This window comes from Pseudomonas sp. RA_35y_Pfl2_P32 (assembly GCF_963970735.1).
In the GTDB taxonomy this organism is placed as follows: domain Bacteria; phylum Pseudomonadota; class Gammaproteobacteria; order Pseudomonadales; family Pseudomonadaceae; genus Aquipseudomonas.
This window is the reverse complement of record NZ_CAXAQF010000006.1, coordinates 115343-171816: the sequence shown is the minus strand read 5'-3', so window position 1 is coordinate 171816 and position 56474 is coordinate 115343. Positions and strand designations below refer to the sequence as shown.

The following is a 56474-nucleotide window of genomic DNA, read 5'->3' as shown; positions in this document are numbered from 1 at the left end:
CGGCCGTGGACTTCCTCGCCCAGGGCGGGCGCATGGGCATCGGCTCCGACAGCCACGTGTCGCTGAGTGTGGTCGAGGAATTACGCTGGCTGGAATACGGCCAGCGCCTGCGCGATCAACGCCGCAACCGCCTGTATGGCGCTGAGCAACCGATGGTTGGACGTACCCTGTACGACGCCGCGCTCGATGGCGGCGCACAGGCGCTGGGCCAACCGATTGGCGCCCTGGAGGTGGGTAAACGCGCCGACTGGCTGGTGCTCGACGGCAATGATCCGTACCTGGCGACTGCCAGTGGCGACGCCATCCTCAACCGCTGGCTGTTTGCCGGCGGCGACCGTCAGGTCCGCGATGTGCTGGTCAACGGCAAGTGGGTGGTGCGTGACGGCCATCATCCTGGCGAGGAAGAGAGCAGCCGGGCGTTCACCCAGGTGTTGCGCGACCTGCTGGGCTGATGCCTGCTCTTCTCTTGTCGGAGCAAGGCTTGCCCGCGCTGGCGTCTATAAGATCGTCATCGCCGGCAAGCCTGGCTTCTACGGTTACTTCGAGGTCTTGGCCATCTGCGTATCCGACACACGCCAGATCAGGCGAGTGGTGTCGTAGCCCTGCTGACGCGCCCGGCTCAGCAGTTCTTCGCGGGTCTCGTCATTGACTTGCGGCTTGCGCGACAGCAGCCAGAGGTAGCGGCGGTTGGGGTTACCGACAATCGCGCTCTGGTAGTCGTCGCTGACGTACAGCACCCAGTAATCGCCCTTGACCACCCCCGGCAACAGGCGGGTAAACCAGTTATCGAAATTCACCCACAGCTTGTCGGTCCTGCCCGGCACTTGCGGCGTGGCCGTGCCCCGGGCTTCTTCCCAGGTCCATTCAGGCGTCAGGCAGCGGTTGAGCACGTCCATGTCGCCATCGGGCCTGAGGGCATAGTGGGCTTCGGACTGGGCGCAGTTGCGCTGGAAGTACATCGGCATGCGCGCCAACTCGTACCATTTGCCCTGGTAACGCTTGAGGTTGACGTTATTGGCCGTTTTCGGTGCCAGCGAATCATCGCCAGAGGTGGCACAGCCGGCCAAGATCAGACCGGCTAAAAGAACTAATACAAACCGCATCATTATTTTTCTCCCGTGGGCGCTTGGCCCCGGTTTACTTCAGGCCTTGCCCGGAAAACATCAACACTTTGTCACCGGCAAATTGCACGCTGATAAAGCTGTTCTTGTCGCCCCAGGTGCAGCTGGACATCCCCAAGGCGCCGGAACAATCGGCAGGCTTGCCCAGCAAGGTTTCGACCTCGGCCTTGGGCATGCCCGCCGAGAGTTTCGAGTAGTTTTCCTGGTTGACCTTGCTGCAAGCGGCCAACAGCACGCAAAACGACAGCAAGGCGATAGATCGCAGCGACATGGTGAAACTCCTGGGAAGAGACGCTGGCATGGCTGCCAACCAGAAGCTTAGAAGAGAAAACCCCCATCTGGTTCCCAGCATGGCCGGGTATTTCTTGAACGGTCAGATCGGCAATCAACGCTTGAATCGGACACCTTTTTGCGCGCACGACATTTCGTCGCTTTTCGCCAAACCCGGCTCATCTTTGCCGCCGTCCTGTCGACATCGGGTAGATTCTGGAGGTGATCACCAGCCTCTCCCAGCAAACCAACCTGCTGGCGCTCAATGCCGCCATTGAGGCGGCGCGGGCCGGTGAAGCCGGACGGGGTTTTGCCGTGGTCGCCGACGAAGTGCGCAACCTGGCCCACCGCACCCAGGATTCGGCGCAGCAAGCGCAAAAGATGATCGAAGCGCTACAGGTGGGCGCCCGCGAAGCGGTGAGCATCATGACCGACAGCCAGCGCCAGAGCGAAAGCAGCGTCGGCATCGCCAACCAGGCCGGCGAACGGCTGGGCAGCGTGACTCAGCGCATCGGCGAAATCGACGGCATGAACCAGTCGGTGGCGACCGCAACCGAAGAGCAGACAGCGGTGGTCGAGTCGATCAACGTCGACATTACCGAGATCAACACCTTGAACCAGGAAGGGGTGAAAAACCTGCAATCGACCCTGCGCGCCTGCGCCGACCTGGAACAGCAGGCGGCGCGGTTGCAGCAGTTGGTGGGGAGTTTCCGGATCTAAGGCGCTCTCACCGACCTCATCGCGGGCTTGCCCGCGATGGCGGCATTAGCAACAACAAAGAGCTAGAAGCGCGACCCCGGCTGACGCAGAAACGCGACTTCCTCTGGCGTACTCTCACGCCCCAGGATCGCATTGCGATGGGGAAAGCGGCCAAACCGCGCGATGATCTGTTGATGCCGCTCGGCGTAATCGAGGTTGTCGGCAAACACCCCACGCTGTGCCTGCGGCTGCTCGTCCAGCAAGTGGGCAAAACGCGAAATCGCCTCGTTCTGCACCGCCAGGTGCTCGCAGTGCTCAAACACCAGGTAGATGAAGACACGCTGGATCGGCCGCAACTGCCGATCGAAATCCGCGGCAACGCCTTGCGCCACAAGCTGCTGGGCACGCCGGTCACCGGAAAATGCAGTGGGGGTATCGCGATAGATCATGCGCGGCAGTTGATCGAGCAACAACACCAGGGCCAGCCAACCTTCGGGACGTTGCGCCCACTCGGTCAATCCGCCGGCCAGTGCCTGGTCCACCAGGAGCGCAAAACGCTCACGCGCTTCACGGTCCTGGCTGTCACGCTTGCCGAACCACAGACCGCCCTGCTGCGCCGCCACTTCGTTGGGGTCATCGGCTGTACCGAACCACCATTGGAGCAACGGCTGCCAGGGCGCGGTCATGGTTTATTCCTTGTGGTAAGCCGTGGCGCGCTCGACTTCTTCTTTCGAGCCCAGGAACACCGCTACGCGCTGGTGCAGGCCTTCTGGCTGGATGTCGAGGATGCGCTGGTGACCGTCGGTGGACGCACCGCCCGCCTGTTCCACCAGGAACGACATCGGGTTGGCTTCGTACATCAGACGCAGCTTGCCCGGCTTGGACGGCTCGCGGCTGTCGCGCGGGTACATGAACAGACCGCCACGGGTCAGGATGCGGTGTACGTCCGCGACCATCGCGGCCACCCAACGCATGTTGTAGTTCTTTTTCAGCGGGCCTTCTTCACCCGCCAGCAACTCTTGCACGTAACGTTGCACCGGCGCTTCCCAGTGACGCTGGTTGGACATGTTGATGGCGAATTCCTGGGTGGACGCAGGAATGGTGATGTCTTCGTGGGTCAGGACGAAGCTGCCCATTTCGCGGTCCAGGGTGAAGCCCTTGACGCCGTCGCCCAGGGTCAGAACCAGCATGGTCTGAGGACCATAGATGGCATAACCGGCAGCGACCTGCTGGGTGCCTGGCTGCAGGAAGGCTTTTTCGTTCAGCGGTTCGTTCTGGGTCAGGTACTCGTTCGGGCAACGCAGTACCGAGAAGATCGTGCCGACCGGGGCGTTGATATCGATGTTCGACGAACCGTCCAGTGGGTCGAATACCAGCAGGTAGGCGCCTTTCGGGTATTTACCCGGGATCTGGTAGGCATTGTCCATTTCTTCGGACGCCATGCCGGCCAGGTGACCGCCCCACTCGTTGGCTTCGAGCAGGATTTCGTTGGAGATCACGTCGAGCTTCTTCTGCACTTCGCCTTGCACGTTTTCAGTGCCCATGCTGCCCAGAACACCGCCCAGGGCGCCTTTGGAGACGGCGTGGCTGATTTCCTTGCACGCTCGCGCCACTACTTCGATCAGGAAACGCAGATCGGCAGGAGTGTTGTTGCTACGGGTCTGCTCGATCAAATAGCGACTCAGGGTAACGCGGGACATGTAAGGCTCCGGAGAAGTGGGGGCTAAAAACCCGCGCAGTTTAACGCGAGTCGTTACGCAATTGCTCTTATCAGACGAGATTCGCCTGACAGAGTTCATGCGCCGGGTTGAGCGTAGTCGCAAAACCGCACAGTCGGATCAGGGTTTGACCGCCGGTTTGCGCAACAAACTGAAGGCCATGGCCGCCAGGAACAGCACGCTGAGCACCAGTACAGCCCACAGGCCAAGCTTCTTCCAGTCGGCGCCCTGGGTCAGCGGCGGCGCCACGACCGGCGAGGTCACCAGCGTGCCCTCCTCGACCCGGGCCTGGCCGAGGTTCTCCAGGCGTTTGGCGCTGATGTCCGGAATCAGGGTGGCCAATGGCAGGCTCGCGGTTTTTGCGCTGGTGCTGCCCAGCGCCAGGCGGTAAGGCCCGGCCCCCCGGGCGAGGAACACCAACTGGGTCGCGCGCACCGCATACCGCACGCTGGGCGCCTCGGTGCCCAGGCCACCACCGCGGTCATCGACGGTGAGTTTCAACTGCTGCACCACTTGCCCCGGCAGCTGCAATTGGTCTTGCAGCACCTCCTGACCGTTCTGGGTCAGGCGGTAGAGCAAACCGCTGCTCAAGGTCTGCCAGGGCAGGCTGCTGTCGCGACGCCCGGCCAGCGTCACCGGCGCCAGGCTGTTGGCCTCGGTCAATTGCACCTGCAGGCGCTCGACACGCAGGCCCATCGGCAACTGCCAGGTGTATTCGCCGGACGGCATACGACTGCCGGCCACCGGCTCGGACCACGCCAGGGGGTGCGCCGGGCTGCTGGTGAGGCTCTGCAACTGCGCCGAGGTCAGCACCGGGGCCGCCTGCGGGGTTTGCCACAGCAGGCGCAGGTAACGCGCACGCTGCCCCGGCAGCGCGACTTCATGCTGCTCGACCCGATCGTCGGCAAACGACAGGCGCGCCACCTGCCCTTCGCCCCAGGCCTGCCAATGCTGCAAATCGTCACTGGCTTCGATGCTGAATCGCTGGAAACCGTCCTGCTCGCTGGACCAGTCGAGGATCAATTGCTGCAACGGCGCCTTGATTGCACTGGCATCCAGCAGCCAGCCACGGCGCACTTCCTCCCCAGCCTCCAGTTGGCTGGACGGCTGCACCTGCACCAGGGTGCCGGCGGCATTGGACTGAACACGCACGTTCGGCACCGCCGAGCCGGCATCGGCCGAGTCGTACAGCGGGAACCCCTTGACCTCATGCAGTTGCAGGCGCTCACCACTGGGCGCTTGCTCGCGCGCCAGCGAATAGGCCTGCGCTTCTCCGGCGGCGTTGAACACCCGCACGTCCGCCAGATCGGTCTGCCGGGCATGCAGTTGCACCGCCAGGGGCAAATCGAGGCGGTACCAGGGGCCTTCGCCGCTGAGGGTCAGCGGCACTTGGGTGGCGAAGTTCGCCGCGGTTTCCCCGGCCTGCGCCGACAGCGCCAGGCAGCAGCCCAGCACAGCCAGCCAGCGCGGGCTCAACATCATGTTCAAGGCGACACTCCTTCAGATTCATTGGCCGCTTCATGCGGCTCAGGCGCAGCTTCGACACGTTTGGGCGGCAACGGCGCGAAGTAGCCGACCACCAGCAGCAGTACACCAACGCCGATGAACGACACGATGCGCGCCAGCCCACCGCGGTTGCTCAGCTCGACAAAGACCAGTTTGGCCACCACCAGCGCGATCAGCGCCGCGCCCACCAGCCAGACTTCCCGACGTTTGCGCAGATGCCCGCCGATCATCAGGCCCAGGGCGATCACGGTCCAGACCAGCGACAGGCTGGCCTGCACCAGCATCGACCCCAGCAACGCCTCCAGCTCGTACGGCACGCCACCGAAATGGTGGGCACTGCGCATCACCACGGCGGTGAAGAATGCGAACAACGACACCCCAACCACCCCTTCGCTGGCGAGCCCGGCGTGTTCAAAGCGAAACGCCAGTTGGCCCTGGGCACTGCGTGACCACACATACACACCGAACAAGGCAAACAGCAGGCCGATATCCAAGGGGTTGAGCAGTGGCAGGTACGGCAACGGCTCGGCGTTGCCAGCGCTGACCGTGTTGGCCAACCAGAACCAGCCCAGCATCAGCACCGCCAAGGGCAGCGCGGCGTACAGACGGTACTCGCGGGCATAGGCCGAGACCGGCCACGGCCAGGCACGCGGCGCGGCCATCAGCACCAGGTACAGGCTCGGCAGAATCGCCCAACCCAGCCAGCGCCAGGCGTTGTACTGCTCCGAAAGCACCAGCAGGCCGTAGCGCAACTCCAGCGCCAACACCCCGATCAACAGCCAGCAGCCCAGCGCATGGGCCACGCTGGCGACCTGCTTGGCAAGCATCGGCGCCAGGCGTCGCAACGCGACGAAATGCACGGCGAACACCGCCACCCACGCCAGCCAGCCAAAATCCGCCGCCGGGTGATAGCGCCCATGGGACGCCGCCCACAGCACCAGGGTGGCCGCCGGGATCAACAAGGTGCACAGCCCGCCCAGGGCCGACCAGTTCAGGCGCAAGGCCAGCCATGCCCACAGCGCCACACTCAACGCGGCACCGCCCAGCAGCAGCGCACCCGCCAACTGCACTGGCGCAAAACGCAGCACTTCGCTCACCAGGGCCAATGCCCACCAGGCCGCGCCCCAGGCCAGCAGCAATGCGGACATGCGCCGCAGGCTCAACGCGTCAAAGGCACTGGCAGGGCTGCCCGCCTGCAAGCGCCAGGCCCCGACCATGGCCGCCAGCCCCAGCACCATTGGCGTCCAGAACCCGCCATGGGCCAGTGGCCGCAGGCCTTCGGGGTCCAGCAGGTCCTGGCCGGCGATCAGGAACGCCGCGCCACCGAGCAGTTGCACGGCAAACGCGGTGAACAGGAAGGTGCGTGATGGCAGACGCAGGCCGACGAACAAGGTCGCCAATCCCGCCAGGGCCCAACTGATTGCCGTGCCCTGGGTAAAGAAAAACAGCGGTGCCAACAGATAAAGGAACGTCAGGCCGGCGCAGGCCAGAGCCGGCAAGCCCTGGCGTTCCCAGGCCTGGGTCTGCTCTGGCGTTGCCTGGCGTAGTTGAGCGAAGGTGAACAACAACGCCAGGCCGAGCATCAAGGCGCCCAGTGGCGCCCCCTCGATCAGGCTGGTATCGCCGACATCCAGTTCACTGAGGAACGCCAGCGCCGAGCCCAGTTGCAGCAGCAGGGCAAAGGCCCGGGCCAGCGGCCGCTGCTGGCGCAAGCCGAGCCAGTAGATGCCCGCGCCTTCGACGGCCCAGGCGGCGGCCGTCCAGCGTGCATCCAGGCCCAGGGGAATCGCCAGGCTGGTAAAGATCACCCCCAGCGCCAGGCACGTCTCACCCAGCAACAGCGCGCGACCGGTACTGAGGACACGAGCCAGGCCCATATAGATAAAGCCCAGCAGCAGCGCACTGAAGGCGGCCGCGAACTCCAGGTGATGAACCACCGCGAACTGCAGGCCAAAGCCCACCAGCGGCGGGCCGAACAGCATCGTGCCGTCGACGTAGTCGCCCTTGCGCGTCGACCAGTGCAGCAATACTTCGCGGTTGCCATCCACGGGGGCGTCGCTCATTTCCAGCAGTGTGCGCCGAGCGAACAACAGGCCGATGGCCAGGTACATCAGGAAGAACAGAATCAGGAACGGCTCGGTGCTCCACAGCAGTTCCGGGGTATAGGAGCGCAAGCCCCAGGCCAGGCCGATGCTAAAGGTGCCGACGAAACCAATCAGGTTCAGCAGGCGCCAGGCCTTGAACCAGGCGATGCCGAAAATGCCGGCGTTGAGCAGGGCGAAGTAACTGAACAACGCGACGTGGTTACCCGCGCCAGTGGAGGTCAGGATGGGCGCGGCGAATCCGCCCAATGCCGCGGCGCAGGCCAGGGCCAGGGAGTCCTGGGTGATCGCCAGGATCGCCGAAAACACCGTCACCGCCACCATCAGGCCGAGGGCCGCCGTTGGGTCGAGCAAGGGGTGCAAGCGCATGGCGGCGAACACCGTCAGGTACAGCACGGCAATCCCGGTGCCCTGGAGGATCAACGCGTACTGGGTGTTGCGCAGCCGCAGCCACCACCCCAGGCCCAGCAAGGCCAGGGCCGCCGCCGCAACGCCGGCATAGCGCAGCTCGATCGGCACCACCATGCCTTCGGTGGCATAACGCAACAAAAACGCCAGGCCGAAGAACAACAGCACCACGCCCACCCGCAGCACCGTATTGCCGCCAAACAGCCAGTCACGCGCACCGGTGAGGGCGCGCTCGAACAGGCTGGGGGCACGGGGTTGGGCCGGGATCCGGGGGACAAAGGATGGCTCAGGCTGTGGCGTCCACAGGTCGACCGGAGCAGGCTCGACACGGGTTTGGGCCAGGCTGATTTCAGGCGGTAGCTCCCAGACCAGCTCGGCCGCGATGGATAGCACCGCAGGCGCTGGCGCCTGCGCCGGGACAGTCTCGGAATGGGGGAGTGGCCCGGCAAGAGCGCCGCTGCCCTCCAGCGAGGCCAGGCGCTGCTCCACCGCGCCCAAGGCCGCCTGGGCCAGCTTCAATTCTCGCCCCTGCTGCACAGCCTGCGCATTCAAGCGTTGCAGCGCCAACGCCTGGCCGGCACCCAACCCGATCAGCGCACCGATGAAGGCGTCGCTGAACGACTCATCAAGCAGCCAGCCGAGCACCAGCCCAATCAGCATGAACATCCATTGCATGGTCGATATCCCTTCGCGTAGGCACTGCCGCACATTGCGATCTTGCCCATTGCACCAGTATATCGATCGCCCCCGCCCGAACTACGAGACTTTTCTTGCCCCCCCCTACTCCAGGGCCTTCCAGATATCCGTGGCGTACTCACGAATGGTCCGGTCAGAGGAGAACCAGCCCATCCGCGAGCTGTTGAGCACCGCTGAACGCCACCACTCCTTGGCGTCGCGCCAAAGGGCATCGACGCGCATCTGCGCGGCCCAGTAGGAGTCGAAGTCGGCACAGACCAGGAAGCGGTCGTATTCGATCAAGGAGTCGATCAGGCCGGTGTAGCGCGCGGGATCATCCGGCGAGAAGACCCCGCTGCGAATCGCCTGCAAGACATCGTTGAGCCGGTGGGACGCGGCGATATCCGGGGCGGCGTGGAACTCGTGGTTCTGCTTGCGCGCCTCGACCTGTTGGGCGCTCAGGCCAAAGATGAACATGTGCTCGGCGCCGATGCGCTCGGACATTTCCACGTTGGCCCCGTCCAGGGTGCCAATGGTCAGGGCGCCATTGAGGCCGAACTTCATGTTGCTGGTGCCGGACGCCTCGAAGCCGGCGGTGGAGATCTGCTCCGACAGGTCGGCCGCCGGAATGATGCTTTCGGCCAGGCTGACGTTGTAGTTGGGCAGGAACACCACTTTCAGCAGGCCGCGCACGGTTGGGTCGTTGTTCACCGTACGGGCGATGTCGTTGGTCAGCTTGATGATCAGCTTGGCCTGGTGATAACTGGCCGCCGCCTTGCCGGCGAAGATCTTCACCCGCGGCACCCAGTCGGTCTCAGGCTCGGCGCGAATCGCCTGGTACAGCGCCACCGTGTGCAACAGGTTGAGCAACTGGCGCTTGTACTCATGGATGCGCTTGACCTGCACGTCGAACAGCGCCGCCGGGTTGACCGCGATCCCCAGGCGTTCGTGAATCAGATAGGCCAGGGCTTTCTTGCTGTGCAGGCGCTGCTCGGCGAACTGCTTGCGAAATGCCGCCTTCTCGGCAAACGGCTCCAGGCCCTGCAACAGCTGTTCGGGGTTATCCAGCAGTTCCGGCCCCAGGGCATCGACCATCATCGAGGTCAGTTCCGGGTTGGCCTGGTACAGCCAGCGGCGGAAGGTGATGCCGTTGGTCTTGTTGTTGATCCGCTCGGGGTACAGCTTGTGCAACTCGGAAAACACCGTGCTGCGCATCAGTTGGGTGTGCAGGCCGGACACGCCGTTGACGCTGTGGGAGCCGAGGAACGCCAGGTTGCCCATGCGCACCCGACGGCCGTTGTCTTCCTCGATCAACGACACCGCGCGTAGCACGTCGAAGTCGTGGATGCCCTTGGCCCGCAACGAGTCGATGTGCTGGGCGTTGATCAGGTAGATGATCTGCATGTGCCGCGGCAGCATCCGCTCCATCAGCCCAACCGGCCAGGTTTCCAGCGCTTCGGGCAACAGCGTGTGGTTGGTGTAGGACAGGGTGTCGACCGTGACCTGCCAGGCCGCGTCCCACTCCACGTCATAGACGTCGACCAGTTGGCGCATCAGCTCGGCCACGGCAATCGAGGGGTGCGTGTCGTTGAGCTGGATCGCCGCGTGATCGCCCAGGGTCAGCACCGAACTGTGCATGTTGCGATGGCGCCTGAGCAGGTCCTGCAGGGACGCGGCGACAAAGAAGTACTCCTGGCGCAGGCGCAGTTCCTGCCCCGCTTCGGTGCTGTCGGCCGGGTAAAGCACCCGCGAGATGCTTTCGGCGCGAGCCACTTCGGCGACTGCGCCCAAGTGGTCACCGGCGTTGAAGCGCTCCAGGTGCAGGTCCTCCATGGCCCGTGCCCGCCACAGGCGCAAGGTGTTGACGCTGGCTCCGCGCCAGCCGACCACCGGCGTGTCGTACGCCACCGCGCGTACCGTTTCCGATGGCGTCCAGACTTGCTTGCTCTTGCCACCGGCATCGATGAGGGTCTCGACGCTGCCGCCAAAACCGATCGGGTAGATCACCTCCGGCCGCTCGAACTCCCAGGGGTTGCCGAAATCCAGCCAGTGCTCGGTCTGCTCCTGTTGCCAGCCGTCGACAATCGCCTGGCGGAACAAGCCGTGTTCATAACGAATGCCGTAGCCATGCCCGGCAATGCCCAGGGTCGACATGCTTTCCATGAAACACGCGGCCAGGCGGCCGAGGCCACCGTTGCCCAGGGCGGCGTCCGGTTCCAGCAGGCGGATACGCTCCAGGTCGACCCCCAGCTCGGTCAGGGCCTCGCGAGCCACGTCCAGCAGGCCCAGGTTACTCAGGCTGTCGTAGAGCAGGCGGCCGATGAGGAATTCCAGCGACAGGTAGTACACCCGCTTCTGGCCTTTGCGGTAGATCTGCCGCGTATGGTCCATCCAGTGCTCGACCATGTGATCGCGCGCTGCCAGTGCAATGGCCTCGAACCAGTCATGGTCGAAGGCGTGATCCGGATCCTTGCCAACGGCGTAGGTGAGTTTGGTCAGGACGGCTTCGCGAAATGCGGCCACCTCAGCTTCGCGAACAAGTGGTTCTTGAGTCATCGATAGGGCCTCGGGCGAGCATGGAATTGACTGAGCCTAGACGGTCTGACAAACGGCGCAGGCGCTGGTTCGGGTGTTAGACGCAATGAGCTGAATTCAGCAGTTCTGGGGCAAAAGGATGCAGGGGGCGTGCCGGAATCTTGAAAAAGTTGTTCAAAAAACCACCAATCCCGTATCATCGCGCGCCCGGATACAACGCTCCCCCTTGGAACCCTGATGAAGCCTCAACTGATCGCCGCCGCGGAACTCGACCGTCTCGAAACCTGGCAGAAATACTCCAGCCATATGTGCGGCGGCTGCGTGTCCAGCTGCTGCACGCTGCCCGTGGAGGTCAAGATCAAGGATCTGATCCGCATCGGCATCGTCGATGAGTTCGAACGCGGCGACCCACCGAAGAACATCGCCAAGCGCCTGCAAAAGGAAGGGATCGTCGAGCGTTACAACCAGAAATCGGAAATCTTCACGCTCCAGCGCATGAGCAACAACGATTGCCTGTACCTGGATCGTAAGAGCCGTTTCTGCACTATTTATGACAAGCGCCCGGATACCTGTCGCAATCACCCCAAGATCGGCCCACGGCCGGGCTACTGCGCCTACAAGCCCAAGGAAGTGGTACGCGATACCCAACGGCGGACGCTGGACAAGTTCTGATCTGCAATCTCATTGCCTGATCTGGCCTCATCGCGAGCAAGCTCGCTCCCACAGATCGAGTGAGCACCCTAGAGCCCTGTGGGAGTGAGCTTGCTCCGGGCGGCGTTCCGACGATAGGTCCCGCTCAAACAACAGGTAAATCCCGGACAAACAAAAACGCCCCCGACCTTGCGGTCGGGGGCGTTTTTTTGCCCGCTAACTAAGTGACTTAGTTATTGGACTTCTTGGCAGCGCGGGTACGCTCGCTTTCGCCCAGGATCTTCTTGCGAAGACGGATGGACTTAGGCGTGACTTCACACAGCTCGTCTTCTTGTACGAATTCCAGAGCTTGCTCCAGAGTGAAACGTACAGGCGGAACCAGAGCGATGGTTTCGTCTTTACCCGAAGCACGCATGTTGTCGAGCTTCTTGCCTTTAGTCGGGTTAACACCCAGGTCGTTGTCGCGGCTGTTCAAGCCAACGATTTGACCTTCATAGATGTCCTGGCCGTGTTCGATGAACAGCTTGCCACGCGACTGCAGGGTTTCCAGCGAGTAGGTCAGTGCCTTACCGGTAGCAACCGATACCAGCACGCCGTTCTGACGGCCGGACATGTCGCCGGACTTCATCACGTCGTAACGGTCGAAGATCGAGGTCAGGATGCCTGCACCGGAGGTCAGGGTCAGGAACTCGTTACGGAAACCGATCAGGCCACGGGCCGGGATGTTGTACTCAAGGCGCACACGGCCCTTGCCATCCGGAACCATGTTGGTCAGGTCGCCTTTACGGATACCGATCTGTTCCATGATCGAACCTTGCGATTCTTCTGGCAGGTCGATGGTCACGTTTTCGTACGGTTCGTGCTTGACGCCGTCAACCATGCGGATGATCACTTCCGGACGACCAACACCCATTTCGAAGCCTTCGCGACGCATGGTTTCGATCAGTACCGAGAGGTGCAGCTCACCACGGCCGGAGACTTTGAACTTGTCAGCCGAGTCGCCTTCTTCAACGCGCAGAGCAACGTTGTACAGCAGCTCTTTGTCCAGACGTTCCTTGATGTTACGGCTGGTCACGAACTTGCCTTCTTTACCGCAGAAAGGCGAGTCGTTTACCTGGAAGGTCATGGAAACGGTTGGTTCGTCAACGGTCAGCGGAGTCATCGCTTCGACGTTCAGTGGGTCGCACAGAGTGTCGGAGATGAACAGCTGGTCGAAGCCGCTGATGCAGACGATGTCGCCGGCAGCTGCTTCTTCAACGTCGATGCGGTGCAGGCCGTGGTGACCCATCAGCTTCAGGATACGACCGTTACGCTTCTTGCCGTCGGCGTCGATAGCCACGACCGGAGTGTTCGGCTTGACGCGACCACGAGCGATACGGCCAACGCCGATAACACCCAGGAAGCTGTTGTAGTCCAGAGCGGAGATCTGCATCTGGAACGGACCGTCACGGTCGACTTTCGGCGCAGGTACGTTGTCGACGATCGACTGGTACAGCGGGGTCATGTCTTCAGCCATGTCGGTGTGGTCCAGACCTGCAATGCCGTTCAGGGCAGAGGCGTAAACCACTTTGAAGTCCAGCTGTTCTTCGGTAGCACCCAGGTTGTCGAACAGGTCGAAGATCTGGTCCAGAACCCAGTCCGGACGCGCGCCTGGACGGTCAACCTTGTTGATCACCACGATTGGACGCAGGCCGGCTTCGAAAGCCTTCTTGGTCACGAAACGGGTTTGCGGCATAGGGCCGTCTTGAGCGTCAACCAGCAGCAGAACGGAGTCAACCATCGACATTACACGTTCAACTTCGCCGCCGAAGTCGGCGTGGCCCGGGGTGTCCACGATGTTGATGTGGTAGCCGTTCCAGTTGATGGCGGTGTTTTTCGCCAGAATGGTAATACCGCGCTCTTTCTCCTGGTCGTTGGAGTCCATCACGCGCTCGTCGTTGAGCTCGTTGCGCTCCAGGGTGCCGGATTGACGCAAGAGTTTGTCTACCAGGGTGGTCTTACCATGGTCAACGTGAGCAATGATGGCGATGTTGCGTAGATTTTCGATCACTTGTGTATCTCGATCAGAGGATTCGGTGTGCTGACAGGTCGTGGCAGCGATTTACAGTAGAGTCAGGCCTTGCCGTTACAGCTTGACGGCAGAGTCGGGGGGCCGGTGACGCAGGCCACAGGCAAACAGCCCCGGGCTCTTAGCTCGGTCGATAAACGCGCACATTGGCATGCCCCTCACTGAGCAAATGGTGGGCATGCAGGCGACTCATCACGCCTTTGTCGCAATACAGCAGGTACTGGCGAGTAGGGTCCAGTTCCTTGAAACGAGCGTTCAGTGCATAAAACGGCATCGTTTGTACCTCGACGCCAGCCAGGGCGAGCGGGTCGTCTTCAGCGGCATCCGGGTGACGGATGTCGATGACGATCTGACCGGCCAGCGCTTCGCTGACTTCTTCAATTTGCACGTCCTGGCCCAACTCGTCGATGACCCGATCGATCGGCACCAGTTTGGCGTTCTCGAGCGCACGCTCAAGGACGGCCATGTCGAATTCTTTCTCTTCATGCTCCACGCGTGGACGCTTGGCGTGGGTCTTGGGGTTCACCGAGATGACCCCGCAGTACTCCGGCATGTGCTTGGCGAAGTCGGCGGTGCCGATTTCGTTGGCCAGGTCGATGATGTCCTGCTTGTGACTGGCGATCAGCGGGCGCAACACCAGCTTCTCGGTCACGCAGTCGATCACCGACAGGTTCGGCAGCGTCTGGCTGGAAACCTGGGAGATCGCCTCACCGGTCACCAGCGCCTCGATGTCCAGTCGATCGGCGATTCTCGACGCAGCGCGCAACATCATACGCTTCAATACGACGCCCATATGACTGTTATCGACTTTGCCGAGAATTTCTCCCAGCACTTCCTCGAACGGCACACTGACAAATAACACGCGTTGCGAGCTGCCGTACTTCTTCCAGATGAAGTGCGCCACTTCCATCACGCCCAATTCGTGGGCACGCCCGCCGAGATTGAAGAAGCAGAAGTGCGCCATCAGCCCGCGGCGCATGATCTGGTAGGCCGCCACCGTGGAATCGAAACCGCCGGACATCAGGACCAGGGTCTGTTCCAGCGCGCCCAGCGGGTAGCCGCCGATGCTGTTGTGCTGGTTGTGGATCACAAACAACCGTTTGTCGCGAATTTCGATGCGGACTTCGATTTGCGGGTCTTTCAGGGAAATTCCGGCGGCACCGCACTGGCGACGCAGTTGGCTGCCGACGTATTTCTCGACATCCATGGAGCTGAATTCGTGCTTGCCGGCGCGCTTGCAGCGTACCGAAAAAATCTTCCCGGCCAGCGCCTCGCCAAAGTGCTGCTTGCACTTGGCGACCACGTCGTCGAAGTCACCCAGAGGGTACTCATCGACCTGCAGGAAATGCGCGATGCCCGGCATGCAGCTCAGGCGCTCGGTCATGTCCTTCAAGGCTTTGGGGTCAGTCAGCTGCGTTTCCAGCTCGAGGTTGTCCCACACACCGTTCACCACCACAGCCGGGTCCAGATCGCGGAGCACGGCACGGATGTTCTTGGCCAACTGACGGATGAAACGCATCCGTACCGGGCGGCTTTTGATGGTGATCTCGGGGAAGACTTTTACGATTAGTTTCATGAAAACAGCGCGCGCTGGGCCAGCCGAAAAAGGGGGGCGCGGATTATAGCGGAAATTGCTCAAGGTTTAACCAGTTAATGTGCAGAAGGTTTTCAATGCACCAAAACGGGTCATTTATGCTTTCTGGCGCTACATTAGAGGGCGCGCTTTTGCCCTTTTCAGCGCTTTGCACCTTTATAAGCGTGATATTGGGGCAAAAAACCCAACTCGGGGCACTGGCATGCAATTTGCTCCCTTGTGAGGCAGGTTGCCTTGGCAGAGTATTCGCGCCGGCATCACCCACATTCTAAGGGCATCCACTACTCAAGCCCGAAGCCACCCGGAGGACACTATGTCGAAGTCGGTTCAACTCATCAAAGATCATGACGTCAAATGGATTGATCTGCGCTTCACAGATACCAAGGGCACTCAGCACCACGTGACCATGCCGGCTCGCGACGCGCTGGATGATGCTTTCTTCGAAGAAGGCAAAATGTTCGACGGTTCCTCCATCGCTGGCTGGAAAGGCATCGAAGCTTCCGACATGATCCTGATGCCGGACGACAGCACCGCTGTCCTCGATCCGTTCACCGAAGACCCAACCCTGATCATCGTCTGCAACGTGATCGACCCTTCGACCATGCAAGGCTATGACCGCGACCCACGTGCGATCGCCAAGCGTGCCGAGGACTACCTGAAGTCCACCGCTATCGGTGACACCGTATTCGTCGGTCCTGAGCCTGAGTTCTTCATCTTCGACCAAGTGAAGTTCAAGTCCGATATCTCCGGTTCGATGTTCAAGATCTACTCCGAACAAGGTTCGTGGATGTCCGACCAGGACGTGGAAGGCGGCAACCATGGCCACCGTCCAGGTATCAAGGGCGGCTACTTCCCGGTTCCACCGTTCGACCACGACCACGAAATCCGTACCTCCATGTGCAACGCCATGGAAGAGATGGGCCTGACCATCGAAGTTCACCACCACGAAGTGGCGACTGCCGGCCAGAACGAAATCGGTGTGAAGTTCAACACCCTGGTTGCCAAGGCTGACGAAGTTCAGACCCTCAAGTACTGCGTACACAACGTGGCCGTGGCTTTCGGCCGCACCGCGACCTTCATGCCTAAGCCTCTGTACGGCGACAACGGCTCGGGTATGCACGTTCACCTGTCCATCGCCAAAGATGGCAAGAACACCTTTGCTGGCGAAGGTTATGCCGGCCTGTCCGACACCGCCCTGTACTTCATCGGCGGTATCATCAAGCACGGTAAGGCGCTGAACGGCTTCACCAACCCGGCGACCAACTCCTACAAGCGTCTGGTACCAGGTTTCGAAGCACCCGTCATGCTGGCCTACTCGGCTCGCAACCGTTCCGCCTCGATCCGTATTCCTTACGTGTCCAGCCCACGCGCTCGTCGTATCGAAGCCCGCTTCCCGGATCCGGCTGCCAACCCATACCTGTGCTTCGCCGCACTGCTGATGGCTGGCCTGGACGGCATCCAGAACAAGATCCACCCTGGCGATGCAGCTGACAAAAACCTGTACGACCTGCCGCCTGAAGAGGCGAAAGAGATCCCACAAGTGTGCGGCAGCCTGAAAGAAGCCCTGGAAGAGCTGGACAAAGGTCGTGCGTTCCTGACCAAAGGCGGCGTTTTCAGCGACGACTTCATCGACGCTTACATCGCCCTGAAAAGCGAAGAAGAAATCAAGGTACGTACCTTCGTACACCCACTGGAATATGAGCTGTACTACAGCTGCTAATCCGGTAGCGCCAGCGCACGCGGCGTGACGATGCAAGAGGCCTCCTACGGGAGGCCTTTTTTATGGAAATTTCCGACACCACAAAGCATCGACTGCTCGTTGATTCAGCGTTGCGCCTGACATCCAGCGCAAGCCTTGGCATTTAGTCTTTCGGCACCACCACGCCGAATGAACCAGAGCCGAGCCCATGAACCGCCTGCACATCCCATCCTTTCTCCTCGCCGGCCTGCTTCTGGCGGGCTGTAGCAACACCCCGGCAACACCTGCCATCGAACGGCAAGTCCTGCTGCAGAGCAGTGCCTCTTGGGACGGCTCCCCTTACACCGCCTACCCCGCCGGCCGTCCGGAACTGACCCTGCTCAAACTCAGGATCCCCGCCAATACCACCCTGGACTGGCACACCCACCCCATGCCCAACGTGGCCTACATCCTCTCGGGCGAACTGACGGTAGAAGCGAAGGCCAGCGGCCAGGTTCACTTGCTCAAGCCTGGGCAAACCCTGGCCGAGATGGTCGACCGCGCTCATCGCGGCACCACCGGCGCCAGCCCGGTGGAACTGATCGTGTTTTATGCCGGCAGCCCGGGAATCCCCCTGTCGGAACAGCCTTGAAGCTTGAAGGCTGCTGGTCGAGCCGGCGCGACGCCACCCCCGACGCCAATGGCCAGAGGCAATGCACGATGCGTCTCTTAAGGGGTTGCCTGCTCATTTGGCTTGCTCTACCTGCCGCCGTCCTGAGCACACCGCGCCCCACCTACTCGGTGCTGGCCCTCAGCGAGCTGACCGACGGCCAGGCCCTGCGCGCCAATAACGGCTCATTCAGCGTTGGCGTACAGATCCAGCCACCGCTGCAGGCCACTCATCGCCTGCGCCTGCTGCTCGATGGCCAGCCCTACGGCCCACTCAGCGACACAACGCAGCTGCACCTGCTGAACATCGATCGCGGCGAACACCGCCTCGCCGTGCAGGTGCTGGTGCAAGACGGAGTGATCCAGCAAAGCCCAACCCTCAGGCTCACCGTGCTGCGAGTACGCAAGCGCTAAGGCAGCCACGCTGTTTTTTGCAGTGCTTGAGGCGCTGTTCAGGTTTGCGCACTATATTGGTGCAATGGTTTGCACGCTTGCCACTAATCAACCCATTTTGGTTCGAAAATACCCGTCAAAGCTGGCAGAACGCCACGTAAGGCCACTTAAAACGCCTGTTTCTGGGGTTTATTGCTTCTTTTCGGAGCCTTGGTTTGGTTTTTGCATTTTCCTCGCAACAGCGCCTCCTTCGCGCGCGCCTGCTCCAAAAGAGGTCCTAATGACCATCAGCGACGCACTGCACCGCTTGCTACTCGACAACCTGACCACTGCCACCATTCTGCTGAATGCCGATCTGCGCCTTGAGTACATGAACCCGGCGGCCGAAATGCTCCTGGCCATCAGCGGCCAACGCAGTCATGGGCAATTCATCAGCGAGCTGTTCACCGAGTCGACCGAAGCCCTGAACTCCTTGCGCCAGGCGGTCGAACAGGCCCACCCCTTTACCAAGCGCGAGGCGATGCTCACCGCCCTGACCGGCCAGACCCTGACCGTCGACTACGCGGTGACGCCAATCCTGAGCAACGGCGCCACCCTGCTGCTGCTTGAGGTACACCCGCGCGACCGCCTGCTGCGGATCACCAAGGAAGAAGCGCAGCTGTCCAAGCAGGAAACCAGCAAGATGCTGGTGCGCGGCCTGGCCCACGAGATCAAGAACCCGCTGGGCGGGATTCGTGGCGCGGCCCAGTTGCTGGCCCGCGAACTGCCGGAGGAAAGCCTCAAGGACTACACCAATGTGATCATCGAGGAGGCGGATCGCCTGCGTAACCTGGTGGATCGCATGCTCGGCTCGAACAAACTGCCATCGCTGACCATGTGCAACATCCACGAAGTGCTGGAGCGCGTGTGCAGCCTGGTGGAGGCCGAAAGCCAAGGTTGCATCACCCTGGTGCGCGATTACGACCCAAGCATTCCCGACGTGTTGATCGACCGCGAACAGATGATCCAGGCCGTCCTCAACATCGTGCGCAACGCCATGCAGGCCATCAGCAGCCAGAACGAGCTGCGCCTGGGCCGCATCACCCTGCGCTCGCGGACCATGCGCCAGTTCACCATCGGCCATGTGCGACATCGCCTGGTGACCAAGATCGAGATCATCGACAACGGTCCCGGAATTCCCGCAGACCTGCAGGAAACCATCTTCTTTCCCATGGTCAGTGGCCGTCCGGACGGTACCGGGCTGGGCCTGGCCATTACCCAGAACATCATCAGCCAGCACCAGGGCCTGATCGAATGTGACAGCCATCCAGGCCACACCACCTTCTCGATCTTTCTGCCACTGGAACAAGGAGCCACATCGACATGAGCCGTAGTGAAACCGTGTGGATCGTCGATGACGACCGTTCTATCCGTTGGGTCCTGGAAAAAGCCTTGCAGCAGGAAGGCATGACCACGCAAAGCTTCGACAGCGCCGATGGTGTGATGAGCCGCCTGGCACGCCAGCAACCGGACGTGATCATCTCGGACATCCGCATGCCGGGTGCCAGTGGCCTGGACCTGCTGGCACGGATTCGCGAACAGCATCCTCGCCTGCCAGTGATCATCATGACCGCGCACTCCGACCTGGACAGCGCTGTCGCGTCCTACCAGGGCGGCGCGTTCGAGTACCTGCCCAAGCCGTTCGACGTCGACGAGGCGGTGTCACTGGTCAAGCGCGCCAACCAGCACGCCCAGGAGCAACAAGGCCTGGAAGTGCCCGTCGCCCTGACCCGCACCCCGGAAATCATCGGCGAAGCGCCGGCGATGCAGGAAGTGTTTCGCGCCATCGGGCGCTTGAGCCACTCCAACATCACCGTGCTGATCAATGGCGAGTCCGGGACCGGCAAAGAATTGGTGGCCCACGCCCTGCACCGTCACAGCCCGCGGGCGGCCTCGCCGTTCATCGCGCTGAACATGGCGGCGATCCCCAAGGACCTGATGGAGTCCGAGCTGTTCGGCCACGAGAAAGGGGCATTTACCGGCGCCGCCAACCTGCGCCGCGGACGTTTCGAGCAGGCCGACGGTGGCACGCTGTTTCTCGATGAAATCGGTGACATGCCGGCCGACACTCAGACCCGCCTGCTGCGAGTCCTGGCCGACGGTGAGTTTTACCGGGTCGGCGGCCATGTGCCGGTCAAGGTCGACGTGCGCATCATCGCCGCGACCCACCAGAACCTGGAAACCCTGGTCCACGCCGGCAAGTTCAGGGAAGACTTGTTCCACCGCTTGAACGTGATCCGCATCCACATCCCGCGCCTGTCGGACCGTCGCGAAGACATTCCGACCCTGGCCAAGCACTTCCTGGCCCGCGCCGCACAAGAGCTGGCGGTGGAGCCGAAGCTGCTGAAAAGCGAAACCGAGGAATACCTCAAGAACCTGCCGTGGCCGGGCAACGTGCGCCAGCTGGAGAACACCTGCCGCTGGATCACGGTAATGGCTTCGGGGCGCGAAGTGCACATTGGCGACCTGCCGCCGGAGCTGCTGAGCCTGCCGCAGGACTCGGCACCGGTGACCAACTGGGAGCAGGCCCTGCGCCAATGGGCCGACCAGGCGCTGGCGCGCGGCCAGTCGAGCCTGCTGGACAGCGCGGTGCCGGCGTTCGAGCGCATCATGATCGAGACCGCCCTCAAGCACACCGCCGGCCGCCGCCGCGACGCCGCTGTGCTGCTGGGCTGGGGCCGCAACACCTTGACCCGCAAGATCAAGGAGCTGGGGATGAAGGTTGATGGCACGGATGATGATGAGGGGGATGAGGGCTAAATCCTTCACCGACCTGCACATCCATTCGCGGGCAAGCCCGCTCCCACAGGTTTTGCACAATCCCGTGGGAGCGGGCTTGCCCGCGATGCGTTCAGGGCCATCGTGCACCGACTGAATGCACCGTGAACCGCGATCGCGCACGGCAACGGATCCGAAATCCCACCTGCGCTCGCCATCAAACCTCTATCGAAAAAACACCAAAGCCCCGAAATACGGGGCTTTTGACGTTTCAACACAACATTTTGTTTCAACCCATTAGAACCTGGCACGCCCCCTGCAATAGTCCATTCAGTGATTCAGTTCACTACCCGGTTTCGGGGACCTTGGTACAGGCAGGCCGGGGATTCCCCTCTTTACATCGGGCTCACACCGCACACGCGACGAGCCCAAGCAGTTTTGGGGCCCTTGATACAGGCAGGTCAGGGGTTCCTTCTTTACACCGGGCTCACGACGCAACGCGTGAGCCCATCCCGTTTTGGGGTCCTTGGTACAGGCAGGCCGGGGATTCCTCTTTTATTGCTCCTGGAGATGGATCTCCAACCGCCAGCGGTCATCCACCTCGCTGCCGGCCCAATCGCCCTTCAGCGGCCGGGCCGCCACCAGTGTCAGCAACAATCCCTTGTCACTCAAACGCACTCGCCAGTTGACGTCCTTGTCGCTGAGCTTGAGCTGGCCTTTCTGCGCCCGCCCCTGGGCCTCGAACAGCAGCGCGAGGCTGCCGTCGATCAGTTCGCCATGGGTCTTGGGCGCATTGTTGAACCACAGCACCAGGCCATCGCCGGTGACCTCGACCTGCTGCAGCTCGGACGGCTCGGGGGTGGTCAGGCGACCGATCATCAACCCCACCATCAGGCCGACAATCGCCAGCGAGCCCATCACCCGCGGCAATAGCTTCGATCGCCGGTCCACTTCCGGCGTAGAATGCCGTCCATCTTTACCTTCGGAGCCGTGCATGTTTCACGTCATCCTTTTTCAACCAGAAATTCCGCCGAATACCGGCAACGTTATCAGGCTGTGCGCCAACAGCGGCTGCCACCTGCACTTGATCGAGCCACTGGGCTTCGAGATGGATGACAAACGCCTGCGGCGGGCCGGCCTCGACTATCACGAGTATGCCACCTTGCAACGGCATGCCGACCTTGCCAGCTGCCTGGAAAGCCTGGGCCATCCGCGCCTGTTCGCGTTCACCACCAAGGGCTCGCGGCCGTTTCACGACGCCAGTTTCGCCGAGGGCGATGCGTTCCTGTTCGGCCCGGAAAGCCGTGGTCTGCCGGCCGATGTGCTGGACGCCCTGCCCGACGGCCAGCGCCTGCGCCTGCCGATGCGCGAAGGTTGCCGCAGCCTGAACCTGTCCAACACCGTGGCCGTGGCCGTGTACGAAGGCTGGCGGCAGCTGGGTTTCAAATAACCCACCCGCCACTTTGCGCCTGGCAAAAACAATCGCGGGCAAGCCCGCTCCCACAGGTTGTGCACAATCCTGTGGGAGCGGGCTTGCCCGCGATGTTGTCAGCCGCGCTGCTTACTGAACGGTCTGAGCGCCGTCCTGCTGCATGCGCTGCACTTCTTGCGCGTACAGTGCGTCGAAGTTCACCGGGGCCAGCATCAGGGCCGGGAACGAACCACGGGTCACCAGGCTGTCCAGGGCTTCGCGAGCGTACGGGAACAGGATGTTCGGGCAGAACGCGCCCAGGGTGTGGCTCATCGAACCTTCGTCGAGGTTCTTGATCAGGAAGATACCGGCCTGCTGGACTTCGGCGATGAAGGCCACTTCGTCACCGTTCTTCACGGTCACCGACAGGGTCAGCACCACTTCGTGGAAGTTGTCTTCCAGCACTTTCTGACGGGTATTGAGGTCCAGACCGACGCTCGGCTCCCACTGCTGGCGGAAGATCGCCGGGCTTTTCGGGGCTTCAAAGGACAGGTCACGCACGTAGATGCGCTGCAAGGAGAATTGCGGTGCGGTTTCTTCTTCGCTAGCTGCAGTGTTCTGTTGGTCAGTCATCTCAGATCCTTTCTGATCTTGGGTCTAATAGGGAAGGAATTAGGCCTTGAGCAGCGCGTCGAGCTTGCCAGCGCGGTCCAGGGCAAACAAATCATCACAGCCACCGACATGGGTGCTGCCGATCCAGATCTGCGGCACGGACGTACGCCCGGCCTTGCTGGCCATTTCGGCACGCACCTGCGGCTTGCCATCGACCTTGATCTCGTCGAAGGCTACGCCCTTGTTTTCCAGCAGGTACTTGGCGCGCGAGCAATAAGGGCAGTAATCGCTGGAGTAGACGACGACGCTGGCCATATCACTTCACCAGCGGCAGGTTATCGGCTTTCCAGCTGGAGATCCCGCCGGACAGCTTGGCGGCGGTGAAGCCGGCCTTGAGCAGTTCGCGCGCGTGGGTACCGGCTGTCTGGCCCATGGCATCGACCAGGATAATGGTCTTGGCCTTGTGCTTGTCCAGCTCGCCGACGCGGGCAGTCAGTTTGTCGTGCGGAATGTTCAGCGCGCCAACGATGTGACCGGCGGCGAAATCCTTGGTCGAACGGATGTCGATCACCACGCCGGCGTCCTTGTTGACCAGCCCGGTCAGCTCACCGGTGCTCAGGCTGCGACCGCCGCCCTGCATTTGATAAGCGATCAGCAGCGCCAGCAGTACGACGAAGATACCGACGAGCAGATAGTGGTTAGTGGCAAATTCAATCAGGTGAGCAACCATCGAAGGAGGTTCCAGGGCGTTAAAATGTCGGCCAGTATACACAGCCACTATGGTGGGCCAAACCCCGTCCGGCGGTGACGCCGCCGGAACTTCGCTTTAAACTGCCACTCCCTTTTTTCATCGCCCCTTTTTTAACTCAGCCACGAGTGGAATCTATGACTACCACGCCTAAACCTTTGGTCCTGATGATTCTCGACGGCTTCGGTCACAGTGAGAGCGAAGAATCCAACGCCGTGTTCGCGGCCCGCAAGCCTGTCCTCGACCGGTTGTGCGCCACTGTACCGAACGGCCTGATCTCGGGTTCGGGCATGGACGTCGGCCTGCCGGACGGCCAGATGGGCAACTCGGAAGTCGGCCACATGAACCTCGGCGCCGGCCGCGTGGTGTACCAGGACTTCACCCGCGTGACCAAAGCGATCCGCGACGGCGAATTCTTCGACAACCCGACCCTCTGCGCCGCCGTGGACAAGGCTGTTGCCGCCGGCAAGGCCGTGCACTTCATGGGCCTGCTGTCCGAGGGTGGCGTACACAGCCACCAGGACCACCTGATCGCCATGGCCGAACTGGCCTTCAAGCGCGGCGCCGAGAAGATCTACCTGCACGCCTTCCTCGACGGCCGCGACACGCCGCCGAAAAGCGCCCAGTCGTCGATCGAACTACTGGATGAAGCCTTCAAGACCCTGGGCAAAGGCCGGATCGCCAGCCTCATCGGCCGTTACTTCGCCATGGACCGCGACAACCGCTGGGACCGCGTCTCCCAGGCTTACAACCTGATCGTGGACGGCAACGGCGAATTCAACGCCGCCACCGCCCAGGAAGGCCTGCAAGCCGCCTACGAGCGAGGCGAGAGCGACGAATTCGTCAAGGCCACCACCATCGGCGAGCCGGTCAAGGTCGAAGACGGCGACGCCATGATATTCATGAACTTCCGCGCCGACCGTGCGCGGGAGCTGAGCCGAGTGTTCGTCGAGGACAATTTCAGCGAGTTCGAACGTGCCCGCCAGCCAAAACTGGCCGGTTTTGTCATGCTCACCCAATATGCCGCCAGCATCCCTGCCCCGTCGGCCTTTGCCCCGGGCAGCCTGGAAAACGTGCTGGGCGACTACCTGGCGAAAAACGGCAAGACCCAACTGCGCATCGCCGAAACCGAGAAATACGCCCACGTGACCTTCTTCTTCTCCGGCGGCCGTGAAGAACCGTTCCCGGGTGAAGAGCGCATCCTGATCCCTTCGCCAAAAGTCGCCACCTACGACCTGCAGCCGGAGATGAGCGCGCCGGAAGTCACCGACCGCATCGTCGAGGCTATCGAAAACCAGCGTTACGACGTGATCGTGGTCAACTACGCCAACGGCGACATGGTCGGCCACAGCGGCGTGTTTGCCGCCGCGGTCAAAGCGGTTGAATGCCTGGACCTGTGTGTCGGCCGGATCGTCGAAGCCCTGGAGAAAGTGGGTGGCGAAGCGCTGATCACCGCCGACCACGGTAACGTCGAGCAGATGTCCGACGAATCCACCGGCCAGGCCCACACCGCCCACACCACCGAGCCGGTACCGTTCATCTACGTCGGCAAGCGCGACCTCAAGGTCCGCGAAGGCGGGGTCCTGGCCGACGTGGCCCCGACCATGCTCAAGCTGCTGGGGCTGGAGCAACCGACCGAGATGACCGGCACCTCGATCCTGGTGTAACCCGCCCCATCAAACACCGACAAAACCCTGTGGGAGCGAGCTTGCTCGCGATAGCAATCTGACAGTCAACATCTACGTTGAATGTTATGGCGCCATCGCGAGCAAGCTCGCTCCCACATTGGTTTTGGGGTGTTTTCAGAGGTAACTCTGCTCCAGTTATCACACCGCCCTAATTGGGCGTTTTTTTTGCAACGCTTGCCGGGCATACTAGGCTGTCTTTTTTCCCCCGGTGTCGCCCGCCTCTATGCTCCGCGTCCTGATAGCCCTAGCTCTGACCTGCCTGCTCCAACCGGCCTTTGCTGACGAGCGCGCGCAAACCCAACAACAGTTGGACGCCACGCGTCAGGACATTGCCGAGCTGAAAAAGCTGCTGGGCAAGCTGCAGGAAGAAAAGTCCGGGGTGCAGAAGGACCTCAAGGGCACCGAGACCGAGATGGGCAAGCTCGAGAAGCAGGTCGATGCCCTGCAAAAAGAGCTGAAGAAAAGCGAATCCGAGCTGCAGCGACTCGATGCCGAGAAAAAAAAACTCCAGAGCGCGCGCACTGAACAGCAACAACTGATTGCCACCCAGGCCCGCGCGGCCTATCAGAACGGCCGCCAGGAATACCTCAAGCTGCTGCTCAACCAGCAGAATCCGGAAAAATTCGCCCGGACCCTGACCTATTACGACTATCTGAGCCAGGCTCGCATGGAACAGTTGAAGAACTTCAACGAAACCCTGCGCCAACTGGCCAATGTCGAGCAGGACATCACCCAGCAACAAGCCCAGCTGCTGGTGCAAAAAAGCAGCCTCGACAGCCAGCGCGACGAACTGGACAAGGTCCGCAAGGAGCGCCAGCAAGTCCTGGCCAAGCTCAACACGGACGTCAAGGACCGCGACCGGAAGCTGCAGGCCCGCGAGCAGGACCAGGCCGACCTGTCCAAAGTCCTGAAAACCATTGAGGAAACCCTGGCACGCCAGGCCCGGGAGGCAGAAGAAGCGCGGCAGAAAGCGCTGATCGCCCAGCAGGAAGCAGAAAAAAAGCGTTTACGTGAGGCACAGGCCGCGGCAGACGCCCCGACCGATGCCCCACGTAAAATCGCCAAACCGACCCCTGGCGCCCTGGTTTCCAGCGCTGGCGAAACCTTCGGCGGTGCATTTTCTGCAACACGGGGAAAACTTCCTTGGCCGGTTGATGGTCGATTGCTTGCCCGCTTTGGTGAAAGCCGTGGCGACGACACCCGCACCAAGTGGGACGGCGTGATGATCAGCGCCTCCGCCGGTAGCCAGGTGCATGCCGTGCACGGCGGACGCGTGGTGTTCGCCGACTGGCTGCGTGGCGCCGGCTTGCTGGTGATCCTCGACCACGGCAACGGCTTCTTGAGCTTGTACGGCCACAATCAGACGCTGCTCAAGTCGGCTGGCGACGTGGTCAAGGCCGGCGAGTCCATCTCCACTGTCGGTAACAGTGGCGGCCAGGACACGCCCGCGCTGTATTTCGCTATTCGTCAGCAGGGTCACCCGAGTGATCCAGCACAATGGTGCCGTGCGCAAGGATAAGCGCACCATCTAACTCAGGAGTTCGTTCGACATGCTGCATTTGTCCCGCCTCACTTCGCTGGCCCTGACGATCGCCCTGGTGATCGGTGCGCCCCTGGCGTTTGCCGCTGAACCGGCCTCGTCGACTTCGGCCGCGACCACCAAGGCGCCATTGCCGCTGGATGAGTTGCGCACCTTTGCCGAGGTCATGGACCGGATCAAGGCCGCGTATGTCGAGCCGGTGGATGACAAGACCCTGCTGGAAAACGCCATCAAGGGCATGCTCAGCAACCTCGACCCGCACTCCGCCTACCTGGGGCCAGAAGACTTCGCCGAGCTGCAGGAAAGCACCAGCGGTGAGTTTGGTGGCCTGGGCATCGAAGTCGGCTCCGAGGACGGCTTCATCAAGGTGGTGTCGCCGATCGACGACACCCCGGCCTCCAAGGCGGGCATCCAGGCCGGCGACTTCATCGTCAAGATCAACGGCCAGCCCACCCGTGGCCAGAGCCTGACCGAAGCCGTGGACCGCATGCGTGGCAAGATCGGCGAGAAGATCACCCTGACCCTGGTCCGCGACGGCGGCACCCCGTTCGACGTGACGCTGGCCCGCGCGACCATCCAGGTCAAGAGCGTCAAGGCGCAGCTGCTGGAGTCGGGCTACGGCTACATCCGCATCACCCAGTTCCAGGTCAAGACCGGCGAAGAGGTCTCCCAGGCCTTGGCCAAGCTGCGCAAGGAAAACGGCAAGAAGCTCAGCGGCATCGTGCTGGATCTGCGCAACAACCCCGGCGGCGTCCTGCAATCGGCAGTGGAAGTGGTCGACCACTTCATCACCAAGGGCCTGATCGTCTACACCAAGGGCCGGATCGCCAACTCCGAGCTGCGCTTCTCCGCCACTGGCAAGGACGAAAGCGAAGCGGTGCCGATGGTGGTGCTGATCAACGGCGGCAGCGCCTCGGCCTCGGAAATTGTCGCCGGTGCCCTGCAGGACCAGAAACGTGCAGTGGTGATGGGCACCACCAGCTTCGGCAAGGGCTCGGTACAAACCGTGCTGCCGCTGAACAACGACCGCGCGCTGAAGATCACCACCGCGCTGTACTTCACCCCGAACGGGCGCTCGATCCAGGCCCAGGGCATCGTCCCGGACATCGAAGTGCGTCGGGCGAAGATCACCAGCGAGCAGGACAGCGAGTACTTCAAGGAAGCTGACCTGCAAGGCCACCTGGGCAATGGCAACGGCGGCGCCGACAAGCCAAGCGGCTCCGGCGGCAAGGCCAAGCCGATGCCACAGGACGACGATTACCAACTGGCCCAGGCGCTGAGCCTGCTCAAGGGCCTGAGCATTACCCGCGGCCGCTGAGATGCGCCTGCGGTGGCTCCTCAGCCTGCTGTGCTGCCTGGCCGGCGTTGCCCACGCGACGTCCGGGCAGGCACCCCCCCACAAGGCTTACCTGAGCCTGATCATCGATGACCTGGGGCAGAACCTGCCCCGGGATCGCCGCGTACTGGCGCTGCCCGGGCCAGTCACCACGGCGATCATGCCCGACACCCCCCACGCCACCGAATTTGCCCGCGAGGCCCACCGCGCCGGCAAGGTCGTCATCCTGCACATGCCCATGGACCCGGCCACCGGCCCGTTCGCCTGGCACCCTGAACTGTCCGTCGAAGAACTGCGCAAGCGCCTGGACGCCGCGTTCAAGGCCGTCCCCTTCACCGCCGGCCTCAATAACCACATGGGCAGCCGCATGACCGCCCAGCGGCCGGCCATGACCTGGTTGATGGCCGAGTTGCAACGCCGGCATAAGCTTTTCGTCGACAGCCGCACCAGCGCCCAGACCGTTGCCGCCGCCGAGGCGCAGAAGGTTGGCCTGGCCAGCGCTTCACGGGATGTGTTTCTCGACGACGAACGCACCGAAGCGGCGATCTACAGCCAACTGCAGACTGCCATCAGCCTGGCGCGCAAACAGGGTTCGGCGGTGATGATCGGCCATCCCTACCCGCAGACCCTCGCGGTGCTCGAGCGCGAACTGCCCAAGCTCAAGGCCCAGGGCATCGACTGGATTGATATCCGGCAGATGATCAGCGTGCGCGGCAATCGCGCCATGACTGCCCATGGCAAAGATGGGACTTATCGCTAACCAGCAGCAGCGGGCCACTACATAGTTAACGCCAGGTGCCTCAGCCAATTCTGGATATTGAAACCCACAGCCCAATTTGGGCTGCCTTTCAATTATCAGGAATGAACATGAACCCACATGACGATGACGCGGCACCCACCAGGCCAATGGAATCTATAAAAGTTGAAAACCTGCTGATCAACTTTACGACCGAGTTTCACCGGATCTGGGACAACAAAGGCTCACGCTCCAAACCCGGTGGCTTTTGGCGCCCCAGCCCTGCCCCTGATTTGCTGCCAGGCTTTTTCTCGCTCGGCGACCTCGCTGTATCCGGCCACGACAACATCAACAATCGCAGGGTAGTGGCCGTTGTTTGCGAAGGCCAACCACCAAGCCCTGGCGCCAACCAGGACAAGGCACTGAGCAAGCCCGATGACTTTGAACAGGTCTGGAAAGACAAGGGGTCAGGCGCCAAAACGGACTGTTCAATATGGCGTCCCGTTGCACCGCAGGGCTACGTGGCACTTGGGTTGGTGTGCGCTGACGGTCTCGATAAACCTTCAGTCAACTCCGTGCGATGCGTGCGGGCGGATCTTGTCGTGGCGGCATCCATCGACACAATGATCTGGAGCGACAAGGGCAGTCGTGCCAAGCAGGACTTCAGCGCCTGGAATGTCCTGCCACCGGCCGCAGCCGCAGGAGAGATTCATTTTGCGCCAGGCACATTCGTTGGCGTCAACAGCTATACCAAACCACTAACGCAGATCACCGCGTATGCACTGCGAATGCGCATTTCGCTCAAAGCCGAACCTTCGCCAGTTCCTCCGTCCCTGACCGGATACGAACCCCCCGCCTCAACGCAGCCCGCCACAGTCACCCAGACTGCTCGGCTTCCCTGGTTCGCGATCAAGGATCCCAACCTGATCGCCTTTGAGCAGTTTCGTACCTCTCCCTACTACCACTTGCAAAGAAAGGAGCAGTACGTGCTGATCGGCTACGGCCATAACACCAGCTCCGCAGGAAAAACCTTCAAATGGACTGATGAGGCACCCACCACCGAAAGCCTCGAAACCTTCTCTCGCCTGACCTCGGTCGAGGTAGGAGTTGAATGGAGCTCCAGGTTGCCGGAGTTTTCCATATCACTGCCACCGACCTTTTCAGTCGAGTTCTCGGCAAAACTGGGCAACAGTTTCTCCCCCACCGACACCCAGAACAGCAGGTTGGTCGGCCCCCTGGCGGCACACGTGGTCACCATCGTTGCGAAGAAACGCATCGTGGCGGTTTATCGCACACAGTTTGACTACCAATTGCTACGCAGCAACGGCACACAAGTGGCAAGCGAGGGAAGTTATTCCGACTACGACAAACTGCATGTGAGCGAATATCCGCCGGAACAATAACCGGACTGCGGCCGGCACCTCGCCGGGGGCCACGATAGCGCTCACCCTGAATTTCATCACCAAGGAGTGGACATGAATTACCTCAGCTTCGCGGGCCTGATCGGCCTGTTAGCTATTTCCGCAGTGCAGGCCCGCGATCTGGGCGAAGGCGCCGTCAACGACTCACCGTCTAGGGCACTGCAAAACAGCGAACATCTTTATGAAATCTGGAGCGGCGTGGGACGACTCAGTCTCCAATCGGGCAAGACTTGCAGCGCCGTTCTACTGGACACGCGTAACAGACAAGGCCAAGCCACCAGCCCTGCTTACCTGCTCACCAGCGGTCATTGCGTGTTCTTTCAGTACGGTTCGGCGCGGACCAATCTGCCTTTGAAGGCCAGCGTCACCTTCCACTACTTTCATGACATGCCACAGCGTATGCGCCGATACGCCATCCGAGCTGCCCGATGGAGCAGTCTGGTCGGGACCGATCTTGCAGTACTGGAGGTCGACGCGACATTGGCGTCGCTGATACAGGCCGGGGTCAACCCGCTCAAGCTGGCGTCCCATCAAACCTACGAGAGTCAGGATGCGCTTAACATTGGCGCGCCGAGCGGCTTTACCGAACAAGGGCTTCGATTGAGTGCCTGCGCTGAACAAACCGCCGGAACGTTCATCGATCACCCCGGGGTGTTCCCTTCGGCTATGAAAAACAGTTGCGACCTTCACGCTGGCAGCTCCGGTAGCCCGATGCTGAACCGCCACACCAATGAAATCACCGGCATCGTCAGTAAAGTCGCGGTCTCGCGCAATACACCCGAGCCGCCTGATTGTGAGCATTCGACGTCTTGCAAGGCAGCCCGTTTCAACTACAGCTACTCGGCCAACTTTCTGCACAAGTGCTTTATTGACGGTGTCTTCACCAGCGATGGGGCGGACTGTTCCCTGGAACCGGTCGAACTGACTGTCTCGGAGCCCTGGAAGCTCAAGTCATACGTTCATAGAACGCAAAACGCGGATGGACAGCTCGTATTGCCTACGTGGGATTTCAGGTTCTCCCTCGAGGCGCCCTTCTATCGCTACAAAACGGTCCATAACGCCAGGGACTGCAAGGCGCCCGACAATTACAGCGTCGCTGTCAGCACTGAAGACGCTTACATCAATACTGAAATCGGGCCACAAAGCGGCACACATGCACTCTGCATTATCGGCATCAGTTCTGGGGAACAGCACCTGACAAGGGCGACATTGAATAACGTGTTTACAAGTGCCGTGTACTTGAGCGCGACGCCGGCCGCTCCGTCTCAGGTGGTATCGAAGTGATGGTTACAGATACTTCGCCATGATGTCGTCCACCACGCCTTCTTTGCGCATCTGATCCAGCGCTGCCTGAAGCTTGGCGACGGTTTCATCCGGCACGTCTTTATTCAACGCCAGATAAAGCTGCGCGCTGTGGAAACGCAGGACCGTCTTGAGGCCCGTGACCCCGTCCTGGCGCGCCAGATAGCGCCCGGCAGGGTCCCCGGTGGCCCACAGGTCAATCTGGCCATTGAGCAGTTTTTTCGCGTTGTCCTGATCGCGCAGCACCACAATCGGCTTGAGTCCCTGCTTGGCCAGTGTCTCGGCGATGGCGTCGCCCTTGTAGGCGCCGATCTTGTATTTGCGCGCCTCTTCCAGGGTTTGCAGGGTAATTTTGCTGTCAGCCTTGGCCAGCATGATCCAGTCATCCGGACCAATGGGGCCGACCCACTTGAAGAGCTTTTCGCGGTCGGGCAAACGCGCCATGACGAACACCCCGTAGCCGGGATTTTCCAGGGCGAGTTTGTAGACTCGCTCCCAGGGGAAACGCAGGGTCAGGCTGTAGGTGATGTTGGCCCGCTTTAATATCTCGCGAACGATGTCCACGGCGATGCCATTGATGTTCTCGTCCTGGGCGAAGTTCTTGCCGTTCTTCGCCATGTTGTAGGGCGGGAAGTTTTCCGTCAGCAAGACCAGGTCGATATCGGTTTTTTCAGCGGCCCGTAGCACGCCGCAGAACAGTAACGCAGAACTGGCAAGAACGAGGAAAAGGCGTCTGAGCATGTCGGCTACCGCAATCCATTGGCGTGCCCAAGCTTGCCTTGAGCCCGCCATGCTGTCCACTGGCCTTTATCGAACCACAATCCCGCGCGCCGCCATGTAGGCCTTCGCTTCCGGCACCGTGTACTCGCCGAAGTGAAAGATACTCGCCGCCAGGACCGCGCTGGCGTGACCTTCGAGGATACCGTCCGCCAAGTGCTGCAGATTGCCGACGCCGCCGGAAGCGATCACCGGAATCCCCAGGGCATCGCTGATGGCGCGGGTCACGCCCAGGTCGAAGCCGTTCTTCATGCCGTCCTGGTCCATGCTGGTCAGGAGGATTTCCCCCGCGCCCAGGCCTTCCATCTTCTTCGCCCACTCCACCGCATCCAGTCCGGTAGGTTTGCGCCCGCCGTGGGTGAAGATTTCCCAACGCGGGGTTTCGCCCGGCAGGGAGACTTTCTTGGCATCGATGGCCACGACGATGCACTGCGAGCCGAAATGCTGCGCGGCTTCGCCGACGAATTCCGGGTTGAACACCGCCGCGGTGTTGATCGAAACCTTGTCCGCACCGGCATTGAGCAGGTTGCGAATGTCTTGCACGGTGCGCACGCCACCGCCCACGGTCAGCGGGATGAACACCTGGCTGGCCATACGCTCGACGGTATGCAAGGTGGTGTCGCGGCCATCGACGCTGGCGGTGATGTCGAGAAAGGTAATCTCGTCGGCACCCTGCTCGTCGTAACGACGGGCGATTTCCACCGGGTCGCCGGCGTCACGGATGTTTTCGAACTTCACACCCTTGACGACCCGGCCGTTGTCCACGTCCAGGCAAGGGATGATACGTTTGGCCAGCGCCATGATCAGTCCTCAGCCTTGGTACGAATCGCAGAAGGCTTGCGCCTCGGCGACGTCGAGGGTGCCTTCGTAGATCGCCCGGCCGGTGATGGCGCCGATGATGCCCGGTGCGCGAGCGTCGAGCAGCGACTTGATGTCACCCAGGTTGTGGATGCCACCGGACGCGATCACCGGGATCCGCGTGGCCGCAGCCAGGGCAGCGGTGTACGACACGTTGCAACCCTGCATCATGCCGTCTTTGGCGATATCGGTATAAACGATGGCAGACACGCCGTCGGATTCGAATTGCTTGGCCAGGTCGATGACGTTCACGGTGCTGATTTCAGCCCAGCCGTCAGTGGCGACAAACCCGTCCTTGGCGTCCAGGCCAACAATCACCTTACCCGGGAATGCGCGGCAGGCCTCAGCGACGAACGCCGGATCCTTCACGGCCTTGGTGCCGATGATCACGTAGCTCACGCCCGCCTTGACGTAGTGTTCGATGGTTTCCAGGGAACGGATGCCACCGCCGATCTGGATCGGCAGGTTCGGGTAGCGCTTGGCAATGGCGGTCACCACTTCGCCGTTGACCGGCTGGCCTTCGAACGCACCGTTCAGGTCGACCAGATGCAGGCGACGGCAACCGCCTTCCACCCACTTGGCAGCCATGCTCACCGGGTCATCGGAGAACACCGTGGAATCTTCCATGCGGCCCTGGCGCAGACGTACACAGGCACCGTCTTTGAGATCGATAGCGGGAATAATCAGCATCTGGCAAACCTTCACATTCGATTTTTCAGCATTGCTCGGAAATCAGTTTTTCTCGAGCGCCCACAGGTCGCTTTCGATGCTTTCAAACCTCTCTTTGAGGTGCGTCTGCACATCGAAAATCGCCCTGTTGTAATAGTGCGGAGCAATTTCGCGGGTAAACAGCTCAAGGATTTCGGCCGCTTCGAACGAACCCAGGTCCAGTTCGAAGCGATCCTCCATGAAGCGCTTGATCTTGTGATTGGCCTCGTTCTCCTGTTCGGGAGTGAGGGTCAGGATCGGTGGCTTCTTCTTGGCCATTTACCAGCGACCATCCCACGCCGCGAAGTTCTGCAGCAGCTGCAGGCCATGGGTATGGCTCTTCTCGGGATGGAACTGCACGGCGAAACGCGAGCCTTCGGCCAGCGCAGCGGCGAAATCGACGCCATAGTGACCGCCACCGACCACCTGCCGCGGGTTACCGGCGGCGATGTAGTAGCTGTGCACAAAATAGAAGCGCGCCAGGTTCGGGATGTTGTGCCACAGCGGGTGATCCACCACCTGCTGCACTTCGTTCCAGCCCATGTGCGGGACTTTCAGGTGTTCGCCGTCTTCATGCAGGCCCTTGCCGAAGAACTTCACCGCGCCTGGAAACAGGCCGATGCAGTCAATGCCGTCATTCTCTTCACTGTGTTCGAGCAAGGCTTGCATGCCGACACAGATGCCGAGGAATGGACGGTCCTGGCTGACTTCGCGCACCAGCGAGTCGAAGCCCAGGCGACGGATCTCGGCCATGCAGTCGCGAATCGCACCGACACCGGGGAAAACCACCCGGTCGGCTTCGCGAATCACATTGGCATCGCTGGTGATCAGCACCTTGCCGGCACCTACGTGTTCGAGGGCCTTGGCCACCGAATGCAGGTTACCCATGCCGTAATCGATAACCGCGACCGTCTGCATTACAGGACGCCCTTGGTCGAAGGCATTTGCCCGGCCATGCGCTCATCGAGCTCGACGGCCATGCGCAGGGCGCGGCCGAAAGCCTTGAACACGGTTTCGATCTGGTGGTGGGTGTTGGTGCCACGCAGGTTGTCGATGTGCAGGCTGACGTTGGCGTGGTTGACGAAGCCCTGGAAAAACTCCTGGAACAGATCGACGTCAAAACCACCGACGGTGGCGCGGGTATAGGGAACATGCATCTGCAGGCCCGGACGGCCGGAGAAGTCGATGACCACGCGCGACAACGCTTCATCGAGCGGCACATAGGCGTGGCCATAGCGACGGATGCCTTTCTTGTCGCCGATGGCTTTGCTGAAGGCTTGCCCCAGGGTGATACCGACGTCTTCCACGGTGTGGTGGTCGTCGATATGCAGGTCGCCCTTGCACTCGATATCCAGGTCGATCAGCCCGTGACGGGCGATCTGGTCCAGCATGTGCTCAAGAAAAGGTACACCGATATTAAATCGGGCCTTTCCGGTGCCATCCAGGTTGATCGAGGCTTTGATCTGGGTTTCCAGAGTGTCGCGCTCGACAGACGCCATACGTTCGGCCATCACCAGCTCCGCAAAATCATTGGGCGAAAAAGGCAGCCATTATAGGCACGGCAGCGGCAAACAGAAACACGCCAAGTGATATCCCTGACGGGTAGAAGCCAATGTGGCCGGGGATATACCTGTCATGACAAGCACAGCGATCGCCCCCACACAGCGCGTGGGAGCGATCCGCATCGGGGGATTTAGTGGAAGAGTACTGCCGTCTTCTGCAACGTCACCCACACGCCCCACGCCAGCGGAATCCCCACCACCAGCCAGGCCGCCACGGCCAACGGCACGCTGGCCGACGACGCCTTCCACTCCAGCACCGTGGTGCTGTCGGAGCCTTTGTCGTGACCCAGGGCCTGCTCGGCTGCCAGCTCGGCGTCAGTCATGAAGTACTTGTCTGCCACGGGACGTACCAACAGGTTGCAGAGGAACCCCAGCACCAACAGGCCCGCCAGGATGTACAAGGTGATGTCATAGGCCGCTGCGCGTTCGACGCCAATGCTCAACTGATACTCACGCAGGTAGTTCACCAGCACCGGACCGAGCACGCCCGCCGCCGCCCAGGCCGTCAGCAGGCGACCGTGGATCGCCCCGACCATCTGGGTGCCGAACAGGTCGGCCAGGTACGCCGGCACCGTGGCGAAACCACCGCCGTACATCGACAGGATGATGCAGAAGGCCGCGACGAACAGCGAGATATTGCCCAGGTGCCCGAGGTTCGGGATCAGCGCATACAGGGCAAAGCCCAGGGCGAAGAACACAAAGTAGGTGTTTTTGCGCCCCAGGTAGTCAGAGAACGACGCCCAGAAGAACCGCCCGCCAATGTTGAACAGACTCAGCAACCCGGTAAACCCGGCGGCGATGGCCGCGATCGAGGCCAGTTGCCCGGCGTCCAACTGACCGAATGCCAGTTCGTTACCCAACAACTTGCCGCCGAACACTTCCTGCAACAACGGCGAGGCCATGCCCAGAATGCCGATCCCGGCCGATACGTTGAGGCACAACACCAGCCACACCAGGCGGAACTGCGGGGTTTTCCACGCCACACTCACGTGCACGTGACGGTGGGTAATCATCGCGTTGGCCACTTTTTTCGCCGGCGGGGTCCAGCCCTCAGGCTTCCAGCCGGTCGGTGGCACGCGGTACGACAGCGCCCCGCCGATCATGAACACCAGGTAAATCGCCGCCATCACCAGAAAGCTCTGCCACACGCCGACGCCGCTCGGCGAGGCGAAATGGCCCATCAGCGCAGCCGCCAGTGGCGCGCCGACCATGGCCCCGCCACCAAACCCCATGATCGCCATGCCGGTGGCCATGCCGCGCTTGTCCGGGAACCACTTGATCAAGGTCGACACCGGGGAGATATAGCCCAGGCCCAGGCCGATCCCGCCAATCACCCCGGAGCCGAGCCACATCAGCCAGATCTGATGGGTGTAGATGCCCAGTGCGGAAATCAACAGGCCACCGCACCAGCACAGTGCCGACACTACGCCGGCCTTGCGCGGCCCGGCATGTTCCAGCCAGCCGCCCCAGATAGCTGCCGAGCAACCGAGGAAGATGAAAAACAGGGTATAGATCCAGCCGAGCATCGAGATCGGCCAGTCGCACTGGGACGAGAACACCTGGGCGATAAAGCTCATGTCGGGCGCACACGCCACGGGCGCGGTCACGCCCAGGGCCTTGGACAACGGCAACCAGAACACCGAGAAACCATAGGCCATGCCGATGCACAGGTGAATGGCCAGCGCGGCCGGTGGTACCAGCCAGCGGTTGAAACCGGGCCGGGCGATGATGCGTTCCTTGGACAGGAACGCCGGCGGCGGCGCAATAATGCCCGCCTCAGTGCTCGTGCTCATGTGTGTCTCCCCCAATTATTAGTATGGTTCGCCCCCCTCACCCACAACCTTGTTTGCACATCGGCATGGCCGTTTTATCGAGTGAGGTTCCATTGAGCGCGACAACCGGTCGCAGCACGGCAGGCGGACGGGCGAAGATTACCATTTGCCCGTGATAGAAAAACCAGTCTGATCTGGCGCTTTGCAGGCGATCTGCTCCGATCGCGCGGCCAACAGGCGTTTGATCGCTGGCCGTTTCGCGGACCGCTGCTCGGTGCAACCCGCCAATCCAGGCACCGCCAGCCAAGCCGAAACAGCCACCGGACATACCCTGAAGCGATCACTGACCAGTCGCCAGTTTCGGAGCGCTATACTCTCCGGCTAAATTTCGAATTCGACTCTCTACAAGGACTCGCCCCATGAAAGCGTTCGGCAAAATCCTGGGTCTGGTACTTCTCGGGCTATTGCTGGTCATCGTGGCCCTGGGCTTTGCCCTGACCCACTTCTTTGATCCCAATGACTACAAAGACGAGATTCGCCAGATTGCCCGCGACAAAGCCCACATCGAGCTGACGCTCAATGGCGACATTGGCTGGAGCCTGTTTCCCTGGCTTGGCCTGGAATTGCACGAAGCCAGCGTCGCGACCCTGAACAACCCCAAGGCGCCGTTCGCCGACCTGCAGATGCTCGGCCTTTCGGTGCGAGTCCTGCCATTGCTGCGCCGCGAAGTGCAAATGAGCGACGTCCGGGTCGAGGGCCTGAACCTGCGCCTCAATCGCGACAAGGATGGCCGCGGCAACTGGGAAGACATCGGCAAGGCCGTACCAGTCGCGGGCCAGCCCGAGGCCCCAACCGCTGGCAACGAACCGGCTGGCAGCGCCCCTGCCCCCACGGAGAAACCCGCCCAGCCGATTCGCCTCGACATCGACAGCCTGACCGTCAACAACGCCCGGGTGGAGTTCACCGACGAGCGCACCGGCAAGCAATTCAGCGCCGAGAGCATCCAACTGAGCACCGGGCCCGTGCACGATGCAACCAATATCGACGTCAAGTTGACCGCGTTCCTCTCCAGCAACCAACCTGCGCTGCGGGTGCGCACCGAGCTCAATGGCGAACTGCGTTTCGAACGCGCACTGCAGCGCTACACGCTCGAAGACATGAAGCTGTCGGGGGAACTGACCGGCGAGCCGCTGCAAGGCAAGGCAGTGACCTTTGCCGCCCAAGGGCAGATACACCTCGACCAAGCGGCGAACGTCGCCGAATGGACCGGCATCAAGCTGTCCGTCAATCAGTTACGCGCCCTTGGCGAACTGAAGGCCAATGACCTCGACAAAACCCCGCAAATCAGCGGCGCCCTGTCGATCGCCCAGTTTGACCTGGCCCGGTTCATCGACAGCATCGGCCAGAAACTCCCGCCCATGGCCGAGGACAGCCTGAGCAAAGTCGAACTGGTCAGCCGCCTGGCCGCGACCCCCACCAGCCTGGCGCTGGACAACATCAACCTGAAACTCGATGACAGCACCTTCAGTGGCCGCATCGCCGTCGAGGATTTCGCCAAACAAGCCCTGCGCGTGCAGCTCAAGGCCGACACCTTCAATGCTGATCGCTACCTGCCGCCCAAGTCCGCCGACGCCAACAGCGCAGCGGTGGCCCGCCAGGCGGAAGTCAGCAGCACCGAAGCCGATGCCCTGGCCGGCGCTGGCAGCACCCCGCTGCCCAACGCCCCGACCAAAGGCGCGTGGAGCAACGACAAGCTGATCCCGAGCGAACGCCTGAGCAAGCTCGACCTCGACGCCGACCTGACCTTCGGTCAACTGACCCTCAGTAAATTGCCGATCCACAACGCCGCCCTCAAGGCCACTGGCCAGGGCGGCTTGCTGACCCTGCAAAACCTCGGTGGCGAGCTGTACAACGGCACCTTCAATGCCAAGGGCACCCTCGATGTGCGCCAGCCGGTACCGGCCTTGAGCATGCAGACCGCGATCGACCGGGTGCCCGCGGAAAAAATCCTCGAGAGCCAAGGCAAGACCCCGCCGGTCCAGGGCCTGGTCACGCTCAACAGCCAGCTCACCGCCAGCGGCAACAGCCAGAAAACCTTGATCGACAGCCTCAACGGCAACGCCAGCTTCGTGATCAACAATGGCGTGCTGCTCAACGCCAACCTCGAGCAGCAGCTGTGCAAAGGCATCGCCACCCTCAACCGCAAGACCCTCAGCGGCGAGCCACGGGGCAAGGACACCCCGTTCCAGGAGCTCAAGGGCAACCTGACCCTGCGTAACGGCGTCGCCAGCAACCCGGATCTGAAAGTGCGCATCCCGGGGATGACCGTCAACGGCAACGGCGACGTCGACCTGCGCGTGCTGGGCATGGACTACCGTGTCGGCATCATCGTCGAAGGCGACCAACGCGACATGCCGGACCCGGCCTGCCAGGTTGGCGAGAAATTCGTCGGCATCGAATGGCCGCTGCGCTGCCGGGGGCCACTGGAGCTCGGCGCCAAGGCCTGCCGCCTGGACAACGAGCGCCTCGGCCAAGTCGCCAGCAAACTGGCCGGCAGCAAACTCAGTGAGAAAATCGATGAAAAACTCGGCGACAAGGTCAGCCCGGAACTGAAGAACGCGCTCAAGGGGCTGTTCAAGCGATGAGAGCCGAGCAATTTTCAACGGCGGTGCTGGACTGGTACGACCACCACGGCCGCCACGACCTGCCCTGGCAACAGGGCATCACCCCTTATCGGGTGTGGGTCTCGGAAATCATGTTGCAGCAGACCCAGGTCAGCACCGTGCTGAACTACTTCGACCGCTTCATGGCGTCGTTGCCTACGGTCCAGGCCTTGGCTGCCGCGCCGGAAGACGAAGTGCTGCACCTGTGGACCGGGCTGGGCTACTACACCCGCGCGCGCAACTTGCAAAAGACCGCGAAGATCGTGGTCGAGCAATACGGCGGCGAATTTCCCCAGGATGTGGAAAAACTCACCGACCTGCCGGGCATCGGCCTGTCCACGGCGGGCGCCATCGCCAGCCTGAGCATGGGCCTGCGGGCGCCGATCCTCGATGGCAACGTCAAACGGGTGCTGGCACGTTTTACCGCGCAAGAGGGCTACCCAGGCGAACCCAAGGTGGCCAAGCAGCTGTGGGCCACCGCCGAACGCTTCACCCCCCACGACCGCGTCAACGCCTACACCCAGGCGATGATGGACATGGGCGCCACGCTCTGCACCCGCAGCAAGCCCAGCTGCCTGCTGTGCCCGCTGGAAAAGGGCTGTGAAGCGCACATGCTTGGCCTGGAAACCCGCTACCCGATCCCCAAGCCGCGTAAAACCGTGCCCCAGAAGCGCACATTGATGCCGCTGCTGGCCAACCGTGACGGCGCGATCCTGCTTTACCGGCGCCCCTCCACGGGCCTGTGGGGCGGTTTGTGGAGCCTGCCGGAGCTGGACGACCTCGGCGACCTGGAACACCTGGCCGTGCAACACTCACTGCAACTGGGCGAACACACCGAGCTGCCGAACCTGATCCACACCTTCAGCCACTTCCAGTTGGCCATCGAACCCTGGCTGGTCCAGGTCCAGGAGGCCGGCCATCACGTGGCCGAGGCCGACTGGCTCTGGTATAACCTCGCCACCCCGCCGCGCCTGGGCCTCGCCGCCCCGGTGAAAAAACTGCTCAAGCGCGCGGCCGACGTATTGAACGCAGGAGAGTCGTCATGACCCGCACCATCATGTGCCGCAAGTACAACGAAGAACTGCCGGGCCTGGAGCGCATTCCCTTCCCGGGCGCCAAAGGCCAGGATATTTTTGACCACGTTTCGCAAAAGGCCTGGGCCGACTGGCAAAAACACCAGACCCTGCTGATCAACGAAAAACGGTTGAACATGATGAACGCCGAAGACCGCAAATACCTTCAGGGCGAGATGGACAAGTTCTTCTCCGGCGAGGATTACGCCAAGGCCGAAGGCTACGTGCCGCCTGCCGAGTAATCCCTTGAATACGGGGGTTGGATCGTAAGCGACGGTAATAATTAAATTTTTTATGAAAACTTGCTTGACGACCCCCTGAAAAACCAGTTTAATGCGCCCCGTTGCCCAGATAGCTCAGTCGGTAGAGCAGGGGATTGAAAATCCCCGTGTCGGCGGTTCGATTCCGTCTCTGGGCACCAAATACCGAAAACCCTGAATCGCAAGATTCAGGGTTTTTTTATGCCCGTAGAAAACTGAAGATGCTCAAACATTTTCACAAGGAAAGGCTCTACGCATGGACAAGCCAACCACGGGCAAGCACGACCCATCCGAACCCTTCAAGGCATTGGACAAGGTTTTCGAGTTCATCGAACAGCACAACTGGAAGCTGTTTCACTTCGCCTCCCTGGCTTTCGGCTTCCTGATCTTCCTGATCTATTTCGGCCAAAACCACTTCTACCCCGATTTCGACCTGTTTGGCTTCGTATCGCTTCTGGCGGCGGCAGCCCTCATGGGGTGCGTCATCGTGTTGTTGATTGGCTTTGGCTTTACCGCCCCCGGGTGGATCTGGTCAGAAGTATTCTTCAGCGACAAACCCGTGCATGAAGAGCTGAAGTATCGAATCAACGGCAACACCCCCAAGGCAAATCTCGATCGACGCCTGATCAACCGCTATTTTGTCGCCCCCGGATTCTGCAGCCTCGCCGCCTTGTGGCTGGCTCTATATTTTTTACGGGACGGCCATGCCTTTACCCTAGGCTTGCTGGCCGGGCCACTGGTGATCGGCATCGCGTTCGGCCTGCCCCTGCAAAAAAACTACGAACTACCGGCCTATAGCTGGCTGAAGTTCGCCATCACCGCCTTCCTGACATTCCTTACCGGCAACCTCGTCGCACTGCTGGCAACGACAGCCCTGGCCAGGGGAGCCCCCGGGATGGTCAAAACCATGGGCGAATACCCGTTCATGGCCCTGTGCTTTTTAGCCTTGCTGACGCTCCTCAGCGCAATCACCGCCGTGATCCGGCAAAACCAGCGCCATGTGCTGATCGTCAGCCCACTGCTGGCCCTCCTGCTGATGCTTGGGAGCAACACCTGGAGCACCCTGCCCGGGAAAATCATCAACACGTTGGGGCTCGGCAATTACCAGGCAGAGCAGATACTGCTGAGCAACGAGCTCTGCGAAAAATACCAGGCGATCGACAGCTATGGCGTCAAGGCCGACTGCGCCTTGAACAACGCCCACGTGATCTGGTCGATGGGAGGCCTTAGCGTGATCCAGTGGCCATTTGCGGATCAGTCGATCAAGGTGAAGATCCCCAGCACGGCGATCCTCTCCATCAAACTGGCGGCACCCGGTACACCTGCCCACCCGTAACCCGCCACGATCCCGCCTTCAGTGACAGGGCCGTGGCGGCTCCAGGCAGCTACTGGGCATCATCCCAGTGAAAGACCAGATTGCTTGCGCCGCCACTGCCGATATCCCGATATCCGCGATATCACGCCGCTCCTCGCCATTGCGCGTGGCGATGACCGAATACGTGCCGGCAGGCAGTTTCACGTAGACCAGCGGACCGGCGTTATCCAACGTGAGCACGGTCTGCCCTGGCGCCTTTTGCACCACGACATCGACGTCGGCCGTGTATTGATTCTGCGGGCCCACCGCAAAGGTCATGTGCAGGTTGTAGCCCTGGGTTTGCTCAATGGCTCGGGACTCATCCAGGCCGATACCGCCGGACAAGTAGGTAATCCCGTTTTGCTGCTGTGGCTGGGCTTGCACCCCGGCGCTCTCGATCGGCTCATAACGGGCGGCTGTCGCCAGCAAGGGGAACAGCAACAAACCCACCGCCGTCAGTGGCAACAGGAACGAACGAACATGTTTCATGGTGACAACTCCCGGGCCCTGTAGAACCCAATCGTTATCCCTTTTCGATTTCATCCGGCACGGCCAAGTTTCAGACTGATTTGAACTTGAGCCCACCACGAAACGGACTACAGGACTCACCTTTCGAACGTCGCCCCCTCTGGCTGGATTCCAGCCCATCAGCAGGTCTTTCCTGCAGACTTCCAGGCCCCGCCCTGCATCGCGCCCCACCCCACCCTTGAGACGCTCTCCCGCCATTTCTTCCCGACGCGGATACCCTCATGAGCACCCTCGAACCCCAGCCCCCGGAACCACAGCTTGCCTCACTGCTGGGCAACCTTGGCGACCTGATCCGCGAGGCGCGAGGCAAGGTGTTACGCGCAGTCGATACCACCCAGGTGCAAACCTGCTGGCAAATCGGGCGCCATATCGTCGAGTTCGAGCAGCAGGGCGCCAGGCGGGCCGGGTATGGCAAGCAACTGCTGGCGACACTGGCGAGCGTGCTGACGGCGGAGTTTGGCAAAGGCTTTGATGAGCGCAATCTGCGACACATGCGAGACTTCTACCAAACTTTCCCAATTTGGAACGCAGTGCGTTCCGAATTGTGCTGGTCTCACTACCGTAGGCTTTTGCGCGTTGAAGACGACCACGCCCGCCACTGGTACATGAACGAATCCGCCACCCAGAACTGGTCGACCCGCGCCCTGGAGCGCCAGATCGGCACGCTTTACTACGAACGCCTGCTGGCCAGCCGCGATCGCTCGACCGTGAAGCAGGAAGCCGCGACCCATATCCAGCAACTGCTGAGCACACCCCGGGATTTCGTGCGAGACCCGGTGGTGCTGGAGTTTCTTGGCTTGCCCAATGCGGGCTCGGTCCTTGAAACCGATCTGGAACAAGCCTTGATCAATCAGTTGCAAGGCTTCCTGCTGGAACTGGGCAAGGGTTTCGCCTTCATCGCCCGCCAGCAACGCATCAGCACCGACAGCAAGGACTTCTACATCGACCTGGTGTTCTACAACTACCTGCTCAAGTGCTTCGTCATCTTCGACATCAAGCGCGGCGAACTGACCCACCAGGATGTGGGCCAGATGGACATGTACGTGCGCATGTACGACGACCTCAAGCGCGGCCCGGAAGACGGCCCCACCGTGGGCATCATCCTTTGCGCGCAAAAGGATGAGTCGGTGGTCCGCTATTCCATGCTGCAAGGTCACGAACAGCTATTCGCCAGCAAGTACAAACTGGTACTGCCCAGCGAGGAAGAACTGCGTGCGGAACTGGACCGTGAGCGGGTCACGCTGGAGCAACGGCTGCTCAACCGACGTCATTGACTTCCCGGGTGGATTGTCCACCCGTCTCAGGAAGACTATGGTTGGCAGCTACCCGCAAAGGTTGCGCGCCAATGAATGTGCAGGAAAGCCCTTCACTGACACCGACTCAAATCGAGCTGGAACTGCCGGCCAAGCCGCTCATGAGCCCCTTCCGGGAGCCTGCCGCCGACGGTTTTACCCTGGGTGGTTTCACCTGGCGGCATGCCACTGCCGACCCGTCCCGGGCCGTGGTGATCATCAACGCCGCCACGTCGGTGCGCTGCCGCCACTACGCGCGCTTTGCCGAGTACCTGTGCACCCATGGCTTCGACGTCATGACCTATGACTACCGGGGGATCGGCGAATCGCGCCCGGCCTCACTGAAAAACCTCGACGCCAGTTGGTCGGACTGGGGCCACCTGGACTTCGAGGCCATGCTCAAGCGCGCCCAGCGCGAGTTTCCCGGCCAGCCCATCGATGTCGTCGGCCATAGCTTTGGCGGCTGTGCTGCGGGGTTGGCGAGTTCGGGGCCGGTGATCCGGCGCCTGGTGACCGTCGGCGCACAGTTCGCGTATTGGCGCGACTACACCCCCGACCTGCGCTGGCGGATGTTCGGCAAGTGGCATGTGGTGATGCCGCTGGTGACCTGGCTCTGCGGTTACTTCCCCGGCAAACGCCTGGGTTGGCTGGAAGACACCCCGGCCGGCGTGGTCCGCGACTGGAGCCGCTCCGCGCCGCGCTTCGAGCAGTGCCCCAGCGGCCGCGTGCTGGCCGCAAAGGTCGGCCAGCTACCTTTCGTCGCCGTCACCGCAAAAACCCTGGCAATCAGCCTCAGCGACGACCCCTACGGCACCGTTGCCGCCATCGAGCGCCTGCTGGGCTACTTCACCCGCAGTGCCAACACGCACTTGCGAATCGACCCGCAAGACATCGGCGAGCAACAAGTCGGACATTTCGGCTTTTTTCGCAGCCCATACCAAGCCACACTATGGCCCATTGCATTGTCCTGGCTGCAACATGGCGAACTGGCCCCCGATCACCCGGGGCGGCGAGTCCCCCGTAGCTGACCGGCCTGCACCCTCTCGACGAAATACGGAACGACGCCCATGGCATCCGCGAACAAGCAGCAAAAACGCGCCACCCGCGCCAAAGCCAAGGCCAAGCAGAACCGCACCCAACGCGCAGCCGCGCCGGTAGACCTGGACCCGAACGACGATCGCATCGACTTCGAGTCAGTGGACCTGACCGAGCTGTTCAAGAAAATGATCGATGCCGAAAAAACCAGCCAGCAGGCCATGTGCAGCGCCTTCCTCGAAGACCCGCTGCTGGAGCTGGTATACGAGCAGGAAGGCGAAGAAGGTGCCATGGACTTCATCCTGGCGGCCTTGATCGAATATCGCCAATGGTCCACCGAGACCGACGAAGCCGGCGCCCTGGCGTGGATCGAATCGCCAGCCTTCCAGGCTGACTACGTGGCGGCGTCCGACGCCATCGCGGCCAACACTCAACCGAAAGCGAACTGAATTACATGGCATCCCCGAACAAACAGCAAAAACGCGCCAAACGCGCCAAGGCCAAGGCCAAGCAGATCCGCATGGTCGGCAGAAAGCCGCTGGCACTGGACGACGAGACAGGCCACCTGGACGCGCCAATCCCCGAGTACACCCTGGCAATGTTCAGCAAGATGCACGCCGCCGAGGCCACCAGCCGCAATGACATGCTGCTGACCCTGCTGTCGAACCTCAGCGAGATCATCAACGAGCACCCAGACCTGCTGGACATGGAAAACGCCGAGAACGAAGCCATGGCCGCCACCCACCTGGCCGCCGACATGCTGATCGACTACCGCATGTGGGCCGACGGCATGGACCGCGAAACCGCCCAGGCCTGGCTCACCGAACCGCAGTTCATCAGCGACTTCGGCAATGCCCTGGACAGCTACCGCGAATCGCTGGGCGAACCGGACGACAAGGCCGAGTAAACCCCGCAACCCGCCAACCAAAACGGCCGCTCGTCATCCCTGACAGCGGCCGTTTTGGTTATCCAACCTGATGCTCAGCACGCCGATGATGAACGGGATCACCGCGCAGGTCAGGCCCGGGAACTGCCACATTCGGTAAGTGATGGTCTCGCCGGCGGCCAGGCGCTTGCGGCGCATGCGCAGTTGCACTTTGCCAGCGCCTTACCGTGCCACCCAGTCACTGGACGCATCGGCGCACAATAAACGTGCCGATCTGGAACGAATGTCCGCTTTGCGCTTCCAACCCCCGGCCAAAGCTGGCACCATCGCGCCTTTTTTTACGCTCCCCCCACGCAAACATGGCTTCAAACAGATGTTCGGTTGTTGATAGCGCGACAGTCTGCTGCGTCGATGCGACAACCGCGCACCACTTCCCGTGTGCACCCCGTGGGGCTGTTGGCCGCCATTCCAACGCTATGCTAGCTTGGCGCCTCGCCAGGAAAGGCTGCCCAACAGCACAGGCACAACCGAACACAATGAGGACCGTACATGGCTGAGGCCACGCCCGCGCTTGAAATCCGCAACTTGCACAAACGCTACGGCCAGCTGGAGGTGCTCAAGGGCGTCTCGCTGACCGCACGCGACGGCGACGTGATCTCGATCCTGGGTTCCTCCGGCTCCGGCAAGTCCACGTTCCTGCGCTGCATCAACCTCCTGGAGAACCCCAACCAGGGGCAGATCCTGGTGGCGGGCGAAGAACTCAAACTCAAGCCGGCCAAAAACGGCGAACTGGTGGCCGCCGACGGCCGGCAGATCAACCGTCTGCGCAGCGAAATCGGCTTTGTGTTTCAAAACTTCAACCTGTGGCCGCACATGAGCGTGCTCGATAACATCATCGAAGCACCGCGCCGCGTGCTGGGACAGAGCAAGGCCGAGGCCATCGAAGTCGCCGAAGCCCTGCTGGCCAAGGTCGGCATCGCCGATAAACGCCACGCGTACCCGGCGCAACTGTCCGGCGGCCAGCAACAACGCGCGGCCATTGCCCGCACCCTGGCGATGCAGCCCAAAGTGATTCTGTTCGATGAACCCACTTCGGCACTTGACCCGGAAATGGTTCAGGAAGTACTAAACGTGATCCGCGCCTTGGCCGAAGAAGGCCGCACCATGCTGCTGGTCACCCATGAAATGGGCTTCGCCCGTCAGGTCTCCAGTGAAGTCGTGTTCCTTCACCAAGGCCTGGTAGAAGAGCAAGGATCGCCACAGCAGGTGTTTGAAAACCCGCTTTCGGCGCGCTGCAAACAATTCATGTCCAGCAACCGCTAACGGAGCTACCCGCATGCAAAACTACAAGAAATTCATCCTGGCCGCGGCCGCCACCCTGGTGTTCTCGGCCAATGCGATGGCCGCCGAAAAACTCAAGATGGGCATCGAAGCGGCCTACCCGCCGTTCAACAACAAGGATGCCAGCGGCCAGGTAGTCGGTTTCGACAAAGACATCGGCGACGCCCTGTGCGCCAAGATGAAAGTCGAGTGCGAAGTCGTCACCTCCGACTGGGACGGCATCATCCCGGCCCTCAACGCCAAGAAGTTCGACTTCCTGGTGTCGTCGCTGTCGATCACCGACGAGCGCAAGCAGGCCGTGGACTTCACTGACCGCTACTACTCCAACAAGCTGCAGTTCATCGCGCCGAAAAACGTCGACTTCAAGACCGACAAGGCCTACCTCAAGGGCAAGACCATCGGCACCCAGCGCGCGACCCTGGCCGGTACCTGGCTGGAAGACACCTACGGTGACGACATCAAGGTCAGCCTCTACGACACCCAGGAAAACGCCTACCTGGACCTGACCTCCGGTCGCGTCGACGGCATCCTGGCCGACAAGTACGCCAACTACGACTGGCTGAAAAGCGAAGCCGGCAAGAACTACGAGTTCAAAGGCGACCCGGTGGTGGAAAGCGACGAAATCGGCATCGCGGTGCGCAAGGGTGACAACGAGCTGCGCAACAAGCTGAACGCCGCCATCAAGGAAATCGTCGCTGACGGCACCTACAAGAAGATCAACGACAAGTACTTCCCGTTCAGCATCTACTGATCCTGACGTGCCTGACCGGCGCGCCCACCCGGCGCGCCGGTCTTTAGCAAAGCCTGCTGCAACTTGAATAGACCTCCATGATTATCGAACTCCAAGGATTCGGCCCGGCGCTCGCCGCTGGCGCGCTGATGACCGTCAAACTGGCTCTCACGGCCTTAAGCCTGGGGCTGGTGCTCGGCCTGCTCGGCGCCTTGGCCAAGACTTCCCCGCACAAGTCACTGCAGTGGCTTGGCGGCACCTACTCGACCCTGGTGCGCGGCATCCCGGAACTGCTGTGGGTGCTGCTGATCTACTTCGGCACCGTCAACCTGATGCGTGCCCTGGGCGAGTTTTTCGGCAAACCTGACCTGGCGCTCAATGCCTTTGCCGCCGGCGTGATCGCCCTCGGCCTGTGCTTTGGCGCCTATGCCACGGAAGTGTTCCGTGGCGCGATCCTGGCCATTCCCAAGGGCCACCGCGAAGCGGGCGTAGCCCTGGGCCTGTCGAAGTGGCGGATCTTCACCCGGCTGATCATGCCGCAGATGTGGCGCATCGCCCTGCCGGGGCTGGGCAACCTGTTCATGATCCTGATGAAGGACACGGCCCTGGTCTCGGTCATCGGCCTGGAAGAAATCATGCGTCACGCGCAAAACGGCGTGACCATGACCAAGCAGCCGTTCACCTTCTATATGGTTGCCGCCTTCATGTACCTGGGCCTGACCGTCATCGCCATGACCGGCATGCACCTGCTGGAAAAACGCGCCGCTCGCGGCTTTGCCCGGAGCAACCAATGAACTGGGAAGTGATCATCAAGTGGCTGCCGAAGCTGGCCCAGGGCGCCACCCTGACCCTGGAACTGGTGGCCATCGCCGTCATCCTCGGCCTGCTGCTGGCGATTCCGCTGGGTATCGCTCGCTCGTCCAAGCGCTGGTACGTTCGCGCCCTGCCCTACGCCTACATCTTCTTCTTCCGCGGCACGCCCCTGCTGGTGCAACTGTTCCTGGTCTACTACGGCCTGGCGCAGTTCGACGCGGTGCGCAACAGCGCAATGTGGCCGTACCTGCGCGATCCGTTCTGGTGCGCTACCGCCACCATGACCCTGCACACGGCCGCCTACATCGCCGAGATCCTGCGCGGCGCGATCCAGGCCATCCCACCGGGTGAAATCGAAGCCGCCCGGGCGCTGGGCATGTCGCGGCCCAAGGCGCTGTTCTACATCATCCTGCCGCGTGCCGCGCGGATCGGCCTGCCGGCCTACAGCAACGAAGTGATCCTGATGCTCAAGGCCAGCGCCCTGGCCAGTACCGTGACCTTGCTCGAACTGACCGGCATGGCCCGCACCATCATTGCCCGCACCTACCTGCCGGTGGAGATCTTCTTCGCCGCTGGCATGTTCTACCTGCTGATGGCCTACGTCCTGGTCCGGGGTTTCAAGCTGCTGGAGCGCTGGTTGCGCGTCGATGCCTGCCAGGGACGCTGAGCCGTCGGTGCTGACGGGCGAGCAACTGCTCGCCCGCTTCCGCGCCCTCGATGCCTTCCTCTGCGAGCACCAGGCACTCTGGCGCCCGCGCCCGTTTACCCAACGCCAGTTGCCGTGGGAAACCGACCACCCGCAACTGGCCCAGTGGCTGCGCCAGCGCACACTGCAACACGCCGAAGACAGCCACAACCACCCTGAACAACTACTCGCGCCGGCCCCTTTCCCGGCGCTGGCCGCACAGTCGGTTGCCCTCAGCGCGCTCGCGCAATTCCCCGCCCACGCCATCGAACCCGCCGCGCCGCGCCTGAACGTCGACGTCCCGGGGCGCAAATGGCAGCAGATCGAAGCCTTTGCCGCCTGCCTGCACTTCGCCGGGCAACCCCGGCACTGGCTGGACTGGTGTGCCGGCAAGGGCCATCTGGGCCGCCGCCTGCTGCAAGCCGGCCAGCAACTGACCTGCCTGGAACATGACCCGGCGCTGATCGCCAGTGGCCAGGCCCTGAGTGCGCACCATCGGCTCACGGCCCAACATCTGCAGCAAGACGTGCTGGCGGCCGATGCGGCGGCCCGGGTCAGCGCCGACCTGACGCCGGTAGCCCTGCACGCCTGTGGCGACCTGCACGTGCGCCTGTTGCAACTGGCCAGCGCCGCCGGCTGCCCACACCTGGCCATCGCCCCGTGCTGCTACAACCGTACCCGCGCCAGCCAGTACCAAGCCCTTTCCAGCGCCGGCAAAGCCTCCAGCCTGCACCTGTCCCTCGACGACCTGGCCCTGCCGCTCAGCGAGACCGTGACCGCCGGCACCCGGGTCCGACGCCAACGTGACAGCTCCATGGCCCGGCGCCTGGGGTTCGACCTGCTGCAGCGGCAACTGCGCGGGCAGAACCAGTACCTGCCCACACCGTCGCTGCCCAGCGCCTGGCTGGACAAACCCTTTGCCGACTACTGCCGCGACCTGGCCGCACTCAAGGACTTATCCACCGTCGGCAGCCAGGACTGGTCGGCGCTGGAAGCCGCCGGCTGGCAACGCCTGGCCGAGGTGCGCAACCTGGAACTGTTGCGCGGCCTGTTTCGCCGCCCCCTGGAACTGTGGCTGGTCCTCGACCGCGCACTGTTCCTCGAATCCCAGGGCTACCAGGTTCGCCTCGGCACCTTCTGCGAAAGCACGCTGACACCGCGCAACTTGCTGCTGCTAGCCGAGCGCCATTAAGGGGCGTTTTGTCGCACCACAGCCTGTGGATAACTCTGTTGATGAAAATCCATATGAGCCTTTGGATCCAAGGCTTTTAGGGCCAAAAGCACCTTGGTCATTTTTTGTTCACATTAAAAAACGAACGAAAAAACAGCCAGTTGCGATTTGTTGAGAATTCCTGCAAAAAATCCTTCATCCAGACCGCCAGACAACAGCCAGTTGTGCATAAGCGTTAAAACCAAAGGACATAACTGCCGAATCCTGGCACCTGACCGGCCAACAATTGCGCCCATCAAAGGCAGTTGCTATACACAGTCATCGGGCGCCCTGCGCGTGCCAACAATCGCCGTATCCGACTGACAGGAAGCGCCAGTGACCTTCATTTCCTATGCTCAGAACTTCGAAGACATTCGCCTGTGGCGCGCCCTGAAGCACTTCGAAAACGGCTTCTACATCGACGTCGGCGCCAACCAGCCCACCGTGGATTCGGTGACCAAGGCGTTTTATGAGCGTGGCTGGACCGGCATCAACATCGAGCCAGTCCAGGTCTACCACGACGCCCTGTGCCAGGAACGGCCCAAAGACATCAACCTGCAATGCGTGGCCGGCGACAACGCCGAGGCCCTGACCTTCTACGCCATCGCCGACACCGGCCTGTCCACCGTAGAAGCCAGCGTCGCCAAGCAGCACCGCGACGCCGGCATGGACGTGCGCAGCCACACCGTGCACTCCCGCACCCTGACCTCGATCTGCGAAGAACACGTCAAAGGCCCGATCCACTTCCTCAAGATCGACGTCGAAGGCCACGAGGAAACCGTGCTGCGCGGCATGGACTTCAGCCAATGGCGCCCCTGGATCATCCTCATCGAAACCCCCTGGACCCGCGACCAGACCTGGGAACAACTGCTGCTCGACGCCGGCTACCACTCGGTGCTGTTCGACGGCCTCAACACCTTCTACCTGGCCGAAGAACACCTGCACTTCAAAGGCGCCTTCGAACTGGCCCCGTGCAACCTCGACGAGTTCCAGTTCTGCTACGGCCACCGCTTCAGCTACCCCCTGACCGACCTGGAAACCGCCCTGCACCACGAACGCCAACGCGCCGACCGCGCCGAAGCCGAACTCCACGCCCTGCGCAACAGCCGCTCCTGGCGAGCCGTCGAAAAGCTCAAGAAAGTGCTGCGCAGGGCCTGACCCTGAGCGCTACGCAAAAATAGTCAGAATTCAGGGGTTTACAGACGCAAAGCAATCGCTATAATCGTCGCCCAACACGCCGGTATAGCTCAGTTGGTAGAGCAACTGACTTGTAATCAGTAGGTCCCGGGTTCGACTCCTGGTGCCGGCACCACATTAGGCTCCATTGCATTCTACTGAATGCTCTGGAAGCCCCGAAAACCCGCCCTTTGGCGGGTTTTTTCGTTCCAGGACCCTCTGTCGGGATCCAACAAAATCCCCCTTCCCCGAGGGTATGTTAGGGGTACTGCGATTTCCCGGTCAGGAGCGCGTACCCCTATGCCACGTCTAGCGATCCCCCTCAGCGACCTGCAATGCCGCACGGCCAAAACCCGCGAACGCGCCTACAAACTGTTCGACGGCGGCGGCATGTACCTTTTCGTCAAACCCAATGGCGTGAAGACCTGGCGCTTGAAGTACACCAAGCCCAACGGCAAGGAAGGTACGCTCATCATCGGCAATTACCCTATCGTTACCCTTTCCGTCGCACGACGTAAGCGAGACGAAGCCAAGGCGTTGCTGCTCGACAACCTCGACCCAATGGAAGAAAAGAAGAAGGCCAAGATCGTAGCCCAGCGGGCGGCACTGCTTTTCGAAACCGTTGCTCTGGAGTGGCACGCCGACATGTCCCGTCGCTGGACTCAAGGCCACGCAAAAACCGTAATGAGCCGACTGCGTACCCACGTCTTCCCGCTGATCGGCCAACGGCCCATCTCCGAACTCGATACCCACGACCTGCTAGAAATCACCCAGCGCATCAAGGAACGCGGCACCATGGATGTGGCGTTAAGGGTACAGAACTACTTATCCACCATCATGCGCGGGGCCAAAAGAGCCCGGCAGATCACCATGAATCCTGCACTGGATCTGGCAGGCTCGATTCACGCGCCGCGCACAGTCCATCGCCCGGCCCTCTCTCTCAACCGCCTACCCGAACTGCTACACCGTATCGACAACTACAACGGCCGCGAGCTGACACGCCTTGCCGTCCTGCTCACGCTGCATGTGTTCGTCCGCTCCAGCGAACTGCGCTTCGCTCGATGGAGTGAGTTCGACCTCCAACGCGCCATGTGGGAAATCCCCGATACACGCGCATCGATTGAAGGAGTACGCAACTCCACGCGAGGGACCAAGATGAACGGCGACATTCAAATGGTTCCGCTATCGCCGCAGGTCATCGAGATTCTGGAGCGCCTGCGCAGCCTCAGTCGCTTTTCAGAGTTGGTGCTACCGGGCGACCACAAGTACTGGAAGCCCATGTCCGAGAACACGGTGAACACCATGCTCCGCAACGTCGGCTATGACACCAGCAAGGACGTGTGCGGCCACGGCTTCAGGACCATGGCCTGTAGCGCCCTACTAGAGTCCGGGTTATGGACCGACGCAGCCATCGAAAGACAAATGAGTCACAAGGAACGCAACCGCGTGCGCGCCGCGTATATCCACAAAGCTGAATTTCTGGAGCAGCGCCGGCTGATCATGGCGTGGTGGAGCAACTACATTGATGCCAATCGCAGCGGCCATGTAACGCCTCACGAATTCGCTCACCCAGTCGGCAACAACATCACCGCCCTACAAAATAGCCGTGGCGCATCCAAACGTGGGTAAGCCTGTGAGATCACCGTTGTCCGCCCTTCCACGCGGGTCCATCCAAGCGGGGCTGCAAAGCCGCCCTGCTTGGATGGACCTCATTTAAAAAATCTAAAGCCCACGCGAATTGTCTGTGGAAAACCATAGATTTCCACCGGTGGATAGTTTCATCCACAGCCGCAGAATTCCCGAAAATTCGAGCCTTGACCCAAATTATCCACAGGCGTAGAAAAGATCGGGCAAAGCGCTGTCGTTGACAGCAACCGAGGTAGCCAGAACCTTTAAGGCTACGCCACACCGTGGTGGTTCTCCCAAAGTGCGATTAGCGTCCGGCGGCTCGCACGGTCACAGCGATGTGATGGATGCCTACTTCTACCCGAGTGCCCACTGTGGCAACTCATACCCTTTTATAGCTGCCCTGCAGCAATCTATTCGCTTGGCCATTTCACTGCGCCAACCTGCGCCCGTCTCTTTCTCCCGGAAAGAGACGGGCGCTCCTACCGCTGCTGCAGCCCATCTCGTACAAGGCTTTGCGGCATTCCCCCTCGTGACAATCGGCGTGACAAACACCGAAGTCACCAGCAACAGCGATGCAGATGAAGGTGCTGCAGCCCACGGAATGGACTGCACCTGACTGACAGTCAGGCAGGCCCCGGTCATCGCATCACTGCCTTCACCAGACTCAGAATCTCGCAGCACCGGTCTCGTCAGCCAGTGCAGCCTCTACCCGCCCACTTCTTCGGAAGTGTTCAGGAGGCCAGATCATGAGATGCCCAAGCTCCCGGTCGTAAAGAGCCGCCAGTCCCGCGTTAGTGGACAACCCTCACAGGTCGCAGGGGCCTTGATCCCTGATAACACTCAACACTCGTGGCGGGATGACGTGGGGAAAGCTTCAAGGGTTTGGCTTCGAGAGGAGTTTGGTTATGGGATTGGTCGGTAGACGGGATGGGCGCAATTTTGGTTATGGTCGGCAACTGAGTTATGCAGGGCCGCAAGCGTTACGCGATCTGTTTGGCGGCGGGCATTACGGCACGGTCAAAGCGCACAGCGATCGCTGGCAGGCGTTTGTGCGCTGGTGTCGGTCGGAGGAAGGGCCGGGGTTTAACGATGCGCGGCAGATTAATTGGCAGACCTTGCTGGACTACGCCGGACATTTGCGCCAACAAGTTGAACAAGGTGAGCTGGCCATCGCCACTGCGCAAAACCGGTTGTCCAGTGTGAATCGGACCATGGCCGCGCTGCGCGGTGATCAGAATGTGAAAGTACCAAGTCCGAGCAAGACTCTGGGAATGCGGCGCACCACTGTTCGTCGTTCAGTGCCGCAAGGCCAAGACCGCGAACAGGTGAAGCGGATCGTAGAGGTACTTTGCGAAAACCAGCAGACGCGCGTCGCGGCCATCGCTCAGTTAGCGCGAGCCACCGGTATGCGTTTGCGTGAGGCGATTTTGGCCGACCTTCCTCGACTGCAACGGGAAGCCGAGCAGCTCGGGAGGATCAACATCCAGGACGGCACCAAAGGGGGCCGTTCGGGTGCGTCGGCGCCTCGCTGGATTACGGTAGATGATCATATTCGTAATGCGCTGAGGTTTGCCGAAAAAGTCTCGCCCGGAGGTAGCCGCAACCTGCTTGCACCGAATGAAAGCCACCTCGATTTCCAAAAGGGGATCGTCCGCCCCGCACGGGAGACCCTCCATGCCCATGGACTCAAAGGCTTTCATGAACTGCGAGCGGCCTATGCTTGCGAACGCTATGAGCAGATTACCCATTATCCCGCACCCATTAACGGGGGCCGTTGTTATCAGATCGACCGGCAACTCGATCAGCAGGCCCGTATACAAATCAGCTACGAGCTGGGGCATGGTCGTATTGATGTGGTATCGGCTTACATTGGTGGTCGAGCATGAGCAAGCCATTCGATATGGAGCTGTTCCTAGTGGGCGTTCTGACCGGGTCGCATACCACGCGCCAGCGCCACCTTCGCCAAGCGAAGGCTATCCATACAGCTATCGCTGAGCGCTGGCAACGCGACAACCCTTGGACTTGGCAGCAAAAGCATCTTGCGTGGTTTCTAAATCATGTGAGCCGGCACGCTGAATCGACGCGCTACTACTATCTGCTGACTATGCATTTACTCATTACTCGCTTAGGTAAATCATGGCAGTTCAAACGATAGGTGGATGTCAGCAACCGACCAAAATTGAACGCTCAAGAATCCGCCTAGATAATCGCTTCTACGGCAGTTCCCTACATTGCCCTTCCTTATCTCCCCGCATTACCCTCAGACTTTGCTACTCATCCAAGGCATAGGGATCGCCGTCATGGCTCTCGCAGAAATGTGAGGGTTTTGTTGTTTCTGAGGGCAACCTATCACTCTAACGCTCCTGATCATGCGTTCGGCAATCCACCTCTCACCTCTGCACCTTTTTTCAAACGCTCGAATTTCGCTCAAAATAGAAAAACCCCTCCTCTTTGTTCAAGATCCCCCTCCCCCGCCTTCGGTGC

52 protein-coding genes, 2 tRNA genes and 2 pseudogenes (1 of these 56 cut by a window edge) are annotated in these 56474 nt (G+C 61.3%); 34 read left to right on the top strand and 22 right to left on the bottom strand.

Annotated elements, in window-relative coordinates; translation table 11 throughout:
* Window positions 1-452, top strand: the final stretch of a protein-coding gene (locus tag AACY45_RS08005; RefSeq protein WP_339544941.1) for a formimidoylglutamate deiminase. It extends 913 nt beyond the left edge of the window; only the last 452 of its 1365 coding nucleotides appear in the window; its start codon lies beyond the left edge, outside the window; its stop codon occupies window positions 450-452.
* Window positions 453-536: 84 nt separating this feature from the next.
* Here AACY45_RS08005 and AACY45_RS08000 read toward each other — a convergent pair whose 3' ends face one another.
* Both AACY45_RS08000 and AACY45_RS07995 read right to left on the bottom strand, forming a co-directional pair.
* The gene (locus AACY45_RS08000; RefSeq protein WP_339544940.1) at window positions 537-1106 is read right to left on the bottom strand and encodes a lipocalin family protein; all 570 of its coding nucleotides are present in this window, start codon (window positions 1104-1106) and stop codon (window positions 537-539) included.
* Window positions 1107-1137: 31 nt separating this feature from the next.
* Entirely contained in the window at window positions 1138-1392 is a 255-nt protein-coding gene (locus tag AACY45_RS07995; protein ID WP_095167330.1) for a hypothetical protein, read from the bottom strand.
* A 212-nt stretch (window positions 1393-1604) separates the two neighbouring features.
* On the opposite strand from AACY45_RS07995, the pseudogene AACY45_RS07990 reads away from it, so the two are divergent.
* A pseudogene (locus tag AACY45_RS07990) lies at window positions 1605-2111 on the top strand (methyl-accepting chemotaxis protein); the annotation flags it as partial.
* 62 nt (window positions 2112-2173) lie between these two features.
* Here AACY45_RS07990 and AACY45_RS07985 read toward each other — a convergent pair.
* The 5 genes from AACY45_RS07985 to AACY45_RS07965 form a co-directional block, all read right to left on the bottom strand.
* On the bottom strand, window positions 2174-2776 hold the full coding sequence (locus AACY45_RS07985) for a DUF924 family protein (RefSeq protein WP_339544939.1): 603 nt from the start codon (window positions 2774-2776) through the stop codon (window positions 2174-2176).
* 3 nt (window positions 2777-2779) lie between these two features.
* The gene (locus AACY45_RS07980; protein WP_339544938.1) at window positions 2780-3790 is read right to left on the bottom strand and encodes a class 1 fructose-bisphosphatase; all 1011 of its coding nucleotides are present in this window, start codon (window positions 3788-3790) and stop codon (window positions 2780-2782) included.
* Window positions 3791-3928: 138 nt separating this feature from the next.
* Window positions 3929-5290, bottom strand: coding sequence for a DUF3999 domain-containing protein (locus tag AACY45_RS07975; protein ID WP_339544990.1), 1362 nt, complete (start codon window positions 5288-5290; stop codon window positions 3929-3931).
* 2 nt (window positions 5291-5292) lie between these two features.
* Window positions 5293-8499 carry a DUF2339 domain-containing protein gene (locus tag AACY45_RS07970; protein WP_339544937.1) on the bottom strand — a complete coding sequence of 1069 codons (3207 nt, stop codon included), beginning with the start codon at window positions 8497-8499 and terminating at the stop codon, window positions 5293-5295.
* Between the two features lie 105 nt (window positions 8500-8604).
* On the bottom strand, window positions 8605-11055 hold the full coding sequence (locus AACY45_RS07965; RefSeq protein WP_339544936.1) for a glycogen/starch/alpha-glucan phosphorylase: 2451 nt from the start codon (window positions 11053-11055) through the stop codon (window positions 8605-8607).
* A 216-nt stretch (window positions 11056-11271) separates the two neighbouring features.
* Between AACY45_RS07965 and AACY45_RS07960 the strand changes: the two genes are divergently transcribed.
* Window positions 11272-11706: a YkgJ family cysteine cluster protein gene (locus AACY45_RS07960; RefSeq protein ID WP_095167337.1), complete on the top strand. Its 435-nt coding sequence runs from the start codon at window positions 11272-11274 to the stop codon at window positions 11704-11706.
* Between the two features lie 208 nt (window positions 11707-11914).
* Here AACY45_RS07960 and typA read toward each other — a convergent pair whose 3' ends face one another.
* Together typA and thiI are read right to left on the bottom strand one after the other, a co-directional pair.
* Entirely contained in the window at window positions 11915-13735 is a 1821-nt protein-coding gene (gene typA / locus AACY45_RS07955) for a translational GTPase TypA (RefSeq protein ID WP_095167339.1), read from the bottom strand.
* Between the two features lie 139 nt (window positions 13736-13874).
* Entirely contained in the window at window positions 13875-15329 is a 1455-nt protein-coding gene (gene thiI, locus AACY45_RS07950) for a tRNA uracil 4-sulfurtransferase ThiI (RefSeq protein ID WP_339544935.1), read from the bottom strand.
* Between the two features lie 331 nt (window positions 15330-15660).
* Here thiI and glnA point away from each other — a divergent pair, with 331 nt between their 5' ends.
* From glnA to ntrC, 5 genes are all read left to right on the top strand, one after another.
* Complete coding sequence (gene glnA, locus AACY45_RS07945) at window positions 15661-17067, top strand: type I glutamate--ammonia ligase (RefSeq protein WP_095167345.1); 1407 nt, start codon at window positions 15661-15663, stop codon at window positions 17065-17067.
* Window positions 17068-17254: 187 nt separating this feature from the next.
* Window positions 17255-17677 (top strand): cupin domain-containing protein, encoded by a 423-nt coding sequence (locus AACY45_RS07940; RefSeq protein WP_339544934.1) that lies wholly within the window; start codon window positions 17255-17257, stop codon window positions 17675-17677.
* Between the two features lie 68 nt (window positions 17678-17745).
* Window positions 17746-18108: a hypothetical protein gene (locus AACY45_RS07935; RefSeq protein WP_339544932.1), complete on the top strand. Its 363-nt coding sequence runs from the start codon at window positions 17746-17748 to the stop codon at window positions 18106-18108.
* A 259-nt stretch (window positions 18109-18367) separates the two neighbouring features.
* A complete protein-coding gene (glnL, locus tag AACY45_RS07930) occupies window positions 18368-19453 on the top strand; it encodes a nitrogen regulation protein NR(II) (protein ID WP_339544931.1) in 1086 nt (361 codons plus the stop codon).
* Window positions 19450-20886, top strand: a complete 1437-nt coding sequence (gene ntrC / locus AACY45_RS07925; protein WP_339544930.1) for a nitrogen regulation protein NR(I) — start codon at window positions 19450-19452, stop codon at window positions 20884-20886. The genes glnL and ntrC overlap by 4 nt, the downstream gene beginning before the upstream one ends.
* Window positions 20887-21399: 513 nt before the next feature.
* Here ntrC and AACY45_RS07920 read toward each other — a convergent pair.
* On the bottom strand, window positions 21400-21840 hold the full coding sequence (locus AACY45_RS07920) for a hypothetical protein (protein ID WP_339544929.1): 441 nt from the start codon (window positions 21838-21840) through the stop codon (window positions 21400-21402).
* Here AACY45_RS07920 and AACY45_RS07915 point away from each other — a divergent pair.
* Window positions 21839-22294, top strand: a complete 456-nt coding sequence (locus tag AACY45_RS07915) for a tRNA (cytidine(34)-2'-O)-methyltransferase (protein ID WP_029295910.1) — start codon at window positions 21839-21841, stop codon at window positions 22292-22294. The genes AACY45_RS07920 and AACY45_RS07915 overlap by 2 nt on opposite strands.
* A 111-nt stretch (window positions 22295-22405) precedes the next feature.
* Here AACY45_RS07915 and secB read toward each other — a convergent pair whose 3' ends face one another.
* The 3 genes from secB to AACY45_RS07900 are packed head-to-tail and all read right to left on the bottom strand — an operon-like array spanning window position 22406 to window position 23597.
* Complete coding sequence (secB, locus tag AACY45_RS07910) at window positions 22406-22888, bottom strand: protein-export chaperone SecB (protein WP_095167353.1); 483 nt, start codon at window positions 22886-22888, stop codon at window positions 22406-22408.
* Between the two features lie 39 nt (window positions 22889-22927).
* Window positions 22928-23182 carry a glutaredoxin 3 gene (gene grxC / locus AACY45_RS07905; RefSeq protein ID WP_095167355.1) on the bottom strand — a complete coding sequence of 85 codons (255 nt, stop codon included), beginning with the start codon at window positions 23180-23182 and terminating at the stop codon, window positions 22928-22930.
* A gap of 1 nt (window position 23183) precedes the next feature.
* Window positions 23184-23597, bottom strand: coding sequence for a rhodanese-like domain-containing protein (locus AACY45_RS07900; RefSeq protein ID WP_339544928.1), 414 nt, complete (start codon window positions 23595-23597; stop codon window positions 23184-23186).
* A 155-nt stretch (window positions 23598-23752) separates the two neighbouring features.
* Between AACY45_RS07900 and gpmI the strand changes: the two genes are divergently transcribed.
* From gpmI to AACY45_RS07870, 6 genes are all read left to right on the top strand, one after another.
* Window positions 23753-25282, top strand: coding sequence for a 2,3-bisphosphoglycerate-independent phosphoglycerate mutase (gene gpmI / locus AACY45_RS07895; protein ID WP_339544927.1), 1530 nt, complete (start codon window positions 23753-23755; stop codon window positions 25280-25282).
* Between the two features lie 244 nt (window positions 25283-25526).
* Window positions 25527-26822, top strand: coding sequence for a murein hydrolase activator EnvC family protein (locus AACY45_RS07890; protein ID WP_339544926.1), 1296 nt, complete (start codon window positions 25527-25529; stop codon window positions 26820-26822).
* 31 nt (window positions 26823-26853) lie between these two features.
* Window positions 26854-28161, top strand: a complete 1308-nt coding sequence (locus AACY45_RS07885; RefSeq protein WP_339544925.1) for a S41 family peptidase — start codon at window positions 26854-26856, stop codon at window positions 28159-28161.
* A gap of 1 nt (window position 28162) precedes the next feature.
* Window positions 28163-28939 (top strand): divergent polysaccharide deacetylase family protein, encoded by a 777-nt coding sequence (locus AACY45_RS07880; RefSeq protein WP_339544924.1) that lies wholly within the window; start codon window positions 28163-28165, stop codon window positions 28937-28939.
* 107 nt (window positions 28940-29046) lie between these two features.
* On the top strand, window positions 29047-30318 hold the full coding sequence (locus tag AACY45_RS07875) for a Vps62-related protein (RefSeq protein WP_339544923.1): 1272 nt from the start codon (window positions 29047-29049) through the stop codon (window positions 30316-30318).
* 72 nt (window positions 30319-30390) lie between these two features.
* The gene (locus tag AACY45_RS07870) at window positions 30391-31620 is read left to right on the top strand and encodes a trypsin-like serine peptidase (RefSeq protein ID WP_339544922.1); all 1230 of its coding nucleotides are present in this window, start codon (window positions 30391-30393) and stop codon (window positions 31618-31620) included.
* Window positions 31621-31623: 3 nt separating this feature from the next.
* Here AACY45_RS07870 and AACY45_RS07865 read toward each other — a convergent pair whose 3' ends face one another.
* From AACY45_RS07865 to AACY45_RS07835, 7 genes are all read right to left on the bottom strand, one after another.
* On the bottom strand, window positions 31624-32379 hold the full coding sequence (locus AACY45_RS07865) for a substrate-binding periplasmic protein (RefSeq protein WP_339544921.1): 756 nt from the start codon (window positions 32377-32379) through the stop codon (window positions 31624-31626).
* A 66-nt stretch (window positions 32380-32445) separates the two neighbouring features.
* Window positions 32446-33216 (bottom strand): imidazole glycerol phosphate synthase subunit HisF, encoded by a 771-nt coding sequence (gene hisF, locus AACY45_RS07860; protein ID WP_017126987.1) that lies wholly within the window; start codon window positions 33214-33216, stop codon window positions 32446-32448.
* A 9-nt stretch (window positions 33217-33225) separates the two neighbouring features.
* The gene (gene hisA, locus AACY45_RS07855; protein ID WP_166592440.1) at window positions 33226-33963 is read right to left on the bottom strand and encodes a 1-(5-phosphoribosyl)-5-[(5-phosphoribosylamino)methylideneamino]imidazole-4-carboxamide isomerase; all 738 of its coding nucleotides are present in this window, start codon (window positions 33961-33963) and stop codon (window positions 33226-33228) included.
* A 42-nt stretch (window positions 33964-34005) separates the two neighbouring features.
* Window positions 34006-34260: a DUF2164 domain-containing protein gene (locus AACY45_RS07850; protein WP_339544919.1), complete on the bottom strand. Its 255-nt coding sequence runs from the start codon at window positions 34258-34260 to the stop codon at window positions 34006-34008.
* The gene (hisH, locus tag AACY45_RS07845) at window positions 34261-34899 is read right to left on the bottom strand and encodes an imidazole glycerol phosphate synthase subunit HisH (RefSeq protein WP_339544918.1); all 639 of its coding nucleotides are present in this window, start codon (window positions 34897-34899) and stop codon (window positions 34261-34263) included.
* Window positions 34899-35492, bottom strand: a complete 594-nt coding sequence (gene hisB, locus AACY45_RS07840; protein ID WP_095167520.1) for an imidazoleglycerol-phosphate dehydratase HisB — start codon at window positions 35490-35492, stop codon at window positions 34899-34901. Before hisB ends, hisH begins: the two co-directional genes overlap by 1 nt.
* Window positions 35493-35674: 182 nt before the next feature.
* The gene (locus tag AACY45_RS07835; RefSeq protein ID WP_339544917.1) at window positions 35675-37336 is read right to left on the bottom strand and encodes an OFA family MFS transporter; all 1662 of its coding nucleotides are present in this window, start codon (window positions 37334-37336) and stop codon (window positions 35675-35677) included.
* A gap of 398 nt (window positions 37337-37734) precedes the next feature.
* On the opposite strand from AACY45_RS07835, the gene AACY45_RS07830 reads away from it, so the two are divergent.
* From AACY45_RS07830 to AACY45_RS07810, 5 genes are all read left to right on the top strand, one after another.
* A complete protein-coding gene (locus AACY45_RS07830) occupies window positions 37735-39960 on the top strand; it encodes an AsmA family protein (RefSeq protein WP_339544916.1) in 2226 nt (741 codons plus the stop codon).
* Entirely contained in the window at window positions 39957-41024 is a 1068-nt protein-coding gene (mutY, locus tag AACY45_RS07825) for an A/G-specific adenine glycosylase (RefSeq protein WP_339544915.1), read from the top strand. The genes AACY45_RS07830 and mutY overlap by 4 nt, the downstream gene beginning before the upstream one ends.
* Entirely contained in the window at window positions 41021-41293 is a 273-nt protein-coding gene (locus tag AACY45_RS07820) for an oxidative damage protection protein (protein ID WP_339544914.1), read from the top strand. The genes mutY and AACY45_RS07820 overlap by 4 nt, the downstream gene beginning before the upstream one ends.
* 103 nt (window positions 41294-41396) lie before the next feature.
* Window positions 41397-41472: transfer RNA gene (locus AACY45_RS07815), tRNA-Phe, on the top strand.
* Window positions 41473-41567: 95 nt separating this feature from the next.
* Window positions 41568-42647 carry a hypothetical protein gene (locus AACY45_RS07810; RefSeq protein ID WP_339544913.1) on the top strand — a complete coding sequence of 360 codons (1080 nt, stop codon included), beginning with the start codon at window positions 41568-41570 and terminating at the stop codon, window positions 42645-42647.
* 49 nt (window positions 42648-42696) lie between these two features.
* On the opposite strand, the pseudogene AACY45_RS07805 reads toward AACY45_RS07810, so the two are convergent.
* A pseudogene (locus AACY45_RS07805) lies at window positions 42697-43154 on the bottom strand (carboxypeptidase regulatory-like domain-containing protein).
* A gap of 260 nt (window positions 43155-43414) precedes the next feature.
* On the opposite strand from AACY45_RS07805, the gene AACY45_RS07800 reads away from it, so the two are divergent.
* The 4 genes from AACY45_RS07800 (at window position 43415) to AACY45_RS07785 (ending at window position 46427) form a co-directional block, all read left to right on the top strand.
* Entirely contained in the window at window positions 43415-44467 is a 1053-nt protein-coding gene (locus tag AACY45_RS07800) for a PDDEXK nuclease domain-containing protein (RefSeq protein WP_339544912.1), read from the top strand.
* 71 nt (window positions 44468-44538) lie between these two features.
* Entirely contained in the window at window positions 44539-45513 is a 975-nt protein-coding gene (locus AACY45_RS07795; RefSeq protein WP_339544911.1) for an alpha/beta hydrolase family protein, read from the top strand.
* A 39-nt stretch (window positions 45514-45552) separates the two neighbouring features.
* Window positions 45553-45969, top strand: a complete 417-nt coding sequence (locus tag AACY45_RS07790; protein WP_339544910.1) for a hypothetical protein — start codon at window positions 45553-45555, stop codon at window positions 45967-45969.
* A 5-nt stretch (window positions 45970-45974) separates the two neighbouring features.
* Window positions 45975-46427, top strand: a complete 453-nt coding sequence (locus tag AACY45_RS07785) for a hypothetical protein (protein WP_339544909.1) — start codon at window positions 45975-45977, stop codon at window positions 46425-46427.
* 33 nt (window positions 46428-46460) lie between these two features.
* Here AACY45_RS07785 and AACY45_RS07780 read toward each other — a convergent pair whose 3' ends face one another.
* Window positions 46461-46616, bottom strand: coding sequence for a hypothetical protein (locus AACY45_RS07780; RefSeq protein ID WP_339544991.1), 156 nt, complete (start codon window positions 46614-46616; stop codon window positions 46461-46463).
* A 339-nt stretch (window positions 46617-46955) separates the two neighbouring features.
* Here AACY45_RS07780 and AACY45_RS07775 point away from each other — a divergent pair, with 339 nt between their 5' ends.
* From AACY45_RS07775 to AACY45_RS07730, 10 genes are all read left to right on the top strand, one after another.
* The gene (locus tag AACY45_RS07775) at window positions 46956-47729 is read left to right on the top strand and encodes an ABC transporter ATP-binding protein (RefSeq protein WP_095167396.1); all 774 of its coding nucleotides are present in this window, start codon (window positions 46956-46958) and stop codon (window positions 47727-47729) included.
* A gap of 13 nt (window positions 47730-47742) precedes the next feature.
* Entirely contained in the window at window positions 47743-48498 is a 756-nt protein-coding gene (locus AACY45_RS07770; RefSeq protein WP_339544908.1) for an ABC transporter substrate-binding protein, read from the top strand.
* A 77-nt stretch (window positions 48499-48575) separates the two neighbouring features.
* Entirely contained in the window at window positions 48576-49271 is a 696-nt protein-coding gene (locus tag AACY45_RS07765) for an ABC transporter permease (RefSeq protein WP_339544907.1), read from the top strand.
* Window positions 49268-49957: an ABC transporter permease gene (locus AACY45_RS07760; RefSeq protein WP_339544906.1), complete on the top strand. Its 690-nt coding sequence runs from the start codon at window positions 49268-49270 to the stop codon at window positions 49955-49957. The genes AACY45_RS07765 and AACY45_RS07760 overlap by 4 nt, the downstream gene beginning before the upstream one ends.
* On the top strand, window positions 49938-51167 hold the full coding sequence (locus tag AACY45_RS07755) for a methyltransferase (RefSeq protein WP_339544905.1): 1230 nt from the start codon (window positions 49938-49940) through the stop codon (window positions 51165-51167). Before AACY45_RS07760 ends, AACY45_RS07755 begins: the two co-directional genes overlap by 20 nt.
* A gap of 354 nt (window positions 51168-51521) precedes the next feature.
* Window positions 51522-52343, top strand: a complete 822-nt coding sequence (locus AACY45_RS07750; protein ID WP_339544904.1) for an FkbM family methyltransferase — start codon at window positions 51522-51524, stop codon at window positions 52341-52343.
* A 78-nt stretch (window positions 52344-52421) separates the two neighbouring features.
* Window positions 52422-52497, top strand: a tRNA-Thr gene (locus AACY45_RS07745).
* A 164-nt stretch (window positions 52498-52661) separates the two neighbouring features.
* Window positions 52662-53990: a tyrosine-type recombinase/integrase gene (locus tag AACY45_RS07740; RefSeq protein WP_339544903.1), complete on the top strand. Its 1329-nt coding sequence runs from the start codon at window positions 52662-52664 to the stop codon at window positions 53988-53990.
* Between the two features lie 905 nt (window positions 53991-54895).
* Complete coding sequence (locus AACY45_RS07735) at window positions 54896-55876, top strand: integrase domain-containing protein (protein WP_339544902.1); 981 nt, start codon at window positions 54896-54898, stop codon at window positions 55874-55876.
* Complete coding sequence (locus AACY45_RS07730) at window positions 55873-56145, top strand: hypothetical protein (RefSeq protein WP_339544901.1); 273 nt, start codon at window positions 55873-55875, stop codon at window positions 56143-56145. Before AACY45_RS07735 ends, AACY45_RS07730 begins: the two co-directional genes overlap by 4 nt.
* Window positions 56146-56474: the final 329 nt, after the last annotated feature.

What these genes read in the sequence shown, in the direction of transcription:
- thiI (WP_339544935.1), bottom strand. Translation starts at nt 15,329, where the DNA reads ATGAAACTAATCGTAAAAGTCTTCCCCGAGATCACCATCAAAAGCCGC.
- AACY45_RS07880 (WP_339544924.1), top strand. Translation starts at nt 28,163, where the DNA reads ATGCGCCTGCGGTGGCTCCTCAGCCTGCTGTGCTGCCTGGCCGGCGTT.
- grxC (WP_095167355.1), bottom strand. Translation starts at nt 23,182, where the DNA reads ATGGCCAGCGTCGTCGTCTACTCCAGCGATTACTGCCCTTATTGCTCG.
- hisA (WP_166592440.1), bottom strand. Translation starts at nt 33,963, where the DNA reads ATGCTGATTATTCCCGCTATCGATCTCAAAGACGGTGCCTGTGTACGT.
- glnL (WP_339544931.1), top strand. Translation starts at nt 18,368, where the DNA reads ATGACCATCAGCGACGCACTGCACCGCTTGCTACTCGACAACCTGACC.
- AACY45_RS07960 (WP_095167337.1), top strand. Translation starts at nt 11,272, where the DNA reads ATGAAGCCTCAACTGATCGCCGCCGCGGAACTCGACCGTCTCGAAACC.
- AACY45_RS07740 (WP_339544903.1), top strand. Translation starts at nt 52,662, where the DNA reads ATGCCACGTCTAGCGATCCCCCTCAGCGACCTGCAATGCCGCACGGCC.
- AACY45_RS07965 (WP_339544936.1), bottom strand. Translation starts at nt 11,055, where the DNA reads ATGACTCAAGAACCACTTGTTCGCGAAGCTGAGGTGGCCGCATTTCGC.
- ntrC (WP_339544930.1), top strand. Translation starts at nt 19,450, where the DNA reads ATGAGCCGTAGTGAAACCGTGTGGATCGTCGATGACGACCGTTCTATC.
- AACY45_RS07935 (WP_339544932.1), top strand. Translation starts at nt 17,746, where the DNA reads ATGCGTCTCTTAAGGGGTTGCCTGCTCATTTGGCTTGCTCTACCTGCC.
- gpmI (WP_339544927.1), top strand. Translation starts at nt 23,753, where the DNA reads ATGACTACCACGCCTAAACCTTTGGTCCTGATGATTCTCGACGGCTTC.
- AACY45_RS07755 (WP_339544905.1), top strand. Translation starts at nt 49,938, where the DNA reads ATGCCTGCCAGGGACGCTGAGCCGTCGGTGCTGACGGGCGAGCAACTG.
- glnA (WP_095167345.1), top strand. Translation starts at nt 15,661, where the DNA reads ATGTCGAAGTCGGTTCAACTCATCAAAGATCATGACGTCAAATGGATT.
- AACY45_RS07795 (WP_339544911.1), top strand. Translation starts at nt 44,539, where the DNA reads ATGAATGTGCAGGAAAGCCCTTCACTGACACCGACTCAAATCGAGCTG.
- AACY45_RS07790 (WP_339544910.1), top strand. Translation starts at nt 45,553, where the DNA reads ATGGCATCCGCGAACAAGCAGCAAAAACGCGCCACCCGCGCCAAAGCC.
- AACY45_RS07835 (WP_339544917.1), bottom strand. Translation starts at nt 37,336, where the DNA reads ATGAGCACGAGCACTGAGGCGGGCATTATTGCGCCGCCGCCGGCGTTC.
- AACY45_RS07785 (WP_339544909.1), top strand. Translation starts at nt 45,975, where the DNA reads ATGGCATCCCCGAACAAACAGCAAAAACGCGCCAAACGCGCCAAGGCC.
- AACY45_RS07875 (WP_339544923.1), top strand. Translation starts at nt 29,047, where the DNA reads ATGAACCCACATGACGATGACGCGGCACCCACCAGGCCAATGGAATCT.
- AACY45_RS07820 (WP_339544914.1), top strand. Translation starts at nt 41,021, where the DNA reads ATGACCCGCACCATCATGTGCCGCAAGTACAACGAAGAACTGCCGGGC.
- AACY45_RS07915 (WP_029295910.1), top strand. Translation starts at nt 21,839, where the DNA reads ATGTTTCACGTCATCCTTTTTCAACCAGAAATTCCGCCGAATACCGGC.
- AACY45_RS07810 (WP_339544913.1), top strand. Translation starts at nt 41,568, where the DNA reads ATGGACAAGCCAACCACGGGCAAGCACGACCCATCCGAACCCTTCAAG.
- AACY45_RS07770 (WP_339544908.1), top strand. Translation starts at nt 47,743, where the DNA reads ATGCAAAACTACAAGAAATTCATCCTGGCCGCGGCCGCCACCCTGGTG.
- AACY45_RS07870 (WP_339544922.1), top strand. Translation starts at nt 30,391, where the DNA reads ATGAATTACCTCAGCTTCGCGGGCCTGATCGGCCTGTTAGCTATTTCC.
- AACY45_RS07940 (WP_339544934.1), top strand. Translation starts at nt 17,255, where the DNA reads ATGAACCGCCTGCACATCCCATCCTTTCTCCTCGCCGGCCTGCTTCTG.
- hisF (WP_017126987.1), bottom strand. Translation starts at nt 33,216, where the DNA reads ATGGCGCTGGCCAAACGTATCATCCCTTGCCTGGACGTGGACAACGGC.
- AACY45_RS07735 (WP_339544902.1), top strand. Translation starts at nt 54,896, where the DNA reads ATGGGATTGGTCGGTAGACGGGATGGGCGCAATTTTGGTTATGGTCGG.
- AACY45_RS07800 (WP_339544912.1), top strand. Translation starts at nt 43,415, where the DNA reads ATGAGCACCCTCGAACCCCAGCCCCCGGAACCACAGCTTGCCTCACTG.
- AACY45_RS07775 (WP_095167396.1), top strand. Translation starts at nt 46,956, where the DNA reads ATGGCTGAGGCCACGCCCGCGCTTGAAATCCGCAACTTGCACAAACGC.
- AACY45_RS07850 (WP_339544919.1), bottom strand. Translation starts at nt 34,260, where the DNA reads ATGGCCAAGAAGAAGCCACCGATCCTGACCCTCACTCCCGAACAGGAG.
- hisB (WP_095167520.1), bottom strand. Translation starts at nt 35,492, where the DNA reads ATGGCCGAACGTATGGCGTCTGTCGAGCGCGACACTCTGGAAACCCAG.
- AACY45_RS07985 (WP_339544939.1), bottom strand. Translation starts at nt 2,776, where the DNA reads ATGACCGCGCCCTGGCAGCCGTTGCTCCAATGGTGGTTCGGTACAGCC.
- AACY45_RS07765 (WP_339544907.1), top strand. Translation starts at nt 48,576, where the DNA reads ATGATTATCGAACTCCAAGGATTCGGCCCGGCGCTCGCCGCTGGCGCG.
- AACY45_RS07885 (WP_339544925.1), top strand. Translation starts at nt 26,854, where the DNA reads ATGCTGCATTTGTCCCGCCTCACTTCGCTGGCCCTGACGATCGCCCTG.
- hisH (WP_339544918.1), bottom strand. Translation starts at nt 34,899, where the DNA reads ATGCAGACGGTCGCGGTTATCGATTACGGCATGGGTAACCTGCATTCG.
- AACY45_RS07760 (WP_339544906.1), top strand. Translation starts at nt 49,268, where the DNA reads ATGAACTGGGAAGTGATCATCAAGTGGCTGCCGAAGCTGGCCCAGGGC.
- AACY45_RS07730 (WP_339544901.1), top strand. Translation starts at nt 55,873, where the DNA reads ATGAGCAAGCCATTCGATATGGAGCTGTTCCTAGTGGGCGTTCTGACC.
- mutY (WP_339544915.1), top strand. Translation starts at nt 39,957, where the DNA reads ATGAGAGCCGAGCAATTTTCAACGGCGGTGCTGGACTGGTACGACCAC.
- AACY45_RS07890 (WP_339544926.1), top strand. Translation starts at nt 25,527, where the DNA reads ATGCTCCGCGTCCTGATAGCCCTAGCTCTGACCTGCCTGCTCCAACCG.
- AACY45_RS07970 (WP_339544937.1), bottom strand. Translation starts at nt 8,499, where the DNA reads ATGCAATGGATGTTCATGCTGATTGGGCTGGTGCTCGGCTGGCTGCTT.
- AACY45_RS07975 (WP_339544990.1), bottom strand. Translation starts at nt 5,290, where the DNA reads ATGATGTTGAGCCCGCGCTGGCTGGCTGTGCTGGGCTGCTGCCTGGCG.
- AACY45_RS08000 (WP_339544940.1), bottom strand. Translation starts at nt 1,106, where the DNA reads ATGATGCGGTTTGTATTAGTTCTTTTAGCCGGTCTGATCTTGGCCGGC.
- AACY45_RS07865 (WP_339544921.1), bottom strand. Translation starts at nt 32,379, where the DNA reads ATGCTCAGACGCCTTTTCCTCGTTCTTGCCAGTTCTGCGTTACTGTTC.
- AACY45_RS07980 (WP_339544938.1), bottom strand. Translation starts at nt 3,790, where the DNA reads ATGTCCCGCGTTACCCTGAGTCGCTATTTGATCGAGCAGACCCGTAGC.
- AACY45_RS07920 (WP_339544929.1), bottom strand. Translation starts at nt 21,840, where the DNA reads ATGCACGGCTCCGAAGGTAAAGATGGACGGCATTCTACGCCGGAAGTG.
- secB (WP_095167353.1), bottom strand. Translation starts at nt 22,888, where the DNA reads ATGACTGACCAACAGAACACTGCAGCTAGCGAAGAAGAAACCGCACCG.
- AACY45_RS07830 (WP_339544916.1), top strand. Translation starts at nt 37,735, where the DNA reads ATGAAAGCGTTCGGCAAAATCCTGGGTCTGGTACTTCTCGGGCTATTG.
- AACY45_RS07995 (WP_095167330.1), bottom strand. Translation starts at nt 1,392, where the DNA reads ATGTCGCTGCGATCTATCGCCTTGCTGTCGTTTTGCGTGCTGTTGGCC.
- AACY45_RS07900 (WP_339544928.1), bottom strand. Translation starts at nt 23,597, where the DNA reads ATGGTTGCTCACCTGATTGAATTTGCCACTAACCACTATCTGCTCGTC.